Below are 56,141 nucleotides of genomic sequence, written 5' to 3' on the forward strand. Positions count from 1 at the left end.
TTCTTGCCCATGTCCGCGCCTCGACCGGGACGGCGACGAGCCGCAACAACTGCCACCCGTTCGTCGTCGGCAACTGGACCTTCATGCATAACGGCCAGATCGGCGGTTACGACGGGTTTCGCCGCGATGCCGAAATGCTTATCCCCGACCCGCTCTATCCGCACCGGAAAGGCGCCACCGACAGTGAGGCCCTGTTCCTGATCGCGCTCGGCGAGGGCCTCAGGGACGACGCGAAGGGGGCGCTGGAGCGGGCGACCGCCCGGCTCGAAAGCCTGTCACGCCTGAAGGGCGCCGCCCCCCATGTCCGGATGACGGCCGCGTTTTCGGACGGAAAGCGGCTTTTCGCTGTGCGCTATGCCACCGACGAGAACGCCCCGACGCTCTATCATCGCTGGTCGGAGATGCGGCGCGGTCGGGCCGTCGTTTCCGAACCCCTGGAGGCCGGAGAGTGCTGGGATTCTGTCCCGCCCGGCAGCTTCTGCACATTCGAGGCGGATGGCGTGACGATCGAACCCTTCGAGCCGCGCTGCCTCGCCCGGGTCGCCTGACGCCCGACGCTGTCGGGCCGAGACCGGTGCCAGACCGATGCCAATGTCGTTTTCGCCCGCGAGATGACGTAATCCGCAGCCGAGGCCGCGCGAATAGCGATAAAACGGCGCCACAACCGGCAGTGTCAGGAGCATGCGGCATGAACGAGGTGGCTGAAGGACGGCGGGCCCGTGGTGGTGGTGGCGCGGCGCGGCGGGCGGAACGGACAGCCGTTCGCATCGAATGCGCGAAGTTCATCGAGCGCAACATCCCCAATCTCGACATCCTCAACGAAGAGGCGCTCGAGATCATCGAAACGAACGCCGAGACGATCCTTGAGGAGATCGGCGTCAATTTCGTCGAGAACCCCGAGGCGCTGATCCGCTGGAAAGAGGCTGGCGCCGACGTTCAGGGCGAGCGCGTCCGCATCCCGCGCGGGCTCGCGCGCGAACTGTGCAAGACCGCGCCGTCATCCTACGTCCAGCATGCGCGGAACGCGGAGCGGAACGTGACGGTGGGCGGGAAGGGGCTGGTCCTCGCGCCGGTCTACGGACCTCCCTTCGTGCGCGACGCCGATGGCGGCCGCCGGTATGCGACGCTCGACGATTTCCAGAAATTCGTGAAACTCGGCTACATGTCGAAATGGCTGCACCATTCCGGCGGGACGGTCTGCGAACCGACCGACGTGCCGGTCAACAAGCGTCATCTCGACATGCTCTTCGCGCATATGACGCTTTCGGACAAACCCTACATGGGGTCGGTGACCGAACCGAGCCGCGCCGAAGACTCGGTCGAGATGTCGAAGATCCTCTTCGGCGACGACTTCGTCGAACAGAACACGGTGATGACCTCGCTCATCAACATCAACTCGCCGATGACTTTCGACGGGATCATGATGGGCGCGCTCGAGGTCTACGCGCGCCATAATCAGGCCGCGATCATCTCGCCCTTCATCGTGGGCGGCGCGATGGCGCCGGTCACGGTCGCGGGCACGCTGACACAGGTTCTGGCCGAGGTGCTGGCCGGCGTCGCTTACAGCCAGCTCGTCCGCAAGGGTGCGCCGGTGATCTTCGGCGCCTTCGTGACCTCGATCGACATGAACTCCGGCGCGCCGACCTTTGGCACCCCCGAAGCCGCCCACATCACCTATGGCGCGGGCCAGCTTGCCCGGCGTCTGGGGCTTCCCTACCGCTCGGCCGGCTCGTTCTGCGGATCGAAGCTGCCTGATGCGCAGGCCGCCTACGAGACGTCGAACAGCCTCAACATGGGGCTTCTCTCCGGCGTCAACTTCATGCTCCATGCCTGCGGCTGGCTGGAAGGGGGCTTGGTGTCGTCCTTCGAGAAGTTCGTGATGGATGCCGACCAGCTCGGCACGCTCCATCACCTCGCCAAGGGCATCGACATGTCGGAAACCGGCCAGGCGATGGACGCGATCCGCGAAGTCGGTCCGGGCGGGCACTATCTCGGCTGCGCCCACACCCAGGCGAACTTCAAGCAGGCGTTCTGGCGGACCGAGCTTCTCGACTACAAGCCTTATGAGACTTGGGAGGAAGAGGGCGCCCGCGACACCGTGCAGCTTGCCCGCGCGCGGGTCACGAAGCTTCTGAACGACTACCAGAAGCCGGCGATCGACCCTGCGGTCGAGGAAGCACTTGCCGACTATGTCGCGCGCAAGAAGGCCGCGGTTCCCGACGCCTTCATGTGATCCTCGCGATCAACGCGGATCAGGCCGCTCCCGCACCGGGGGCGGCCTTTTCGTATCCCCTCAAGCGCGGTTCGGGCGCGGGAGAAGCCGGGCCTCGGCCATCATCGCGATGAGAAGGTCGATATGGCGCAGGAAACTGTAGGACGCGTCGCCGGAACGCCGCGTCGCCTCGATCCGCTCCTCCTCGGCCAGGAGCGCGCTCAGCGCGTGGTCCGGTGCCGGCGCCTCGGCGCTCCGGATCAATCGCTTGAGGTCGCGATTGCGGTTGTATTCCGCCAGCCCCGCCCGCGCAGCCCGGATCAAGAGCCGGGGGCGGCGGAGTTCGGATACAACAGAGAGCAGATCGGACATCTTCATTCTCCTTGAGATACACAACCGGAAGATGAAACAAGACTCCGACATGTTGCGAATTGTGTCCGAAATGCGTCCGCCCGTTTTAGCAAAATTTATATTTTATCAAGAAATATCGGGATCGTGCTCGATTTTAACGATCAGGTAACGAATACAACGTCAGGTTGTTTTCGTTGTAGTTAAGGCGACGTAAAGACGCCGCAGACTTTCGGGGGAAATGATGACAGTTCCATTCCAGACGCCGGCGGCGTTGCCCGCCTGGTTGCCGGAAAATGCACGGCTTTACCTTCGCCACATCGAAGAGGGCCTCTCCATCCGCGCGCTGGCGAGAAATGAAGGATGTCATGCCTCGACGATCCTGCGCAAGGTCCGTGCCTTCGAGAACCGCCGCGACGACCCCCTGATCGACGAAGCGCTGAACCGGCTCGGCCGCCTGCACCTGCGGCTGGCCGGAGCGGCACGGGCACAAGACACCACACCAAAGCCAGTGATACAGGAAGGAACCTGCCCGATGACCGCACCGATCCGTTCGCCCCACATGCAGATCGTCGACGAAGCGACCGTTCTTCGCGAGGCGCGCCGCATTCTGCGCCGCCTTTGTGAAATCGGCGCGATGCTCGCCGTCTCTGCGGAGATGGAGAAGGCGGTCGTGCTGAAGGGCACGGTTCGCACCGCCGTCGTCGACCGGACTGTGGCGCAGGCCTTCGCGCTCAAGGACTGGATCGCGGTGCAGAAGCCGGGGCGGGTAACGACCTACGAGATCACCGGGGCAGGGCGGTCGGCCCTGAAACGGCTTCTCGCCGAGGATCAGGACGCCCGCGCGGCCGGTTTTGCCGAGGCGCAGACGCCCTTCGCGGACCAGCACCGCGTCTGGGACGAACGCGCCGTGATGGAACCGGGATCACGAACGCCCCGGAAAATGCGCTACAACCTCGCCGAAAGCCCGCTTGCCGTTCTGGCGCGCCGGAAGGACAAGGACGGCAGCCCGTTTCTCGACCCCGAACTGGTTGCGGCCGGCGAGCGGCTGCGCGAGGATTTCGAACTGGCGCAGATGGGGCCGAGGGTGGCCCAGAACTGGGACCGGTTCCTGACCGCCGGGGATCGCGGCAATTTCGCCGGCGACGGCGGGGCGGGCGGCGGGTCGGGCCGAGCGCGCGACCGGGTGGCCGCCGCGCTTCGCGATCTCGGGCCGGGGCTCGGCGACATGGTCCTGCGCTGTTGCTGCTTTCTCGAAGGTCTGGAAGTTGCCGAGAAGCGGATGGGATGGTCGGCGCGGTCGGGCAAGATCGTCCTCCGAATCGCGCTGCAACGGCTCAAGCGCCATTACGACGAAACCTATGGCGGCAAGGCGCCGCTCATCGGGTAGGGACGACGGCGCCGGGCTAGCCCGGCGCCAAATCTCGCGTGGCGGGGGCGGGATCGTTCCGCCATGAAGCGCCACGGCGTTCCGCGTTGTCTTCCCCGACGAAAAGGCCTATCTCGACGTTAGCCCAGCGTTAGGGGGAACTATCCGTGCGCGACCTCAAGATTCCTGGCGAACGTCATCCCGAAAAGGCGCATCGCGCCGACCAGGCCCAGCCGAAGAAACCCGCCTGGATCCGCGTGAAGGCGCCGACCTCGGCCGGTTACAAGGAAACCCGCGACATCCTGCGGACCAACAAGCTGGTGACGGTCTGCGAAGAGGCAGGCTGCCCGAATGTCGGCGAGTGCTGGAGCCAGGGCCACGCCACGATGATGATCATGGGCGAGATCTGCACACGTGGATGTTCGTTCTGCAATATCGCCACCGGGCGCCCCGACGCGCTCGACGTGTTCGAGCCGGGCCGCGTGGCCCATGCGGTCGAAACGCTGGGGCTGAAGCATGTCGTCATCACCTCGGTCGATCGCGACGATCTCGACGACGGCGGAGCCGAGCATTTCGCTCAGACGATCCGCGCGGTCCGGCACCGTTCCCCCAACACTACGATCGAGATCCTGACCCCCGACTTCCTCAAATGCGCCCCGGAAGCGCTTGAAAAGGTTGTCGAAGCGCGTCCCGACGTCTTCAACCACAATCTTGAGACCGTGCCCGGCCTCTATCCCTCCGTCCGCCCCGGCGCGCGGTATTTCCATTCGCTCCGGCTGCTCCAGCGGGTGAAGGAACTGGACCCGGCGATGTTCACCAAGTCCGGCATCATGGTCGGGCTCGGCGAGGACAAGCAGTCGGTCGGGCAGGTGATGGATGACATGCGCGCGGCGAATGTCGATTTCCTCACCATCGGCCAATACCTTCAGCCGACGCCGAAGCATCACCGGGTCGACCGCTTCGTGACGCCTGAGGAGTTCAAGGCCTATGAGAAGGCGGCCTTCGGCAAGGGCTTCCTGATGGTGTCGGCAACGCCGCTGACGCGATCATCCTATCATGCTGGCGAGGATTTCGCCCGGCTCAGGGCTGCACGGCTGGCAAAGCTCGGCCGCGCCTGAGGCCGGTCACTCGGCGGGCGGGACTTTCTTGAGGTAGGCGGCGATCGCCGCCCGATCCTCGGCCGGCAGATTCGCGGTATTTTCCACCACCAAAGCCATGTGACCGCCCGCGCTGTCGAAATCCGGTGTGAATCCCGAGGTCAGGTATTCGACGATATCCGCCTCGGACCAGGTGAGCTTGGCGGGCGTGATATTGGGGAAGTTCCCCTTGCCGCCCGGCACCGGCCCGCCGGCGAGCCAGCGGACGCGCTCCATCCCGCCAAGGGCATTGCGCGGCGTATGGCATTCGCCGCAATGACCAAGTGCCTCGGCCAGGTAGCGGCCGCGTTCCTCGGCCGGGGTCAGGTCGCCAGTCACGACCCAGTTCTCATCGAGGAAGAGATACTTCCAGCCGCCGAGGCTGCGACGGATATTGTAGGGAAAGCCCACCTCGTGCGCCGCCGACGGCGTGGGATCGGCGGGCAAGGTGGCGAGAAAGGCGCGCAAATCGACGATGTCTTGCAGCGACGCCTTCGCGTAGCTGGCATAGGGAAAGACGGGGTAGTAATGCGCGCCCTTTGGCGAGACGCCGCGGGTCATCGCATTGGCGAGGTCGAGGTCGGACCAGCCACCGATCCCGGCAACCAAGTCGTTCGAGATATTGGGCGCGACGAAGGTCCCGAAGGGCGACGGGAAGCGCTGGCCACCTGTGAGGATCAGCTTCTGGTCGCCCGTCGCCTCGGCATCGGCATGGCAAGCCGCGCATCCGCCGGCCCAGAACACCTGTTCCCCATGCGCCGGATCGGGCACTAGCCCCGCCAGCGCATCGGCGGGCAGCGGCCGGGGCCGGGTGACGACCCAGAACACGCCGAGACCAAGAACGGCAAGGACGAGCAGGGCAGTCAGCAACTTGCGCATCTGGATCACTCCGTTTCTCAAGCGTCAGGCGCGCCGTGGCGCGCCTGACGATCTTTGTCTGATCCTACTCGGACTTACGATACTGCTTGTGACACCCGCCGCAAGCTGCGCCGACACCCTTCATCGCCCCCTGAAGCGAGGCGAGATCGGTGCCCGCCGCCAAGACCATCGCGTCCGCCGCCGTCTTCAGAGCGGCGAACTTCACGTCCCGGTCGCCGGCATTGGCGTTGATCTCGGGCAGGGCGGAGCTGTCGTCCAGCACGCCGTTTTCCGTCCCCGGCACCCAGAGCATGGACGAGTCGACCGAGGCGAGGGCCGCGAGGCTGCTTGCCGCCCGGCCCGCGGTCTCGGCATCGTAGGGCACCTCGCCCTTGGCCATCCCGCCAAGCGGCGCGAGGTTCATCGCCATCATCAACATGTAACCGTGGCGCGCGGTCAGGATTTCTTCGGGATCGCTCAGATCCTCGGCAAGCACCGGCCCGCAGGTCAAGACCGCCGCCGCGATCAGAGACAGAACATTCCGCATCGTGAACTCCTAGACTTGTATGGTTTCGCGTCGTCTCAGCACCGTCGGCTCAAAGGCCGGAGGTTTTCGCTGCAACGCGGCGGGATGGAAGCCCGGGCGCAGGGAAAAAGGAAATAAACTTCCATTCGAGCGACCTGCAACTTGAGGTGGAGGCACCGCTTCCGGGCGATTTTTGGGCATGGCGCCGCTCATCGACAGCGTGGATTCCGGCGGCGGTCCACTCATCAAGACAAAGGGCGGGACCAAGCCCGCCCCCGTCGTGAGGGTTCCGGCCGGATCAGTTCGTCGAAAGGCGGAACGCCTTGTGACAGCCGCCGCAAGCCCCGCCGACCGGACCCATCGCCGACTTGAGCCCGTCGAGCCCGGTGCCGGCCGCCGCCTTCATCGCCGTCGCCGCCTCGCCCAGTGCCTTCGCTTTTTCACCAATGTCCGAGCCCTCTTCCCAGATTTTCGGGAGCGCAGCGGTCGCGGGGTTGGCGGAATTGTCCGATCCCTTCGGCCACAGCATCGAGGCATCGAGCGTGACGGTGGCCATCAGGTTGTCGGCCGCCTTCTGCGCGGCTTCGGCATTGTATTCGACCTCACCCTTGGCCATGCCGCCGAGAACGCCAAGCTGGAGCGCGCGGTATTCCATGATCCCCTGCCGCGCCTTGATCTGGCTGGCGAAAGGGGTGTCCTGCGCTGTCGCGGCCCCGGCGAGGGCAATGGTGGCAGCGGTCAATCCGGCAAGAAAAGTCTTCATCGTACAACTCCCTGTTGAGGATTGAAAAAGTGTATCTGTGAGAAATTTCATTACCAATCGAAAATTCCGCAGAGTATTAGTGAATAAACGCACAGGTGCCGCCAGGCCGCGGATTTTCGGCGGTTCAAGGGTGAATCCCCGCGAAAGACCGGCCGGAAATGACGGAATCGTGACCGCGGAGGAGCGCGCGATGACACGCGAGAACTGGGACGACCTGAGGTTCATCCTTGCCGTGGCCGAAGAAGGCTCGGTCAGCGCCGCCGCGAGACGGCTCGGCGTGAATCACGCGACCGTGCTTCGGCGTGTGGCCGCATACGAACACGCGGCAGGGTTCGAGATCTTCGACAAGACCGCGCGCGGCTATGTCGTCCCCGGCGCGCGCAAGCGCATCATCGACGCGACGCGCGAGGTCGATCGCGCCGTCCAGGCGGTGGGCCGGATGCTTCAGGGCAGCCGGGCGCCCTTGGCGGGCGAGGTGCGCGTCACCTCGACCGACTCGTTCTGCCAATACGTCCTGCCGCCGATCGTCGCGCGGTTGCGGCATGTGTCGCCCAACCTCAGGATCGAGCTTTTGTGCTCCAACAGCCATCTCGACCTAGCCCGGACCCATGCCGACATTACCGTGAGACCGGCGGTGAAACTGCCGGACGATCTCGTGGGCGAAACCTCGGCGATGCTCGGCTTCGGCCTTTTCCGGGCAAGGGGAATTCAGGGCGACGCGTGGCTCGGCATCTCCGGTCCCTTGGCGCGATCGCGCGTCGGACAGTGGATCGCGGCGGAGGTGGACGCATCGCAGATTGCCGCCGCCGCAGACAGTTTCCTGGTCCTGCGCGAACTCGCGGCGGAGGGGCAGGGGATGACGATCCTGCCGGATTTTCTCGGCACCGAGGACGCGCGGCTCGAAAGGGTCGCGGGACGGATGCCGGATATCGCGGTCGCCATCTGGGTCGCGAGCCATTCCGACCTTGCCGATGTGCCCCGTATTGCGGAAACCCGTCGCGCATTGACGCGGGCTCTCGCCACCATCGGGGCGCGGTTGCGCGGAACGGCGGGCGCCGAAGGCGCCGCCGCGCCGGCGTGATCAGGGCAGAACCTGTGCTTTGGGCGGCTTCGGACGTGGATCGAGGCCAAGCCCGTGTGGCAGAACGCCGGCCCATTCCAGGCCCGCCAGCCCCAGACAGGCCGCGACGACCGCAAGGACCAGAACGACGCGGCGGACAGGTGGTGGGTTGCGCGCCCACCGGGACATCCGCAGCAGGTGGCGCAGATTCATGCCTCGGTATCGGGGAACCTGACCTTGCCGATATAGGGCAGGTTGCGGTTGCGCTGCGCGAAGTCGATACCGTAACCGACGACGAACTCGTCCGGAATCTCGAACCCGGTCCAGGTCGCCTTGATCGGCACCTCCCGCCGCGACGGCTTGTCGAGAAGCGCGCAGACTTCCAGCCGCTTCGGATCGCGTGACCGAAGAAGATTGACGACATGGTGGAGCGTGAAACCGGTATCGACGATGTCCTCGACAACCAGTACGTCGCGGCCCGCGATCTCGCCCCGAAGGTCCTTCAGGATCCGCACCTCGCGGCTCGATTCCATCGCGTTGCCGTAGGACGACGCTTCGAGGAAATCGACCTCCACCGGCAGGTCGATCTCGCGCACGAGGTCGGCGATGAAGACGAAGGAGCCGCGCAGAAGGCCGACGACGACGAGCTTGTCGGTGCCCTTGAAGGCCCTGGTGATGTCCTTTGCCAACGCCTCGACCCGGGCCGCGATTGCCTTGGCGGAGATCATCTCGTCGATAACATAGGGTCGGTGCGGCATGGCGGCCCCTTGATTTTGCGCCTCCATTTAGCGACATGGGGCGCCAGTGTCACCAACGGACGAGCGGATGCCGACACATTCCGAGACGCGCACGATGCCCTACACTGCCCGCCAGATGTACGATCTGGTCGCCGATGTCGCGCGCTACCCCGATTTCCTGCCCTGGACCGCCGCCGCCCGCATCCGCTCGCGTACGCCCCGCGCCGACGGGGCGGTGGTGATGGAGGCGGACCTGGTGATCTCGTTCAAGGTCTTCCGCGAACGCTTCGGCAGCCGGGTGACGCTCTGGCCCGAGGCGATGAAGATCGACACCGAATATCTTGACGGACCGTTCAGGTTCATGCGCTCCAACTGGGCGTTCGAGGACCGGGCAGGGGGTGGCTGCGATGTCGCCTTCTTCGTCGATTTCGAGTTCAAGAGCGCGATCCTGCAAAAGCTGATCGGCGTGGTCTTCGACGAGGCGATGCGCCGGGTGGTGCGCGCGTTCGAGGGCCGGGCGGCGGAACTTTACGGACAGGTGTGACCGACCGGATAAAGGGGTCGGAAGTCCCGTTTCCGATGATCCCGGATCCGCGCGCCGGGGAAAGCCCCGAGCGGTTTCGCGTCGCCGGATTTTCAGGCGTTTTCGAAACGGGGTGCAACCTGATCGGTCCGACCGTCGAGACGACCATTTTCAGGGCGCGTCATGAATCAGCCGTCGAGCGCTTGCAGAAGAAGGTCCAGGGCGTGAAGGACCGTCGCTTCCCGCACGCCGGCCCGCCCGCGCGGGCCGAACTCCACCGTCTCCACCCATGTCGGGTGGCCCCTCCGGGCAAGGCCGAAGCAGACGCGGCCTTCAGGCTTGTGCTCCGACCGGCCGGGTCCGGCGATACCGGTGACAGCGACGGCGAGCGTCGCGCCCGACCGCTCAAGCGCGCCCTCGGCCATCTCGCGCGCGACCTCCTCGCTCACCGCGCCGTGGGCGGAAAGCGTTGACGCGCGGACGCCGAGCATCGCCGTCTTGGCCGCGTTGGAATAGGTGATGAAGCCGCGGTCGAAGATATCCGACGATCCCGCGACATCGGTGATCGCGGCGCCGATCATCCCGCCCGTGCAGCTTTCGGCAGTGGCAATCATCGCGCCCTTGGCGCGCGCCGCAGCCAGAAGCGCCTCGGCGCGGGTCATGTCGCCATGATCCCGTGCGCGATCCCGGCCGCGATCAGCGTGGCCACGCCGGCGAAAAGCCCGGCCCAGAGATCGTCTTCCATCGTGCCCGACGCATCGCCCCGCCGGTCGGCGCGGCCGACCGGTCCGGGCTTCCAGATGTCGAAGAGCCGGAAGAAGAGGAAGGCCGCCACCCAGCCGGGATAGGCAGCAAGCCACCATTGCTCCATCCCGCGCATCCAGAAGGCGGCGGCGGGGAAAAGAAGGGCGATCCACTGGCCCGCCACCTCGTCGATGACGATTTCAGAGGGATCCTTGTCGGGGCTGTCCGCCACCATCCGCGCCGTCGCCCAATAGCCGAGCGGTATGACGGCGAGGGTTGCCACCAAGAGCGCCGGAAAGCCCAGAACGTGGTCGATGGCCACCCCCGCCACGATGGCGACCGCCGATCCCCAGGTTCCGGGTGCGGGCCTGAGGTAGCCGGTGCCGAACACCGTGGCGATGAGGCGGGGGAGGGTCATGATTTCACCAATGTCACCGTGGCAAGCGCCGCAATCCCCTCCTCGCGCCCCGTGAATCCGAGCCGTTCGGAGGTGGTGGCCTTGACGCTGATCCGGTCCGCGGCGATGCTTGCAATCCGCGCGAGTTCTGCCGCCATGTCAACGGCATGCGGCCCGATCTTCGGGTGTTCGCAGATCAGGGTCACGTCGGCGTTCGAGATCGCGTAACCCTTTTCCCGCGCAAGTTCGGCGGCATGGGACAGGAAGATATGGCTCGCCGCCCCCTTCCATTGCGGATCGGAGGGCGGGAAGTGCCGGCCGATATCGCCCTCGGCCAGCGCACCGTAGATCGCGTCGGTCAGGGCATGCATGCCGACATCGGCATCGGAATGGCCGAGAAGCCCACGCCCATGCGGCACCTTCACGCCGCAGAGCGTCACATGGTCGCCCTCGGTGAAGGCGTGAACGTCGAACCCGTTTCCGGTGCGGATATCCATCCTGTCCTTCAGATGTCTTTCGGCCCGCGCGAAGTCGCCGGGCCAGGTGATCTTCATATTCTCCTCCTCGCCGTCGACGATGGCAACGTCAAGCCCGGCGGCAAGCGCCACCTCCACATCGTCGGCGGCCGCGCCGGAATGGGCGCGGTGTGCGTCGAGGATCGCGGGAAAGCGGAAGCCCTGCGGCGTCTGCGCGCGGAACAGCCTCTCGCGGGGCGCAGTGCCGGTAACTCTGCCGTCCGTGCCGGTCCAGAGCGCATCCGTCACGGCAAGGGCCGGCGCCGCAGCCGGCGCGCGGTCGAGGGCGGCAACGACCCTTCCGATGAGGGCAGGCGAGGCGAAGGGGCGCGCGCCATCATGGATGAGGACGCGGGAAATTCCCGATGAAACAAGCGATTCCAGCGCGTTCCTCACAGACTGGGCGCGGTTCGTGCCACCGGCAATCAGCGTGACCGTACCGCCGAACTCCTCCACCCCGCGCGCCATGTCATCGTGATGCAGCACGACGACGATCCGCCGGAACCCGGAAAAGGCCGCCACCGTCCGCGCCAGGACCGACCGGCCGCCGATCCGGCGCCACTGCTTCGGTTCCTCGCTGCCGGCCCGGGTTCCGCGCCCGGCCGCGACGATGATAACCGCTGTATCTACGGGTTCTGCCACGATATCCTCCGCTTCCCGCACCGGTCTAGTCCGGCGATGCCGCGCGGGCAATGCCGTCCGTCACGGCGCCGCGCTGCGAGGTTTGCGCAAATTTTGTGCAAACCATGTCTGCCCCACGAAAGAGCGGGCGAATTCATTGCGGTTTTCCCAAGGCGAGTCTATCTGGATGGCAGTTGCACAAGGATTAGGCACTTGCCCCTCCACCTCGGTGACATAGAAATCGCCCCCCCGGTCTTCCTCGCGCCGCTCGCGGGGATCACCGATCTGCCGTTCCGCCGCCTCGTCGCGCGGTTCGGGGCCGGGCTTGTCGTGTCCGAGATGGTGGCGTCGGGGGAACTTCTGACGGAAAAGCCCTCGGTCCGGGCGAAGGCGCGCACCGATCTCGGCCTTGCGGACGGGGCCAGGACGTCGGTCCAGCTTGCCGGGCGCGAGGCCGGCGCGATGGCCGAGGCGGCGCGCGTCGTCGCCGGCATGGGGGCCTCGATCATCGACATCAACATGGGCTGCCCGGCCAAGAAGGTCACCGGCGGCGCGTCCGGCTCGGCGCTGATGCGCGATCTCGACCACGCGCTGTCACTGATCGACGCGGTCGTTGGCGCGGTGGACCTGCCCGTGACGCTGAAATGCAGGCTGGGTTGGGACAGCGACTGCCTCAACGCAGCTGAACTCGCCCTGCGGGCGGAAGCGGCGGGCATCCGGATGATCACGGTGCACGGCCGCACCCGGCAGCAGTTCTACAAGGGCTGCGCCGACTGGGCCGCGATCCGCGCGGTGACGGACGCGGTCACGATCCCGGTGATCGCCAACGGTGACATTGTCGACGCGAAAAGCGCCGCCGCCGCGCGAGAGCTATCCGGGGCAACAGGCGTGATGGTCGGACGCGGCGCGCAGGGCGCACCCTGGCGTCTGGCGGAAATCGCCGCCGCGCTCTTCGGCACACCGGCGCCTAAGGTTCCAACAGGTTCTGAACTTTCTGACATGATTGCAGAGCATTACGAGGCGATGTTGAACTTTTACGGGACAGAGGTCGGCGTTCGGATCGCTCGCAAGCACCTTGGCTGGTACGCGGATGAGGCCGGCGCCGATCCGGCCTTGCGCCCCGCCATGATGACGAAGACCGATCCCGGGGACGTGCTGGCGCTGATCGGCCAAGCCTTTTCCGACACCACGATGAGGCGCGCCGCATGACGCTACCTTCCGCGCCGACGCTCTGGGCCTCGCTGCCGGTTCCCGCGATCCTGATCGACGGCGCCGACCACGCGGTCGAACTCAACCCGGCGGCCGAGCAGTTCCTCAACGTTTCCACCAAGGCGTTGAAGGGTCAGCCGCTTTTCGACCGGCTCGCCATCGACGCACCGCTCGAAGAGGTGTTCGCGCGGGTCCGTACCAACCAGTCGTCGCTGTTCATCAACGATGTCGACGTCGGCACCGGCGAACGCGCGCCGGTCATCTGCAACCTTCAGGCCGCGCCGGTGGCGGATACGGACGACAATGTCCTTCTCCTCATCTCGCCGCGCGAATTCGCCGAGCGGATGGGGCGCGGCCAGGGGATGAAGCACGCCGCCCGTTCGGCGATCGGCATGGCCGAGATGCTGGCGCACGAGATCAAGAACCCGCTGGCCGGGATCACCGGGGCGGCGCAGCTTCTGTCGATGAATCTTGGCGCCGAGGATCTGGAACTGGCCGACCTCATCGTCGCCGAGACGCGGCGGATCGTGAAGCTTCTCGAACAGGTCGAGCAGTTCGGCAATCTCCGGCCGCCAGAGGCGCGCGCCGTCAACATCCACGATGTGCTCGACCGCGCCCGGCGCTCGGCGCTATTGGGATTCGCCTCGCACATGACCATCCTTGAGGATTACGACCCCTCGCTGCCGGCGACGCTCGGCGATCCCGACCAGCTTTTGCAGGTCATCCTGAACCTTCTGAAGAACGCGGCCGAGGCGTCCGGGGGCACGGCCGGTACGATTCGGCTCCACACGTTCTACGATCATTCCCTGCGGCTCCGCCGGGTCGATGGCAGCGGTTCGTCGCTGCCGCTCCAGATCGAGATCATCGACGACGGTCCCGGCATTCCGGCCGAGTTGGCCGACTCGATCTTCGATCCCTTCGTCTCGGGACGCGAGAACGGCACCGGGCTCGGCCTCGCGCTTGTATCGAAGATCATCGCCGACCACGGCGGCTGGATCAGCGCCGATTCCGTTCCCGGCCGCACCGTGTTCCGCCTTTCGCTTCCCGTCGCCCCGAAGGAAGGGGCCCCGAAATCCGAGGAGACAGTCTGATGGACGGCACCGTTCTCGTCGCCGACGACGACCGCACCATTCGCACGGTCCTGACCCAGGCCCTGACCCGCGCCGGCTGCAAGGTCCACGCGACCTCGTCGCTGGTCACACTGATGCGCTGGGTCGAAGAGGGGAAGGGCGATCTCGTCATCTCGGACGTGGTCATGCCCGACGGTAACGGGATCGAGGCGCTGCCGAAGATCGCCGCGGAACGCCCCGGCCTGCCGGTCATCGTGATCTCGGCGCAGAACACGATCATGACGGCGATCCAGGCGGCCGAGGCCGACGCCTACGACTACCTGCCGAAGCCCTTCGACCTGCCCGACCTGATGAAACGGGCCTCGCGCGCGCTCAGTCAGAAGCGCCATGCGACGCCTGCCGTGGAACCGGCACCGAGAGGGGGCGGGGACGACCTGCCGCTCGTCGGCCGGACCCCGGCGATGCAGGCGCTTTACCGGCTTGTCGCGCGCGTGATGAATGCGGACCTGCCAGTGCTGATCACCGGCGAATCGGGGACCGGCAAGTCACTCGTCGCCCGCGCGATCCACGACTTTTCGGACCGCCGGACCATGCCCTTCGTCACCGCGCTCGCGGCCGATCTTCAAGGGATCGACGGCCCTTCGGCGCTTCTGGCGCGGGCGCGCGGCGGCACCATCGTCTTTGACGAGATCGGCGACTTCGACCTCGAGGCGCAGGGCCGGATCGTTCGTATGCTCGACGCGCTGCCGGGCAACGCGCCCCGGATCATCGCGACCAGCCAGCAGGACTTGTCGGCCCGGCTCGAGTCCGGCGCCTTCCGCAACGACCTCTTCTACCGGCTCGGCGGGGTCACGCTGAACGTGCCCGCCTTGCGCGAACGGGTGGAGGATATTCCGCTTCTGGCCGAGCATTTCCTCGCCCGCGCCGAACGCGACGGCGCCCCGGCGCGGCGGCTGTCGGCCGAGGCGACGAAACTGATCCGCGCCTATCGCTGGCCGGGGAACGTGCGGCAGCTTGAGAACACGCTCCGTCGCCTGATCGTGACCGCGCTCGAACCCGAGATCTCCAAGACCGAGGTCGAGGCAGCACTTGGCGCGGCGCCCGCCGAAAGCCTCAGCGTCGGCACCGCCGAAGAGGGCGAGCGGCTTTCCGCCTCCATCGAGCGCCATCTCCGCCGTTACTTCGATCTGCACAACGACAGCCTGCCGCCGCCGGGGCTTTACGGGCGAATCCTGCGGGAAATGGAGGCGCCGCTGATCGAGATCGCGCTGGAGGCAACGGCCGGAAACCAGGCGAAATGCGCCGATCTTCTCGGCATCAACCGCAATACTTTGCGCAAGAAGATCACCGATCTGGATATCCGCGTGACACGGCGGCGCAAGTTGATGTAAAACCGCAACACAAACGTGGCCCATCGGCGTCAGCCGGTGAAAGGATCACGAGATATCGGCGGTCGCCGCGTCAGCGGCGCAATATTCAGGGGCGAGCTCTTGCAGGGCCTGGCGCGCAGCGCATCATGGGACCGGTTGACCCGGCTCCGGCGACAACGCCGGTTCCAGAATGCCGTGACGCTCGGCCTCGTCGTCCTCGGCCCGATCCTGGCGCTTGCCACCTTCGTGGCGCTTGGGCCGTTCGGGCAGGGGGCGAACTCGACCTCCCTCCGGCTCGTCCTTCTGGCCGACCTCGTCTATTTTCTGATGCTGGGCGGCATGGTTCTGTCGCGACTGGCGCGGATGATCGCGGCCCGGCGGGCGAAATCGGCAGGATCGCGGTTACACCTGCGGCTGACGGGTGTCTTCGCCGGCATCGCGCTGGTGCCGACGGTTCTGGTCGCGATCTTTGCCGGGCTTACCGTGAATATCGGCCTTGAGGGCTGGTTCTCGGACCGGGTGCGGGGGGTCGTCGGCACCTCCCTTGCCGCGGCCGAAGCCTATCAGGATGAGCATCGCCGCGATCTGGTCGCGGATGCTGAGGCGCTGGCGATCTTCATCAACAGCACCCGCCAGAATACGTTCCTCGTGTCGGATGGCGACCTTCGGCAGACCCTGACGCAGGGCCAGAGCCAGATCCAGCGCGGCCTGCGCGAAGCCTATGTGATCGACGGCGGCGGCGAGATTCGGGCGCGCGGCGAACGCAGCTACCTTTTCGACTACGAACGGCCCGCGGATGCGGAAATCGCGCGCGCCAAGGCCGGCGAGACGGTGCTGATCGAGGATTGGGCCAACAACGAGTTCCGCGCGCTCGTGCCGCTTCCCGCCTTCGCAGACCGTCTGCTTTATGTGAGCCGCAATGTCGACGGCCACATCCTCAGCCTTCTCGACGAGACGCGCGCCACGGTGGGCCTCTACCAGCAACTCGAAGCGTCGCGCGGCAAGGTCCTGTTCGAATTCGGGCTGGTCTATATAGGCTTCGCGCTCATCCTCGTTCTCGCGGCGATCTGGATGGGACTGTGGTTCGCCGAACGGCTGTCGCGGCCCGTCGGCCGGCTCGCCGGGGCGGCGCAGCGCGTCGGCGCGGGCGATCTGGAAGTGCAGGTGATCGAGGAAGAGGGCGACGACGAGATCGCTATGCTCGGCCGCGTCTTCAACCAGATGACCCGGCAACTCAACAGCCAGCGCCAGGCGCTGATCGAGACGAACCGCACCACCGAACGGCGCCGCAGGCTGTTCGATTCGGTACTCTCCTCGGTCACGGCGGGGGTGATCGGGCTCGATGCCGAGGGGCGCATCGATTTCGTCAACCGCGCCGCCACGCGGCTTCTGCAACTCGAGGAGGCCACCGACCACAGCCGCCCGCTGGCCGAGGCGGTGCCGGAATTCGCCGGGCTGTTCGACCGGCTCCGCGAGGGGATCGGCGAGGCGGCGCAGGAGGAGATCAAGCTGAGCCGGGCTGGGCGGCTCGAAAACCTCCTCGTCCGGATGGCAATCCGCCGCAATGCTGACGGGCGGCTCGAAGGCTACGTGGTCGCGTTCGACGACGTGACCGACCTCGTCTCCGCCCAGAGGATGGCGGCCTGGGGCGACGTTGCGCGCCGGATTGCGCACGAGATCAAGAACCCGCTGACGCCGATCCAGCTTTCGGCCGAGCGGATCAAGCGCAAGTTCGTCCGGCTGGTCGGCGACGAGTCGGAATCGCTCGAACAGATGACCGACGTGATCGTCCGCCAGACCGGCGATCTGAGGCGCATCGTCGATGAGTTCTCCAAGTTCGCCCGGATGCCGGAGCCGGACCGCCGCGACCACGATCTGACGAAGCTCATGCGCGACGCGGTGACGTTGCAAGAGGGATCGTTGCAGGGCGCGCGCCTGGTCGCGGACCTTCCCGAGGGGCCGGTGATCGCGGAATTCGACGCGACGATGATTTCCCAGGCCATCACGAACCTGATCAAGAACGCCGGGGAAGCCACTGAAACGCTTTCGGAAAAAGGCGCGCCAAACGGCTATGCGCCCGAGGTCCGGGTGTCGATGACGGCCGACGACGACCTCATCACGATCCGCATCGCCGATAACGGGATCGGCCTGCCGGAAGACCGGGCGCGGCTCTTCGAACCTTACGTGACCACGCGCGAAAAGGGGACCGGACTCGGCCTCTCCATCGTCAAGAAGATCATCGAGGAACACGGGGGCACGCTGACGCTCAGCGATGCCGAGATTTTTGAAGGATGCGCCCATCGCGGCGCGATGGCCGAGATTCGCCTACCCCGGGCGCGGACCGGTCGTGGACAGAAGGAAAGGGCCGCCGAGCCGGCCGGAGGTGGGACATGAGCGATATTCTGATTGTCGATGACGAACGCGATATCCGGGAACTGATTTCGGACATCCTGAAGGATGAGGGCTTCACGACCCGGCTCGCGGCCAATTCCGACGAATGCATGGCCGAGATCAACGCCGAAGCGCCGGCGCTGATGATCCTCGACATCTGGCTGAAGGACAGCCGGATGGACGGGATCGACATCCTGAAGACTGTGAAGCGCGACAACCCGGACGTTCCGATCATCATCATCTCGGGCCACGGCAATATCGAGATCGCGGTCGCGGCGATCAAGCAGGGCGCCTACGACTTCATCGAGAAGCCCTTCAACATCGACCAGCTCACCGTCGTGATCTCCCGCGCGATGGAGACCTCGCGGCTCCGGCGCGAGAATGCCTCGCTCCGCCGCCGCGACGTGTCCTCGTCGGAGATGATCGGCGCCTCGCCGGCCTTCCGCACGCTGAAAGGCCAGCTCGACAAGGTCACGAAGTCGAACGGGCGGGTGATGCTGACCGGTCAGCCGGGCTCCGGCAAGGAAGTCGCCGCGCGCTACATCCACATCAATTCGAACCGGGCGAGCGGCCCCTTCGTCACCGTCTCCTCGGCCTCGATCGAGCCGGAGCGGATGGAGGAGGTTCTTTTCGGCCGCGAAACCACCGAACGTGGGGTCGAGAAGGGGCTCCTGGAACAGGCGCATGGCGGGGTCGTCTATTTCGACGAGGTCGCCGACATGCCGCTCGGCACCCAATCGAAGATCCTCCGGGTGCTGACCGAACAGCAGTTCAACCGCGTCGGCGGATCCGACAAGGTGCGGGTGGATCTCCGCGTCGTCTCCTCGACCACCCGCGACCTGCCGGCCGAAATCGCCGCGGGCCGCTTCCGGCAGGAACTCTATGATCGGTTGAACGTGGTCCCGGTCGCGGTGCCCTCGCTCGAAGAGCGGCGAGAGGACATTCCCGAACTCTCGCGCCATTTCATCGAAGGGTTCAACAAGAGCCAGGGCTTGCCGCTCCGGCCGATCAGCGAGGAGGCCGAGGCACTGATGCAGACGATGGCCTGGCCCGGCAATATCCGTCAGCTCAGGAACGTCATCGAACGCGTGCTCATCCTCGGTGATCACGGCGGCCCGATCGAGGCCCGCGAACTGCCGGGGCAGAGCGAGGGGCCGGCCGAGGAGGGCCGGATCGTGCTTTCCGGCGGGCTTGCCACCCTGCCGCTCCGCGAGGCGCGCGAGCTTTTCGAGCGCGAATACCTGCTGACCCAGATCAACCGCTTCGGCGGCAATATCAGCCGCACCGCGACCTTCGTCGGCATGGAGCGCTCGGCGCTCCACCGCAAGCTGAAATCGCTCGGCGTCGTGACGACGTCAAAATCCGGCGCCCGCGTCGCCCATCTGGAAGACGAGGACGAACAGGAAGAGGTCTGAGGCGCGGCGTTTTCGTCGCCGCCCGGGCCGGCCCCTGCGGCGTTGACCCCGCCGGGGCCTCCGCCTATCAAGAGCGGCAGCCTCAGGCGGGAGAGCGGACATGAAGGTCATCATCTGTGGCGCGGGCCAGGTCGGCTGGCAGATCGCGCGCCATCTCTCGGGCGAGAAGAACGATGTGACCATCGTCGACAACAACGCGGATCTGGTGCGCCGTGCGACCGAGACGCTCGACGTGCAGGGGGTGGCGGGTTTCGCATCCTACCCCGATGTCCTTGAACGCGCCGGCGCCCGCGATGCCGACATGATCATCGCCGCGACCTATTCGGACGAGGTCAACATGGTGACCTGCCAGGTCGCACATTCGGTCTTCGGCATCACCCGCAAGATCGCGCGCCTCCGTGCGCAGTCCTACATGGACGCGATCTATTCCGACCTCTACCGGCGCGACCATCTTCCGATTGACGTGGTGATCAGCCCCGAACGAGAGGTGGCCGAGGCCGCGCTCCAGCGCCTTGCCGCGCCCTCGACCTTCGACACGGAAAGCTTCATGGGCGGACGGACGCAGCTTCTGGGCGTCGCCCTCGACGAGGACTGCCCGGTCCTCAACACGCCGCTGCGCCAGTTGACCGACCTCTTTTCGACGCTGCGCGCCATCGTCGTCGGGGTCCGGCGCGAGGGGCGCCTGTTTGCGCCCGAGCCGGGCGACCAGCTTTTCGCGGGCGACCAGATCTACGTCTTTTCCCATGTCGAGGACGTGAACCGCACACTCGACATCTTCGGCAAGGCGACGAAGAAGCAGGAGCGGATCGTCATCATCGGCGGCGGCAATGTCGGCCTTGCCGTGGCGCGGGCGCTCGAAAAGCGCACCGACCGCATCCGCGCCAAGATGATCGAGAAGAACCGGGCGCAGGCCGAACGCGCGGCGGATGCGCTGGAACGGACCATCGTTCTGAACGGCGACGGGATGAGCATGGAGCTTCTGGCCGAAGCCAATATCGACCGGGCCGACGCCGTCCTTGCCGTGACCGACGACGACAAGACCAACATCCTCGCCGCCGTCCGCGCCAAGCAGGCCGGCTGCCCGATGGCCATCGCGCTGATCAACGATCCGACTCTGGTGCCCTTGATGGGCGCGCTCGACATCGACGCCTATATCAATCCGCGCGCCACGACGGTCTCGTCGATCCTGCGCCATATCCGCCACGGACGGGTGCGCGCGATCTACTCCATCGGCGATGCCGAGGCCGAGGTGATCGAGGCGCAGGTGCTCTCAACCTCGCCCATTGCAGGCCGCCCGATCCGTGACATCGAGTTCCCCGAGGGCGTGCTGATGGGTGCGCTGATGAAAGGCGAAAAGGTGGTGAAACCGACCGGCGACACGCGGGTGGACGAGGGCGACGTGATCGCGCTCTTCTGCATGTCGGGCGACGTGCCGGAGGTCGAGCGGCTTCTCCAGGTCTCGATCGACTTCTTCTGAGCCATGCGCCGCCTTCTCGATCTTCCGTTCATGGTGATCCTCATGGGGATCGGGGCGCTGGCGATGCTGCTTCCGGCGGTCCACGCGCTGACGGTCAGCGATCATGCAGTGGCCCGTGCGTTCTTCTATTCCGGGATGCTCTTTCTCATGCTGTCCGCCCTTCTCGGGATCGCGACGGCGGCGAACCGGTCGGGAAATCCCTCGCGCAGTCATCTCCTGACGCTTCTCGGGACCTTCACGGTCCTGCCCCTCATGCTCGCCGTGCCCTTTGCCGAGGCGGTCCCCGACACCACGCTTTACAATGCGTGGTGGGAGATGGTGTCGTCCCTGACCACGACCGGCGCCAGCCTTTTCGAACCGGGCCGCCTGCCGCCTTCGGTCCATCTCTGGCGCGCGCTTACCGGCTGGATGGGCGGGTTCTTCGTCCTTGTGACCGCCGTTGCCATCCTCGCGCCGATGAATCTCGGCGGGTTCGAGGTTCTGAGCGGCGCTCCCGCCGGGCAGGGGGTGATCGCGGCGGGGCAGGCGGCGCGGGGCGTGGCCCCGTCGGAACGGCTCTGGCGTCACACCAAGACCCTGTTTCCGGCCTATGCCGGCCTCACGCTGGCGCTCTGGATCGGTCTCATTCTTGCCGGCGACACGGCCCTTGTCGCTGCATGCCACGCGATGTCGACGCTGTCGACCTCCGGCATTTCGCCCGTGGGTGGGCTCTCCGGCAGCCGATCGGGCGCCTGGGGTGAGTTGGTGATCCTCGTCTTCCTCGTCTTCGCCCTCTCGCGGCGGCTCTATCCGTCCGGGCGCACGCTTCGCAACACGAGCGGCCTCTTTCTCGACCCCGAGCTGCGCATGTCCCTCCTGATCGTAACGCTGGTGCCGGCGCTCCTGTTCCTGCGCCACTGGGTCGGCGCGCTCGAGGTCGATGAGGTCAAGGACACGGCGGCGGCGATACGCGCGCTCTGGGGGACGATTTTCACGGTGCTTTCGTTCCTGACCACGACCGGGTTCGAATCCATCGACTGGACCGAGGCGCGCGACTGGTCGGGACTCGCGACGCCGGGCCTGATCCTTGCGGGTCTCGCGGTGATCGGCGGTGGCGTGGCGACGACGGCGGGGGGCGTGAAGCTTCTGCGGGTCTACGCGCTCTACCGCCACGGGGAACGGGAGATCGAGCGGCTGGTGCATCCGAGTTCCGTCGGCGGCGCTGGCGCCCAGGCCCGACGCCTGAGACGGCAGGGCGCGCAGATGGCGTGGATCTTCTTCATGCTCTTCGCGCTCTCGATCGCGGTGACGATGCTGGCGCTGGCGCTGACCGGGCTCGATTTCGTCGCCTCGACCACCTTCGCCGTCTCGGCGCTCTCGACGACCGGCCCCCTTGCCGCCGTCGCGGCCGAGGCCCCCTTGCCCTGGTCCGAACTGAACGGCGCGGCGCGGGCTGTCACGGCGGCCGCGATGGTGCTCGGGCGGCTGGAAACGCTGGCTATCATCGCGCTTCTCAACCCCGACTTCTGGCGCGGCTGACGTTAGGTCCGGTCCGGCCGCAAATAGGGGGTGGAAAGTCCCGAAATCTTAAGCATACTTCCCCCAAGTCCCCGGTGCAGCGCCGAGGGGCGGAATTCCGCTCGTAGAAAAGACCTCAAAGAAAAGTACAAGGCGACGATAATCATGGCTGCCGACAAGCAAAATTTGCAAGATGCCTTTCTCAACCATGTCCGCAAGGCCAAGGTTCCGGTGACGATCTTCCTGATCAACGGCGTGAAACTTCAGGGCGTGATCACCTGGTTTGACAACTTCTGTGTGCTCCTGCGCCGCGACGGCCAGTCGCAGCTTGTTTACAAGCACGCGATCTCGACGATCATGCCGGGGCAGCCGATCTCTCTTTATGAGGGCGAAGACTGACCGACGCGCATACCGTCAAGGACCGCCCGACCCGGGCGTTCGTCCTTCATCCCGACCTGAAAACCGGCCGAACCCGGCGGCTGCCCGAAGACGCCCTGGCCGAGGCCGTGGCGCTCGCCTCCGCACTTCCCGACCTCGACGTCGTCGGCGGAGAGATCGTGCGCCTTCCCAAGGTGCAGGCCGGCATGCTCTTCGGCTCCGGCAAGATCGAGGAGATGAAACACCGGTTCGCGGAGGACGGGGTGGACCTCGTCTTGGTCGACGGTCCGGTCAGCCCGGTGCAGCAGCGCAACCTTGAAAAGGAATGGGGCGTCAAGCTCCTCGACCGGACCGGGCTGATCCTTGAGATCTTTGCCGACCGCGCTCGGACGCGGGAAGGGGTGCTTCAGGTCGAGCTTGCGGCGCTTTCCTACCAGCGCACCCGCCTCGTCCGCGCCTGGACCCACCTTGAGCGCCAGCGTGGCGGCCTCGGCTTTGTCGGCGGTCCCGGCGAGACCCAGATCGAGGCCGACCGCCGCGCCATCGACGACGAGGTGGTGAAGATCCGACGCCAGCTTTCGAAAGTCGTGAAGACGCGCGAGCTTCACCGCGCCGCCCGCCGCAAGGTGCCGTTCCCGATCGTGGCGCTCGTCGGCTACACGAACGCCGGCAAATCGACGCTCTTCAACCGGATGACCGGGGCGGAGGTGCTGGCCAAGGACATGCTTTTCGCCACGCTCGACCCGACGATGCGCGGCGTGACGCTGCCGTCCGGCAAGAAGGTGATCCTGTCCGACACGGTGGGCTTCATCTCCGACCTTCCCACGCAGCTTGTCGCCGCCTTTCGCGCGACGCTGGAAGAGGTGCTGGAGGCCGACCTCATCCTGCATGTCCGCGACATCTCCCATGCCGAAACCGAGGCGCAGGCGGCCGACGTCGCCGAGATCCTCGAAAGCCTCGGCGTGAAAGAGGACGTTCCGCTCTTCGAGGTCTGGAACAAGATCGACCTTCTGCCGGAGACCCGGCGCGAGGCGCTGAAGGTGCAGGACGCCCGCAGCCCCGGTACGCACGCGGTATCGGCCCTTACCGGCGAGGGGTTGCCGGCGCTTTTCGACGCGATCTCCGCCGCGCTGGACGAGGACCGGCACGAGGACACCCTCGTCCTGCCCTTCGCGGCCGGGCGCAAGCGCGCGTGGCTCCACGATGCGGGCGTCATACAGGCCGAGCGCGAGGGCGAGGAGGGCCACCACCTGACCGTCCGCTGGACTGCCCGCCAGAAGGCGGTCTTCGAAGCGCTCTAGTTCGCCGCTGCCGGTTCGAGCCGGGTGATCCCGGTCGCCGCTGCCCGCGCAAGCTCCGGGTCGAGCGACATCGGCACATATTCGCCCCGCCGCCACAGCGCGCTCAGGTCATCATAGTGCCGGCTCAGCGGGTGGCCGGACTGGCCTGTCGAGATGATGAAGACCGAACTGTCGGGATCGGCGAAATCGTAAACGCCGCGATAGCCGGCGCCGTTGACGTTGAGATAGGGTTCCGGCCCGCTGCCGGCCGTCCGCCCCCGGTCGAGCGTGTGGTCGCCGCCGCTCGTCGACTGGCGGATGTTCACCAGCCATTTCACGACCGGCATCCGGCCGAGGACCGGGTGGTCCTGCGTCGCCTGATGCGCGTCGCCCCAGCGCCAGCTCTCGACATTGGACCCGTAGCGTTCGGAGAGCTCGACCAGCGCATCGTCCAGCGCCATCCGCGCGATCTCGGTGCAGGTCTCTTCCGGCGCCGACTGCATGATGTCACACCAGCGGCCGGCCCCGTCGATATTGCGGTAGACCCGTTCGATGAAAAGCGGCTCGACATGGGTGAAAGCATCGGCGAGCGGGCCGATCTCGTCGCGAATGAGCCGGTTCTGAAGCGCCCGGACCCAGGCCGCATAGATCAGCGGTTCGGGCAGATGCTCGTTCATGTCGCCGTCCCATTCGGCCAGCACTTCGAGCGCGCGTTGCCTGAGCCGTTCCGGGGTCCCGTTCGGCGCCGCCTCGCCGGTGAACCACAGATCGGCGGCGATCAACGGCAGGATCGTCCGTGCCGCAGGCGATACGGTATCAAGCTGGGCGGCGATGAAGCTCTCGCGGCTGTGGACCTCGCGCTCCTGCATGAGGCGCGTCCAGCGCTGCACCCGCTGGGTGTCGCCCCAGGTGAAGCTCACATGGCGCGGGAACGGGCGGTCCACGGTCTTGTTGTTGGTGTTGCCGACGATGCCGCCCTCTGGGTTCACGAAGCGCGGGTTGGCGGAATAGGGCAGGCGGCCCTTCCAGCGGTTCTCCGGCATCCAACCGAGGGCGGGCATCCGGCCCTCGCCCCGCGTCGCGGGGTCGCGGCCGGGCATCGCCCCGAACATCACCATGGCGATACCGCTTTGATCGGCCATCGTGACATTCTGCGCCGGCGCAACGAAATCCTTGCCGGCCGCGATGCCGTCGTCGATGCTTTTCGCCTGCATGAGCCGGATCGCGGCGGTCATCGAGGCGTCCGCCGGGTCGAGCGCGGTCCAGCTCAGGGCCGCGACATGGCCCTGCGGCGTGATCGAGTCGAGGTTGTAATGCGTGCCCGGCAGGACCGGGCCATTGTCGCTCCACCTCAGGGTGAAGGTGATCGGGGGCGCGTCCTTCACCTCGATGATCGAACGGCGACTGACGAAGGGCTTCCAGCCGTCCGGCGTCCGGTAGCGCTCGGGATCGGCGGGGTTCAGTTCCTCCAGCCGGATGTCCTGATCGTCGAGCCAGGCGGCGGTGATGCCCCAGCCGAAATTCGCGTTGCGCCCCGACAGTACGGCGGGAATCCCGGGGATCGTCGCGCCGATCACCCCGCCGGATCGCAGTTCCAGACGCGCAAGATACCAGAGCGACGGCGCCGAAAAGTCGAGATGGGGATCGTTGGCCAGAAGCGAGCCGCCGGCGGCCGAGCGCGACGGGGCCGCCGCCCAGGCGTTCGAGGCACCCGCGAAGGGCAGGCGGGCGACCGGCGACAGGGGATCGTCCGGGCCGGCATCGAGCGCCGCATAGGACCGCTTCACCCCCGGCACGAGGCTCGCATAAGGCGGCAGGGAGGCGACGCCCGCGCCGGTCACGTCCGGCATCAGGTCGCGCGCCCAGTCCTCGGACAGAAGCGACAGCCGCGCGCGCAGCACCTCCGCGTCGATCTGCGCGGTCGACCGCATCGCCATCAGCTTCAGGATCGCGATGGAATCCGCCGGCTGCCAATAGGATATCTCGTTGGAGAAAAAGAAGAACTCCGGCGCGCCGCGGCCCTTGGCTTCGGCATTGACGATACCGATCCAGGCATTCACCCCGCGCGAATAGGCCTCCAGCGCGGCTTTCGTCTCGGCGTCCTGCGCGGCGACCGAGCGCACCGCGAGGCCGTGCAGATCGAGCCGCCGCATCAGTTCGTCGGTCTTGACGCTGCTCTCGCCGAACACTTCCGACAGCCGCCCCTGCACGGTCCGCCGCAGGATCGTCATCTGCCAGAGCCGGTCCTGGGCATGGGCGAAGCCGAGGGCGAAGAAGACATCCGCGTCGCTCGTACCGAAGAGATGCGGGACATCGGCGGTATCGCGCACGATCTCGACCGGCGCGCCGATCCCTTCGGTGCGGAAATCCTCGCCGTAATCGGGAAGCGACCGGGCGGCGAAATAATATCCGAGCGCCAGCGTTCCCCCGGCCAGAAGCACGAGCGCCGAGAAGATGCGCAAAAGCCAGCGAAACGCAGTCAGCATGGGATCCGACGAAGCTCGAGCCAGGTGCGCCCGCTGCCGGCACCGGACCACGGAACCGGTTGACGGCACGGGCAGGGCGGTTAACTAGGGCAGAACGGCTCCGGCTGCAATGATCTTGGGAGGAACGGATGGCAAGGGTGGCATTTCTCGGCCTCGGCGTGATGGGCTTTCCGATGGCCGGGCACCTCGCGGCAAAGGGACACGAGGTCACGGTCTACAACCGGAGCGCCGCGAAGGCCGCGTCCTGGGTCGAAACGCATGGCCACCGCTCGGCCCCGACCCCGCGCGAGGCGGCGGCGGGGGCGGCGTTCGTGATGGCCTGCGTCGGCAATGACGACGACCTCCGCGCCGTCTGCACCGGCCCCGACGGTGCCTTCGCGGGCATGGCCGAGGGCGCGCTCTTCATCGACCACACCACGGTTTCGGCCGCCGTCACCCGCGAATTGTCGGGCCTTGCCGCGCAATCCGGCATCGGCTTCGTCGATGCCCCGGTCTCGGGCGGACAGGCGGGGGCCGAGAACGGTGTCTTGTCGGTCATGTGCGGCGGCGACGCGGCGGCCTATGCCAGGGCCGAGCCGGTGATCGCCGCCTATGCGAGGGTCTGCCGCCTTCTCGGTCCTTCGGGCGCGGGACAGCTGACCAAGATGGTCAACCAGATCTGCATCGCCGGACTTGTCCAGGGCCTCTCCGAAGGGCTCCACTTCGCCGAGACGGCCGGGCTAGACATCGAGGCGGTGGTCGAGGTGATCAGCCAGGGCGCCGCCGGATCCTGGCAGATGGCCAACCGCCACAAGACGATGAAGGACGGCAAGTTCGATTACGGGTTCGCCGTCGACTGGATGCGCAAGGATCTCGGGATCTGCCTCGCGACCGCGAACGAGACCGGCGCGAGCCTTCCCGTCACCGCGCTCGTCGACCAGTTCTACAAGGACGTGCAGCGGATGGGCGGCGGTCGCTGGGACACGTCGAGCCTCATCGCGCGGCTCCGCGCCGCCGGCTAGGATCGGTAAAGCCCGCCCCTTCTTCTTGGCGCAAATACTCCGGGTGGGTCCGGGAGGGCAGCGCCCTCCCGGCGGATCGGCCGCGTCAGCGGCCGACTTCCGGTCAGGGAATGATGCGGGTGTATTTCGTGCCTTCGAGCGTCGCCCCGGCAATGAAACCCGACTGACCGAAGACGAGGGCGATCACCGGCGCGAGCGTCGTCGTCGTATCCGCCGCAAGCGAGCCACCCTGATCCGGCAGCGCGTATTTCGCGTCCGCGCCCACTGCCCAGCCGTCGGCCGCGCGGAAATCGGCCAGGGCCGGCTGGGTCATGAAGAAGAGCGCATGGGCATATTGCTGCGCCCCGATCTGCAAGCCCCAGCTTGCCTGCGCAGCGGAATAGTAATCCACCGTCACGTCGTTGATCCGAAGCGCCCCGCGCCCGTAGGCGCCGCCGAAGACGAAGCCCGCCTCGGTCATCAGGGGCATGTAGAGAACACCCGCCGCCTTGTTCATCAGATCCTGCGTGCCGGGATAGCGCGAGGTCAGGAAGTCCCGCGTCGCATCCACCCGCGCATCGAGCCGCGCCGCCCCGTTGTTGCCGACCCCGTTGCCGCAGGCAGACAGGCCCAGCAGGGCGCCCCCGGAAATAACCATATTACGACGGGAAAGTCCGTTCATCTCACTGCTCCGCTCTCAAATACCCATGCCGGCCTTATCCGGCCGGTCCCCTACCATCTATAGGGCAGAACGCCCGGCCTGTCATTAAGTGTTGTGGAGGCTCACGCGATGTTGCGCGGTCCGCCGCCTCACTGGCCGAGGATCCGCGCCACGTCCGGCGCGAAATAGGTGAGAACCCCGTCGCAGCCCGCCCGCCGGAACGACATCAGGCTTTCGAGGATGACCTCCTCATTCACCCAGCCGTTCAGGACCGCGCCCTTCAGCATCGCGTATTCGCCCGAGACCTGGTAGGCGAAGGTCGGGACGCCGAAGGCGTCCTTCACCGCGCGGCAGATGTCGAGATAGGGCATGCCCGGCTTGACCATCACCATGTCGGCGCCTTCGGCCAGATCCCGCGCCACCAGCCGCAGCGCCTCGTCGGCATTGCCGGGGTTCATCTGGTAGGTCTTCTTGTCGCCCTTCAACGCCCCCGACGCCCCCACCGCGTCGCGGAAAGGCCCGTAGAAGCTCGACGCATATTTCGCGGCATAGGAGAGGATCGTCACATCCTTGTGGCCCGCCGCCTCGAGCGCCGCGCGCATCGCGCCGACCCGCCCGTCCATCATGTCGGACGGTCCGAGAATGTCGGCCCCCGCCTCGGCCTGCGCCAGCGCCATCTTCGCCAAGGCCTCGACCGTCTCGTCGTTCAGGATCACGCCGTCGCGCACCAGCCCGTCATGGCCGTTGGAATTGTAGGGATCGAGTGCCACGTCGGTCATCACCGCGATCTCCGGCACCGCCGCCTTGATCGCGCGCACCGCGCGGTTCGACAGGTTCTCGGGGTTCCAGGCCTCCTCGCAGGCCTCGGTCTTCAGCGCCGGGTCGGTATAGGGAAAGAGGCAGATCGCCGGAATGCCGAGTGCTGCCGCCTCTTCCGCGGCACGTGCCGCTCCTTCCACCGTCCGCCGCACCACGCCGGGCATTGACGGCACCTCAGCATCCGCGCCCGGCACGTCGGTCACGAAGACCGGCCAGATCAGGTCCTTCACCGACAGCCGGTGTTCCTGCACGAGGTCGCGCAGGGCGGCGGACCGGCGGAGGCGGCGCAGCCGCGTGGCGGGGAAGGGGGCCTGGATCGGGGTCATGTCGCGCCTCTGGTCTTGGTCGGATCAACGGGTTACATGGATCGGGGCGCATCTCAAGGGTGGAAACCGTCGCAGGGCGGCACTAGCATCGCTTGCAACGTCGGGCCGGGGGCAGGATTTGGACTGGACGAAACTGATTTTCGACCTGATCGACCTCAGGTCCTTTTCCAACCTTTGGTACTGGATCGCGCTGGCCGTCACCTGGTCGTCCGCCTCGCACTGGGTGTTGGGCATTCCCTACGACATGGTGCTGCGCGCGCGCCGGCGCGGCGGCCAGGCGGAGGCGGACCTGGAGGACATGGTCCGAATCAATATCAGCCGCCTCCTATATATCGAGCGCGAGGCCGGGGTGATCCTGCTTGCCATGCTCGCCTTCGCGCTGACCTCGCTGGCGCTTCTGGGCTTTCTCTACAAGGTCGAATTCTGCCAGGCGGTGTTCCTGATCGCGCTGCCCCTGTCGTTCGTCGGGATGATGAGCATCGCGACCGCTCGGAAGATCGAGGCGACCGGGGACCGGGGCGAAGCCCTCCACCGCCGGCTGGCCCTGCACCGGGTCACTGTGCAGGTGATCGGCATGATCTCCATCTTCGTCACCGCCTTCTGGGGCATGCTCCAGAATTACAACGTGTCGATCCTGCCGGGCTGACGACTGGACCTCAAGTCGTTCCGCCCCCAGACGGGAGAATTCGACCGCCACGACGGCGATTTCCGATTCAACATGACTGAAAAACCCTCTAGGGGAAGGCGATGACCTCGCCCGCCCATATCACCCTCTCCGGCGCGCCCGAAGGCTTCGACGCGCGCCTTCTCGCCCGCGAACTCGCGCGTGGGGCGCCCGTCCTGCATGTCGCGCGGGACGACAAGCGGATGGAGGCGATGCGCGCGGCCCTGGCCTTCTTCGCCCCGGATGCGCTGGTCCTAACCTTCCCGGCCTGGGATTGCCTGCCCTATGACCGGGTCTCGCCCAATGCCGATGTCTCGGCCGCGCGGATGGCGACGCTCGCCGCGCTGGCCCACGGGATGCCAGCGCCCTTCATCCTTCTGACCACACTCAGCGCCGCGACCCAGAAGCTGCCGGCGCGCGAGGTCCTGAAAGCCGCCGCCTTCACGGCCCGCGTCGGCCAGCGCGTGAATGAGGCTGCCTTGCGCGACTTCCTCGTCCGCATGGGCTTTTCGCAAAGCCCCACGGTGACGGAACCGGGCGACTACGCGATCCGGGGCGGTATCATCGACATCTACCCGCCGGGCGAGGGCGGGCCGGTGCGGCTGGATCTTTTTGGTGACGTGCTGGATGGGGCCCGGCGTTTCGACCCCGCCACCCAGCGCACGACCGAAAAGCTGGCGGTGGTGGAGCTTGCGCCCGTCTCCGAGGTCATCCTTGACGAGGCGGCGATCACCCGGTTCCGGCAGAATTACCGCATCGAGTTCGGCGCCGCCGGCACCGACGACCCGCTTTACGAAGCCGTCAGCGCCGGCCGCAAGCATGCCGGGATGGAGCACTGGCTGCCCTTCTTCCACGAGCGACTGGAGACGCTGTTCGACTACCTCCCTTGCGCCAGCGTGATGCTCGACGACCAGATCACCCCGGCGCGCCTCTCGCGCTGGGAAGGGATCGCGGACCAGTACGACACCCGCGTGGAGGCGATGAAGCGCAAGGACCGGCTCGACACGGTCTACAAGCCTGCGGCGCCCGACCTTCTCTACCTCGACGATGCCGCTTGGGGGGCGGCGCTTGGCGGTCACCGGGTGGTTCAGCTCGTGGAGCTTCCGCAAGCGACCGGGCCTGGTGTCCTTGATGCGGGCGGGCGCATCGGGCGCAATTTCTCGGCCGAACGGCAGCTTGAGAATGTCAATCTTTTCAGTGCGCTCGCCGACCATCTGAATGCGCGCCGCGCCGAGGGGCAGGTGATCGTCGCCTCCTATTCCGAGGGCGCCCGCGAACGCCTGAAAGGGCTTCTCGAAGACGAGGACATGGTCGGCGCCATGCCGATCCGCGACATCCGCGATGTGCCGGAGGGAAAGGGCGGGCTATACCTCGTGGTCTGGGCGCTGGAACACGGGTTCGTCGGCGACGGGTTGACTATCGTCTCGGAGCAGGACGTGCTCGGCGACCGGCTGATCCGGGGCGCCAAGAAACGCCGGAAGGCCGAGAACTTCCTGACCGAAGCCCAGTCGCTTTCGCCCGGCGATCTCGTCGTCCACGTCGATCATGGCGTCGGTCGTTACACGGGGCTCGAGACGATCACCGCGCTCGGCGCGCCGCACGATTGCGTCGCGCTGGAATACGCGGGCGGCGACCGGCTTTTCCTGCCCGTCGAGAATATCGAGCTTCTGAGCCGCTACGGGCATGAAGAGGGGCTTCTCGACAAACTCGGTGGCGGGGCCTGGCAGGCGAAGAAAGCGCGGCTGAAGGAGCGGATCCGCCAGATCGCCGAGCGGCTGATGCGAGTCGCGGCGGAACGGCTTCTGCGTAAAGCGCCGATCCTTGAGGCACCGCACCACGAATGGGACGCCTTCTCGGCCCGCTTCCCGTATCAGGAGACCGACGACCAGCTTTCGGCGATTTCCGACGTGGTCGAGGATCTCGAAGCTGGCCGGCCGATGGACCGGCTCATCGTCGGCGACGTCGGCTTCGGCAAGACCGAGGTGGCAATGCGCGCGGCCTTCATCGCCGCGCAGTCGGGCGTTCAGGTCGCGGTGATCGCCCCGACCACCTTGCTCGCCCGCCAGCACTTCAAGACCTTCGCAGAGCGATTCCGGGGCACCGCGATCACCGTGCGGCCACTCTCGCGCTTCGTCTCGGCCCGCGATGCGCAGGCGACAAGGGACGGGTTGGCGGAGGGCACCGTCGATATCGTCATCGGCACCCATGCGGTCCTGGCCAAGGGCGTGAAGTTCCGCAACCTTGGCCTGTTAATCATTGACGAGGAACAGCATTTCGGCGTTCAGCACAAGGAACGTCTGAAGGAAATGCGGTCGGAGATCCACGTCCTGACCCTGACCGCGACGCCGATCCCGCGTACCCTGCAACTGTCGCTGACCGGGGTGCGGGACCTTTCGATTATCGGCACGCCGCCGGTCGACCGCCTCGCCATCCGCACCTACGTATCCGAGTTCGACAGCGTCACCATCCGCGAGGCGCTTCTGCGCGAACGCTACCGGGGCGGGCAGAGCTTCTACGTCGTCCCGCGTATCGCCGACCTGCCGGAAGTCGAGGACTTCCTGAAGACCCATGTGCCGGAAATCTCTTACGTCGTGGCGCATGGCCAGATGGCCGCCGGCGACCTCGACGAACGGATGAACGCGTTCTACGACGGCAAATACGATGTGCTCGTGGCGACGTCGATTGTTGAAAGCGGATTGGATATTCCCACCGCGAACACCATGATTGTTCACCGTGCGGACATGTTCGGCCTGGCCCAGCTCTATCAGATCCGGGGTCGGGTCGGCCGTTCCAAGCTCCGCGCCTATTGCTTCCTCACGACGAAACCCCGCGCACCGCTGACGCCGAACGCGCAGAAACGCCTCCGACTTCTGGGCAGCCTCGACAGCCTTGGTGCGGGATTTTCGCTGGCCAGCCAGGACCTCGACCTTCGCGGCGCCGGCAACATCCTCGGAGAGGAACAGTCCGGACACATCACCGAAGTCGGCTACGAACTTTACCAGGCGATGCTGGAAGAGACGATTGCCCGGATCAAGTCGGGCGATCTCGACACGCCGACGGCCGAGGACGGACAGTGGTCGCCGCAGATCAACCTTGGCGTGCCGGTGATGATCCCGGAAGACTACGTGCCCGACCTCGACGTGCGGCTCGGCCTTTACCGGCGCCTGTCGTCCTTGACGACGAAGGTGGAGCTTGAAGGCTTCGCAGCCGAGCTGATCGACCGCTTTGGTCCGGTCCCGAAAGAAGTGAACACGCTTCTGTTGGTGATGCGGATCAAGGCGATGTGCCGGCGCGCCCATATCGGCCGGCTCGATGCCGGGCCGAAAGGGGCCACGATCCAGTTTCACATGGATAAATTCCCCAATCCCAAGGGCTTGGTCGACTTTCTTCAGGCGCAGAACGGCCTTGCGAAGATCAAGGACAACAAGATCATCATCCGTCGCGACTGGACCAGGGACAGCGACAAGATCCGTGGCGCCTTCGCGATCGCCAAAGACCTTGCCGAGAAGGCGAAATAATCAGTCCGTCAGCCGCGGCAGGCGCAGCATGATCGGCAGCGCCACGGCGACGCAGACGAAGACCCCGCCCATGAGCGGCACCGGCGTTCCGTCGAAGGCGAGCCCGATGGGGGCGGCCACGATCACCGAAAGCACGGTCGCCACCGCCGTCACGACCGACGCCGCGGTTCCCGCGATGTGGCCCATCGGCTCCAGCGCCAGCGCGTTCAGGTTGCCGATGGTCAGGCCCGCCATGAAGAAGACGGTGATCGTCCAGTAAAGATAGACCCAGAAGGCGAGGCTCTCGGGCACGATCCCAATTCCGAAAAGCAGCACCATCGCCCCCGAATTGACCACCTGATAACTGAAGGTGGCCGTGACCATCCAGCGCATCCCGAGCCTGACCACGAGCCGCGCGTTGATCACGCTCGCCAGCCCGGAGACGAGCGCGATGACCGCGAACCAGTGCGGGAAGGTCACCGCGAGGCCAAAGCGTTGATCGAAGACCTGCTGGGTCGAGGACAGGACGCTGAAAAGGCATGCGAAGGCCAGCGACATCACAGCGATGATCATCAGGACGAGCTTGTGGGTCAGGATTTCCTTCACCGCGGCGCGCAGCGTGTCGAAGCGGAGCGGCCGGCGCGCGCGCACCGGCAGCGTCTCAGCCTGCCGCGCCCAGAACCAGGTCGTGGCCACGGTCGCAAAGACAATGAAGGCCGGGAAGATGCCGCGCCATCCGAAACCCGCAATGATGAAGGAGCCGAGCAGTGGCGCGACAGCCGGCACGAGAGTGAAAATCATCATCGTGAAAGAGACGATCCGCGCCATCTGCCGGCCCGAATAGAGGTCGCGAACCAGCGCCATCGCGGCGACCCGCGGGCCGGCGACACCAAGTCCCTGAAGAACGCGCGCCGCGAGGACCAGTTCGAGGGTCGGCGCTGCCCAGGCAAGCGTCGCCCCGACGCAATAGAGGACGACACCACCAATGATGACCCGCCGCCGTCCAAACGCATCCGAGAGCGGCCCGGTCAGGAACGTGCCCAACCCCATTCCCAGGACAAAGCTGGTGATGATCAATTGCGCCCGGTTCGGCGCCTCCGGGCTGAGTTCGGCCGAAATCTCCGGCATCGCCGGCAACATCGCGTCGATGGAGAAGGCCGTCAACGCGAACATCATCGCCAGAAGCGCGATGAACTCGCCCTGCGGCAGGCGGGCCGGCGCCGCGTCGGAACCCGAGGCGACCGTCATCGTTCGTCGCCTTTCGCGGCCTCTGAGAGTTGCCGGTTGATGTCGTCGATGATCCGGCCCCAGGTCTCGCTCGGCTGGGCGCCTTGTACGACGTGGCGGTTGGCGATGACGAAGCAGGGAACGCCATTGACCCCGCGCGTCCGCGCATGGGTGTCGCGGGCGCGGATCTCTTCCAGGTCGCCGTCGCCGTCGAGGAGCCGGCGCATCATCGCCCGATCGAGCCCGACCTCGCCCGCGAGATCGGCGAGCACCTCCGGGTCACCCAGATCGCGCCCGTCGCGCCAGAGCGCGCGGAAGAGGGCGGAGACCATCGGCGTCTGCCGCCCTTCGAGCCCCGCCCAGTGGATCAGCCGATGTGCGTCGAGCGTGTTGGGCTGCCGGGCAATCCGGTCGAAGTTCAATTCGACCCCGGCCGCCTCGGCATGTTCGACCAGCGGCGCATAGGCCCGCACCGCCCCGTCGCGGCCGCCGAACTTCGCTTCCATATAGGCCCGGCGGTCCATGCCCACTTCCGGCATGTCCGGATTGAGCTGGAACGGATGCCATTCGATCGAGAAGGGATGGTCCGGATGGGCCTCCAGCGCCCGGTCCAGATAGGCCTTGCCGACATAGCACCAGGGGCAGGCGACATCCGAAATGATATCGAGGCGGATCATTGGCTTGCCTTCCATTCCTCACGCAAAGCGCGGCGATTGATCTTGCCGTTCGCGGTCACCGGGATCGCCTCGCGCCGAAGGTAGAGGCGCGGTTGCTTGTAGCGTGCGAGGCAGGTTTCGGCATGGGCGGCGAGCGCCGCGTCCTCTGCCGTTCCGACGTAGAAGAGCGCGATGACACTGGCATCGGCCTTGACCAGCAGTTCCACGGCGGCGCTCGCGGTGACGCCCGGGCAGGTGCCCATCGCCATCTCTATCTCCACCGGCGAGACGCGGAAGCCGCCGGCGTTGATCATGTCGTCGGCGCGGCCGAGACTGGTGATCGCACCATCGTCGGCCATCACCACCATGTCGCCGGTCTGGAACCAGTCGGCTTCCGGCGCGTGGATTGTTTCGCCTTCGACCGTCCCGAGAAAGAGGCCCGGATCGCTCCGGTGCACCGCGAGAATGCCGGGCTCGCCCCGCGCGACTGGCGCCCCGTCGGGGCTGAGCACCGCGACCCGGCGGCCCGGCTGGGCATACCCCGTAGCCCCGTCCGGCGCGGGCCGCGCGGGCGAGGAGGAGAGAAAGGTCGAGCATTCCGACATGCCCATTGCCTCGTGCAGATCGGTGCCGGTGGCGGCGCGCCAATGCTCGCGGATCGAAAAAGGTAATTTTTCCCCCGCTGACAGCCCGTGCCGCAAGCGCGGCAGAGACAGAGTCTCATTCCGCGCGAGAATCCGGCGGTAAACTCCGGGAACGGCGGCAAAAATCGTCGCATCGAAGCGCTTGGCCAGCAGCGGCAACTGATCCGGCGCGACGCCCTCGGCCGCGACCATCGCCGTCGCGCCAGCGGCCCAGGGATCGAAAAGCCCGGCGCCGAGCGTATACGTCCAGTTGAGCGCGCCCGCATGAAGCAGGCGGTCGTCCGGGCGGATGCCGATCCAGCCGTCCGCCATCATCCGCCGTGCCCAGACCGCGCGGTGGGCGTGGGCCACCGCGCGGGGGGTGCCGGAGGTGCCCGAGGTGAAGACGATATAGCCGAGCCGCTCGGGGTCGCCCATGACCCAGTCGGCGGGTGGCAGGGTCTCGAACGTCCGCATCTCCGCATCCGGCAGGACCGGGCAGGGCGGGAGGTCGGGCAGGGCGACCCCGTCGGCCGCGACGATGAGCTTCGGACGGATCGCCGCGCAAAGCTTCGCGACCTCGCTCGGCGTCAGCCCGGCAGCGGTCGGCACCGGAACGAGACCGGCAGTGACCGCGCCGAGAAAGGCGAGCGGAAAGCTCACGCCGTTGCCAAGCCGCAGGAGGATCCGGTCGCCGGGCACGAGGCCGAGGGAGAGGAACCCGCTCGCCACGCCGCGCACGGTCGCTTCAAGCCGTCCGTAACTCCAGCGTTCGGCACCCTGCGGCCGCAGGATCTGGAGCGCGAGGTGATCCGGCCGCGTCTCCGCCGCGCCGAGGACATAGCGGGCAAGGTTGAACGGCGCGGGGCAGGGTTCGACGGTTATGGGATCGGTGAGCGAAAGCATGTGTCCTCGCTACGCCTCCCGCCCGGGCGTTGCAAGCGGGGGGGGAATGGCGCTATTGCACAGGCAGGCCGCATGGGATGAACAGATGAGCGATCTCGACCCGACCGGAATCATCCGAATAGCCCGCGCCGGCGCCAGCGGCGACGAGCCGGCCGAGCCGCTGAATCTGGGCCATCGTGTCCGCGAGCTGCGCAAGGAGCGCGGCTGGACGCTGGAACAGGCGGCGGGGCAGGCGGGGCTCGCGCGCTCGACCCTCTCGAAGATCGAAAACGGCCAGATGTCGCCGACTTACGAGGCGTTGAAGAAGCTGGCCGAAGGCTTGGCGATCTCTGTGCCCCAGCTCTTCACGCCGCCGTCGCGACCGCAGGTGTCGGGCCGGATGGCGGTGACGAAAGCCGGCGAAGGGCTGGCCCACGCCACGGCGACTTACGAACACCGGCTTCTGGCCGCGGCGCTCCGCGTCAAGCAGATGCTGCCCTATACCGCGCGGATCCGCGCCCGCAGCGTCGATGAATTCGACGGTTGGGTGCGCCACGATGGCGAGGAATTCCTTTTCGTCCTGACCGGCGTGGTCCGGCTTTACAGCGAATTCTACGAACCTGTTGACCTGCGCCGGGGCGACAGCGCCTACTACGACGCGTCGATGGGTCACAACGTGATCTCGCTCAGCCCGGAGGATGCGACGATTCTCTGGGTGACGAGCCTCACGTAAGACCCGGGGGCAGGCGGCAAAGGAGATTTCGATGCGTGTGGCGACCCGGCCGATTGACGGCCAGAAACCCGGAACCTCGGGGCTTCGGAAGAAGACGAAGGTCTTCATGGCAAAGGGTTACCTCGAAAACTTCATCCAGTCTGTCTTCGATGCGACCGGCGGCGCGACGGGACGGACCTATGTGGTCGGCGGGGATGGCCGCTATTTCAATGACCGCGCGACGCAGACGATCCTGAAGATGGCGGCGGCCAATGGTGCGAAACGCGTCATGGTCGGCCGGAACGCGCTTTTGTCGACGCCCGCCGCCTCGCACCTGATCCGGCTGAACCGGACCGATGGCGGCATCATCCTCTCGGCCTCGCACAATCCCGGCGGGCTGGACGAAGATTTCGGCGTGAAGTTCAACACCCCCAATGGCGGCCCGGCACCGGAGGCGGTGACGGAGGCCATCTTCGCCCGGACGAAGGAGATCCGGGACTACTACATCGCCGACGACACCGATCTCGACCTGTCGAGGATCGGCACGCAACAGATTGGCGGGATGGAGGTTTCCGTCATCGACCCGGTCGCGGACTATGCCGCGTTGATGGAGACCCTGTTCGACTTCGAGGCGATCCGCGCGATGTTCGCGGGCGGCTTCCGGATGCGCTTCGACGCGATGTGCGCCATCACCGGCCCCTACGCGCGCGAGATCATCGAGACCCGCCTTGGCGCCGCACCGGGGACGGTGGTGAACGGCACACCTTTGCCCGACTTCGGCGGCATGCATCCCGACCCGAACCCGACCTGGGCCCATGCCCTGATGGACGAGATGTTCGGCCCCGACGCGCCGGATTTCGGCGCGGCCTCGGACGGTGACGGCGACCGCAACATGGTCGTCGGGCGGGGCATCTATGTCTCGCCCTCCGACAGCCTCGCCGTGCTTGCCGCTAACGCCCATCTGGCGCCGGGCTATCGGGATGGGCTGAAGGGGGTAGCGCGGTCGATGCCGACCTCGACCGCCGCCGACCGGGTGGCCGAGGCGCTGGGGATCGGATCCTACGAGACGCCGACCGGATGGAAGTTCTTCGGCAACCTCCTCGACGCCGGCAGGGCGACGCTCTGCGGGGAGGAAAGCTTTGGCGCGGGGTCGGATCACGTGCGCGAGAAGGACGGCCTCTGGGCCGTGCTCCTGTGGTTGAATATCCTCGCCGAACGCAAGGAAAGCGTTGCGGAAATCATGGGCGGGCATTGGCAGCGCTTCGGGCGGAACTACTATTCCCGGCACGACTACGAGGCGTTGCCTGTCGCGGTCGCGAACGCGGTGATGGACGGGCTGCGGGCGAAACTCGGCGCCTTGTCCGGGCAGGTCGTGGAGGGCATGACCGTCGGGTCGGCCGACGACTTCGCTTATGAGGACCCGGTCGATGGTTCGGTCTCGCGCGGGCAGGGGCTCCGCGTCGTCTTCACGGACGGGTCGCGGCTGGTCCTGCGCCTGTCGGGAACCGGGACCGAGGGCGCGACGATCCGGCTTTATCTCGAGCGCTACGTGCCGGGGCCGGACGGTCTGGACGCGGAGGTGCAGGAAGCGCTCGCGCCGGTCATCCGCGCGGCGGAGACGCTTGCCGGGATACGAGCGGCGACCGGCCGCGAGGGGCCCGACGTGATCACCTGAGGGCGGGGCATGGACGGGCGTTCGGGGGCGGAGATCACCCGGCGCGTGATCGTGCCTTTCCTTTGTCTAAAGATATCGCAAAGGTATCAAGATGATTGGCGACGCGCCTTTTCTGATCGGATTTGACGGCGGCGGCACGTCCTGCCGCGCGGCGCTTGTCGCGGAGGGCAGGCGGTACGACGTGACCCTCGGCCCGGCCAATGTCTCGACGGATTTTGACGCGGCGCTCGCGACGATCCGCGATGCGCTTTCGGCTCTCGCGGAGAAGGCGGGTGTCGCGCCCTCGGCACTGGCCGACGCACCGGCCCATCTCGGCCTCGCGGGCGTCATCAGCCCGACCATTGCCGCACGAGTCACGGCGGCGCTGCCGCTAGGGCGGGCTGTCGTCACCGACGACCGGCCGACCACGATCGCCGGGGCGCTCGGAGACGACGACGGGGCGGTGGCGGCCATCGGCACCGGGTCGTTCATCGGTCGCCAGACCGGGGGCAGGGTGACCGGCATCGGCGGCTGGGGGTTCCGTCTCGGCGATCAGGCGTCGGGGGCCTGGCTTGCGCGGCGCTGCCTCGAAGAGGTGATGCTGGCGGTCGACGGGATCGGGCCGGAAACCGATCTTACCCGGCGCATCCTGACCGAACACGGAGACGATCCCGGGCGGATCGTGCACTTTTCGCTCTCGGCACGCCCGGAAGACTACGCGCGCATGGCGCGCGAGATCGTGGCCGCGGCGGAGGCCGGCGACGCGCTCGGGGTGCGGCTGATGACCGAGGGGGCCGACTATATCCTCGCCGGCCTTGCCGCGCTCGGCTGGCGGCCGGGCGAGGCGCTTTGCCTGGCCGGCGGGCACGGCCCCGCCTATGCACACTGGCTCGGGGAGCCGGTCACGGCCGCGAAGGGCAGCGCGCTTGACGGGGCCCTTCTGCTCGCGGCGCGGGCTGCGGAGGCGGGCCGGTGACCGTCGCCGATTTCCTCGATCCCACTCACTGGGTGGCTCCGGCCGGTGGTCCACCTTACATCCAATTCAGAAAGCGGATAGAAGCAACGACAGCGCCTATACATATGATTTCATTCAATACCTTCACATTCCGTACGGTTGAGGAAATGGCAGGGGACCAAAGCATGATGCGCGACGTGGTGCGGGAGATCGCCAACAGGCCCCTCCATCTCGGCAAGGTCACGGGAATGGAGCGATGACCGCGACGCTCTATCACGGCGCCGATATCTTCGACGGAGAACGGCTTGGCCCCGGCGCGCTTCTGGTAGAGGACGGGCGTATAGCTGCGGTCCTGCCACCGAACGCGGCGCCGACGGGCGTGACGAACGTGGACCTCGACGGCGGCCTTCTGATGCCGGGCTTCGTCGACCTGCAACTGAACGGCGGTGGCGGCGTGATGTTCAACGACGCGCCTTGCGTCGAGACCCTGGCGACGATGGCGGAGGCACATGCCGGGCTTGGCGCGCTCACGATGCTGCCGACGCTCATCACCGACACGCCGGAGATCTCCGAAGCGGCGGTTGCGGCGGTCGAAGCCGCCGTCGCCTCGGGCATGCCGGGCATTGCCGGGCTTCATCTCGAAGGCCCGCATCTCAGCCTCGCGCGGAAAGGGGCCCATGATCCGGCGCTGATCCGGCCGATGGGCGAGGGTGATCTGGCCTTTCTGATGGATGCCGCGAAAAGGCTGCCGCGCCTTCTGGTGACGCTCGCGCCCGAAAGCGTGACGAATGCCCAGATCGCGGCGCTGGCAAAGGCGGGCGTGATCGTCTCGCTCGGCCATACCGATGCCGGGTTCGAAACCTGCCGGGCCGCCGTTTCGTCCGGCGCCACGATGGCCACGCATCTCTTCAACGCGATGAGCCAGTTCGGCAGCCGCGAACCGGGCCTCGTCGGCGCGGTTTTGACCGGCGGCGCGTTTGATGCCGGTCTCATCGCCGACGGCATCCATGTCCATCCGGCCGCGATACGCGCCGCGCAGGCCGACAAGGAAGGGCCGGGCGAGTTGTTCCTCGTCACCGACGCGATGGCGCCGGCCGGCACGTCGGTCACATCCTTCACGCTCAACGGCCGCGAGATCCGGCGCGCGGACGGACGGCTGACGCTTGCGGACGGAACGCTCGCCGGCGCCGATCTCGACATGGCGCGCGCGCTTCGGGTTCTGCGCGACGATGTCGGCATCGCGCTCGACCGCGCGCTCGGCATGGCCACCCGCATTCCCGCGCGTGCCGCGCGGCTGTCCGACCGATGTGGGGCGCTTTTGCCGGGGCGGAGTGCCGATTTCCTTCATCTCTCGCAAGAGTTTCACCTGGTGCGGATCTGGCGGCGGGGGCGTGATGTGCCCCTGTCTCCGGCATGACCCAATTATCTGATAAGCATAATTATGTAATATAAAGAGGGGCGTATCCCCTTGACATACGGTAGTCGAATTCCCATCTGATAGGTATCAGAGGGACATGCCACCATGAAACAGACCACCGTTCGCCAGTTCTTCGCTCAATTTCCGAACGATGACGCCTGCTTGGAGCATCTGTTTAACGTTCGCTTCGGCCAAGGCCACGTCTGCCCGAAGTGTGAGCGAGAGGCGAAATGGTATCGCCTGACCAATGAACAAGCCTATTCCTGCCAGTGGTGCGGCCATCACATTCACCCGATGGTCGGTTCCATCTTCGAAAAGAGCCGCACCCCGCTGCAACTCTGGTTCTACGCGATCTTCCTGTTCACCACGTCCAGGCATGGCGTCAGCGGCAAGGAATTGCAGCGTCAGCTTGGCGTCACCTACAAGACCGCATGGCGCATGGCCGCGCTCATTCGTGAGCATATGGCCGCTATCGACGGCGACGCGCCCATAGGTGGCCATGGCGAGGTTGTCGAGATTGACGAGACGTTCATGGGCGGCAAGACGGAAGGCCATGACTGGCGCGAGCGCAAGACGGTCGTGATGGGCATGATCGAACGCGACGGCGATGCGATCCTGACCGTTGTTCCCGACCAGACGCGCGGATCGCTAATCCCGCAAATCCACAAGAATGTTTTGCCCGGCTCAGAAATCCACACGGATGAGCTTCGCGCCTATGACCGTTTCCACGGTTCGCGCACCGAATACACCCACAAGACCGTGAACCATCGGAACGGTGAGTACGCCCTGCCGGACGGCACCAGCACCAACCAGATCGAAAGCTTCTTCAATCACCTGAAAAAGTCGATTGCTGGTACCCATACCAGTGTGTCGCGCAAGCACCTTCTGCGCTACGTCAAGGAATTCGAGTACCGCTTCAATCGTCGGATGCGTCCCGAGACGATGCTTTCGGAGTTGCTTTCGCGGTTCCCTGAGTTGGGCGCTTGATCAAGGCGTCCAACTTATCAAGGTCGCCATCAGGATCGGTCTCGTGTGCCTTGATAAACATGTCAATTTTACCCGTCTTGCGGGCTGATTTTAGGTCACCCATATCAACCTATCGCACTTCCCCTGCCGCCACCTTGGCGTCCATTCATAAACTGGAAAACGATGTGAAGTGCGCTCCTAGCAGAGCGGCCAAGCGGTGCCCAAAACAGCATGAGCATTATGACTTCGATTACAAAAAGCAGGAAGCAAATTGGACTCGTTGCCATCATGCAAATGATTCCATGAACGAACGTTTGAGCGATCTCCCTGTGCTTAGGGTGCGACATCAGCTTGGGGTGAACTCTTGAACCTTGCCGCAGAACATTGAATACGCCCAGGGGGTATGTGATCACCATCAACCACGCGGCCTTCGTGCTGAACATCATTCTTCCAAGACGATCAAGATCGTCCCTAAAGGAGCGCGGAATAGATTGATCTGCCAACAAATCTTCTATGTTGTTTGCAACTTGCAGCCGCAGCGGCTGGAATGTACGCGACAAGCGCGCAGCAAGGTAAGCGTACGCGAGCATGACAAGAAGCGCAGCACCAAGAATCATTTGATCTGATGTCATTTCCGACTCCGCTTGTCTTTCTTAGCAGATGACGCGCCCAAACGCGAGCGCGCAGCTTTCCGCTCCCTTTCAACCTCTTCCCGCAACTTTTCCGCATGTGGGTAAATGACAACCCAACGTAGAATTGCGGCGATGATAAGGCAGATCACGATAAGTGCCGGATCATCATGTAATACGCGTAAAACCCAAGTTAATGCTGTTGAAAAAAACGTGATCGTCTCATCGCCGATGACAGTGTCCTTTGCGCCCGGCACGTCAGCGAGGACTCCTGCAATCACACCTCCAGCCATGAGTAGGGCAAAGAGGCGACTTAACACCCACCAGACGGACAATAGAATGTACTTCATCAAATACTGGACCCACAGCAGGTTGTGAGACCGATAGATTCAAATCGCCATCAAGTCAATTAACGTATGCTGAGGGGATACACCCCTATAAAGACGCGGTGCGATCGGCGCTGCAAGGGCAAATCCGCGCAGATCGCCGGTCTTCGCTGGACGCCCCACGCCCTTTGCCGGTAGAGCAATGACACCACCAGTCCGGAGCGCGCGCATGACCTTCAACCGATCCATCAAGATCGCCCCGTCGATCCTCTCCGCCGATTTCGCAGATTTCGGCCGCGAGATCGCGGCAATCGAAGCCGAAGGCGCCGACTGGGTCCATGTCGACGTCATGGACGGCCATTTCGTTCCGAACCTCACCTTTGGCCCGCCGCTCTGCAAGGCGATCCGCAAACACATCAAGACGGTCATGGACGTTCACCTGATGATCGCGCCGGTCGATCCCTATATCGAAGCCTTCGCTGACGCCGGCGCCGACATCATCACCGCGCATCACGAAGCCGGACCGCACATTCACCGCACACTGCAAGCCATTCGTGCAACTGGGAAAAAAGCTGGTCTCGCGCTCAATCCCGGCACTCCGGTCGAAGCGGCCGCGCCACTTCTCGACCTCTGCGACCTCATTTGCGTGATGACCGTGAATCCCGGCTTTGGCGGGCAGAAATTCATTCATTCCCAAGTGGATAAGATACGGTCTTTGCGCAAGATGATCGGCGACCGCCCGATCCATATCGAGATCGACGGCGGCATCACGCCCGAGACGGCACCGCTCGTGACCGCCGCCGGCGCCGATGTGCTCGTCGCCGGATCGGCGGTCTTTGCGGGCGGCTCGGTCGCGAAACCGGAGGTCTACGGCAAGAACATCCGCGCCATCCGAACCGCCACGGCCAGCGCCCAAACCTGATTTCCACCAGGAGGAGAACATGCCCGTTTCCCCGCCCGTCTGCGATTTCGGCTGGAAAGCCCCGGATTTCACCCTGCCCGGCACCGATGGCCGCGACTGGTCGCTGGCCGACATCCGGGGGCCAAACGGCACGCTGCTCATGTTCATCTGCAACCACTGCCCCTACGTGCAGGCGGTCATCGACCGGATCATCCGCGATGCCAGGGCGTTGCAGGCGCTCGGGATCGGGGTCGCCGCGATCTCGTCCAACGACGCGGCGGAATATCCCCAGGACGGGTTCGGGAACATGCAGGCCGAAGCCAAGAAACACGGCTTCCCGTTCCCGTACCTTTACGATGAAAGCCAAGCGGTGGCAAAGGCTTACGGCGCGACCTGCACACCGGATTTCTTCGGATTCGACGCCGGGCTTGGCCTGCAGTATCGCGGCCGCCTCGACGCGTCGGGCCGTCAGGCCGCCGCGCCCGACGTGAAGCGCGAGCTTTACGAGGCGATGAAGCAGGTGGCCGAGACGGGTCACGGCCCGCGCGACCAGACCCCCTCGATGGGCTGCTCGATCAAGTGGAAGGCCGCATGAGCGCGCCGGTCGTCATCTTCGACCTCGACGGGACGCTGATCGATTCCGCGCCGGCGATTCATGCCGTGTCGAATGCGGTTCTGGCCGATCTCGGGTTCGAGGCGCTCACCCTGCCGCAGGTGCGCAGCTTCGTCGGAAAGGGCGTGCCGAACCTCGTGCGGCAGCTTCTGATCGCCTCGGACGCAGACGCGGACGGCCCACTCTTTCGCCAGGTCGAGACGGCGCTTGTCGCGCGCTACGAGACGGACGTGGAGGGCAATGTCCCCTACCCCGGCGTCCCCGAGGCACTGGAGGCGCTTGCCGGTCTCGGTTGCCGCCTTGCCGTTTGCACCAACAAGCCCTACCGCCCCGCCGAGGCCGCGCTTCGCCATGTCGGCCTTTGGGAGCGGTTCGAACTGGTCATCGGCGGCGACAGCCTGCCGACGCGCAAGCCCGACCCGGCAATGTTGCATCGCACCCACGAAAAGCTCGGCGGCGGTCGGATGATCTATGTCGGGGACAGCGAAGTCGATTCCGAGACGGCGGCAAACGCCCAAGCCCCCTTCGCGCTTTACACCGAAGGCTACCGCAAGACCCCGGTCGCGGACCTGCCGCACAACATCGCCTTTTCGGATTTCGCGATGTTGCCCGGCATCGTCCGGCATTTCGAGTGGTGAACGCCCACAACCGCGCGCGCCGACCCGCGTAGCTCCAATTCATATTCATAACTTGCTATGTGTGCCCGCGTGCCTATATCATGGCGGTAATTCCAACGGGAGACGGTCATGACGACGCGCGTGAAACCTGATGTGACGGCGTTCTTCGACGAGGCCACCAATACGGTGACATTCGTGGTGAAGGATCCTGGCAGCACCGCCTGCGCCATTGTCGATTCGGTTCTCGATTTCGACTACGCCTCGGGTCGGACCGATACCGAGAGCGCCGACAAGGTCATCGAATATGTCCGCAAGGAAGGGCTGAGCGTCGAATGGGTGCTTGAAACCCATGTCCATGCCGACCACCTTTCGGCTGCGCCCTATATCCAGGAGCGCGTCGGCGGCAAGATCGGCATCGGCGCCAACATCACCGTGGTGCAGGACACGTTCGGCAAGGTCTTCAACGAAGGCACTGAGTTCCAGCGCGATGGCAGCCAGTTCGACCGGCTTTTCCGCGACGGCGACACGTTCACGATCGGCGCGCTCGAAGGCCGGGTCATGCATACGCCGGGCCATACGCCCGCCTGCCTCACCTATGTCATCGGCGACGCGGCCTTTGTCGGCGACACGCTCTTCATGCCGGATTTCGGCACCGCGCGCTGCGACTTCCCCGGCGGATCGGCCGAGATGCTCTTCAACTCGATCCAGAAGATCCTGTGCCTGCCGGACGAGACGCGGATCTTCGTCGGCCACGACTACAAGGCGCCCGGCCGCGACGAATACGCCTGGGAAACCACGGTGGCCGAGGAAAAGACGCGGAACGTCCATGTCGGCGGCGGCAAGTCGGCGGCGGAGTTCGTCGAGATGCGGCAGGCCCGCGACAAGACGCTCGCCATGCCGCGGCTGATCATTCCCTCGCTCCAGGTCAACATGCGGGCCGGGCAGATGCCGCCGGCAGAGGACGACGGCAAGATCTATCTCAAGGTTCCCGTGAACAAGCTCTGACGCCCACCCCATTCCCGGCGGACCCCTCCCGATGCTGAAACGCTTCCTTCCGATCCTCGACTGGGGTCCGTCCTACTCGCGCGACACGTTCGCGGCCGACATCATCGCCGCCGTGATCGTGACGATCATGCTGATCCCGCAGTCGCTGGCCTATGCGCTTCTGGCCGGGCTGCCGGCAGAGGTCGGACTGTACGCCTCGATCGCGCCCTTGCTGGTCTACGCGATCTTCGGCACGTCGCGCGCACTCGCCGTGGGCCCGGTCGCGGTGGCCTCGCTGATGACGGCAGCGGCGGTCGGCGAGATCGCGGCGCAAGGCACGCCCGAATATCTCGGCGCGGCCATCGCGCTCGCCTTCCTGTCCGGGTTGATGCTTCTGGCGATGGGCGTGGCGCGGCTCGGCTTTCTCGCGGCGTTCCTAAGCCATCCGGTGATCTCTGGCTTCATCACCGCCTCGGGGCTGATCATCGCGGCCAGCCAGATCCGCCACATCCTCGGGATCAAGGCCGACGGGCACAACCTCCTCGACCTCACCCTGTCGATCTTCGCCCATCTGGACGAGATCCATCTGCCGACCCTGCTCATCGGTGTGGGGGCGACCGCTTTTCTCTTCTGGGCCCGAAAGAGCCTGCGCCCGTTCCTGATCGGAAAGGGCGTGGACCCCAAGCTCGCGACGATCCTTGCCCGGACCGGCCCCGTCGTTGCGGTCGCGCTGACGACGATCATCTCGGCCTCCCTTGCCGGCCTCGCGCATCTCTTCGGATCTGATGGCAGCGGCATCAGGATCGTGGGCGAGGTTCCTTCGGGCCTGCCGCTCCCTGCCCTGCCGCCCTTCGATGTAGAGCTCTGGACCAGGCTTGCCGTGCCGGCACTTCTGATTTCCGTCGTGGGGTACGTCGAGACAATTTCTGTCGCCCAGACGCTGGCCGCGAAGAAGCGTCAGCGCATCGACCCGGATCAGGAGCTGATCGCGCTTGGCGGCGCCAATCTCGGTGCGGCGCTGTCGGGCGGGTTTCCGGTGACGGGCGGCTTTGCCCGCTCGGTCGTCAACTTCGATGCCGGAGCCGAGACCCCGGCCGCTGGCGCCTATACGGCCGTCCTCATGGCGCTCGCGACGCTGACGCTCACGCCCCTCCTTTACTTCCTGCCGCAGGCGACGCTCGCCGCGACGATCATCGTCGCGGTTCTCTCCCTCGTCGATCTGAAGGCCCTGCCCCGCATCTTCGCCTATTCCAAGCCCGATGCGGCGGCGATGGCGGCGACGATCCTCGTGACCTTGGGTTTCGGCGTCGAAAAGGGCATCCTTGCCGGTGTCTCGCTCTCGCTGATGCTGCATCTCTACCGGTCGTCGCGCCCGCATGTCGCGATCGTCGGGCAAGTGCCGGGGACCGAGCATTTCCGCAACGTGCAGCGCCATACCGTCGTGACCGCCCCCGACGTGGTGACGATCCGCGTGGACGAAAGCCTCTACTTCGCCAATGCGCGCTTTCTCGAAGACGTCGTGCAGGCGGAGATCGCCGCGAACCCGCGGCTGGCCCATGTCGTCCTCATGTGCCCGGCGGTGAACGAGATCGACGCCTCGGCGCTCGAGAGCCTTGAGGCGATCAATCACCGGCTGAAGGATGGCGGCGTGACGCTGCACCTGTCCGAGGTCAAGGGCCCGGTCATGGATCGCCTTGCCAGGAGCGTGTTCCTGGGCGAGCTGACGGGCAAGGTCTTCCTCACCCAGTGCGACGCGATGCGCTCCCTCGCCCCTGACCTGACGGCCCGGACCTTGGGCGAGACCCGGCGCGACACGAGCCGCAAGGCGAACGCCTTACGAATGACAGCGCCGGCCCAGCTTCCCTGACAGCGCCTACACGATCGCCTCTTCGAGAAACGGCCGGTCCTCCAGCACCCGCTCGGGCCCGAGCGGCGAAAGGTCGAGCGTCCGGTAGCCACCGGTCAGGATCACCTCGGCCAGCCCCCGCCCGACCGCCGGGGCCTGTTGCAGCCCGTGGCCCGAGAAGCCGGCGGCGATGTGGAAATTCGCATATCCCGGCCAACGGCCGAGAACCGCGTTCTGGTCAAGCGTGTTGTAGTCGTAGTGCCCGACCCAGAACCGCGTCACCTTCACCGCGTCGAAGCCTTCCGACCGCGCATAGAGCTTCGGCCAGATCAGGTCCTCGAACTGGGCGTGATCGGGTTCCCAGTCATCCTCGGCGCAGGGGCCGTCCTCGTCGGGCACGGTCGCGGTGATCCACTGACCATGCTCCGGGCGCAGGTAGATGCCTGAGTGGTCGATAATCAGCGGCGCCTCGGGATGGCGGGCGTTCGGGGCGTCGATGACGAAGACCGTGCGCTTGCGGGGTTCCACCGGCAGATCGATTCCCGCCATCCGGCAGATCTCCGTCGATCCGGTGCCGGCGGCGCAGAGGAACGCGCCGCCTTCCAGCCGTGCGCCCTTCTCGGTCATTGCCGCCACGATCCGGTCGCCCGACCGTTCCAGCCCCGTCACCCGATCCTGCAGGAAGACCGCCCCGCGCGCCCGCGCCGCGTTCCGGAACCCGTTCAGAAGCCCCATATTGTCGAACCAGCCTTCATCCCGCGCTCCGATGCTGCCGGCGCTGACGTCGTCGAACTGCATCCACGGGAATCGCTGCGCCAGCGCATCCGGCCCGAGAACCTCGGTCGCGGCCCCGAGCCCCCGCTGCATCGCAGCCAGATCGTGCAGCAAGGCCGCGCCTTCGGCGGTGCCGGAAAGAAAGAGGTACCCGTTTTCCTTCAGCCCCAGCGACGGCACTCCGCCCTCTTCCCCGACCCGCGCGCCGAAATCGCGGATGAAGCCCACGCCGAAGCGCGAGATCTCCACATTGACGGGGTTGGAGAACTGCTGGCGGACGGAGGCGACCGAGAGGGCGGTGGCGGCACGGGCATAGCTCGGGTCTTTCTCGACCACCGCAACCTTCAGCGAAGGATCGGCCTGCAAGAGCCACCATGCCGTCGCCGCCCCCGTCACCGCCCCGCCGATGATCACGACATCCCAGTTTCCGTCCGACATGGTCCGCCTCTCGTTTCTCTGTCGCCGCCATAGGTAGCAAGTTCCGCGGAAAGGGAAAGGGCGGCCACTCGACAGAATCTTTCTGGCATGGCAAGAAAGGGGCGGGGATGTTGCTATGATATTGTTTTCGCTGCCGCTGGACGGCGTCGACGCAAGTGAGAGTGTGTGCCCACCCCGGCGCGTGCCCGGCGGTGATCGGGTTTGGCTTCGGTATTCGCCCAGCCAGGAAAGGGGAACGCCTTGGCAGCCGTGTCGCCGCTCATAGTGCATCTCGAACGCGTCATGGAAGCGACGTCGATCGAGGACATCTGGTCGTTGCACCTCGAGAAGATGGCGGGTTACGGGTTCACCCGGATGCTCTACGGCTTCACCCGGTTCCGGACGTCGAATTCCTTCGGCAATGCCGACGACGTGCTGGTCCTGTCCAACCACCCGGAGAGCTACCTCACGGAATTCGTGCAAAGCGGTCTTTACAACAACGCGCCGATGGTGAAATGGGCCGCCGCGAATGAAGGCGCGTGCTCATGGCGGCTCATCGGCGAGATGGCGGCTTCGAACACGATGACGCCGACCGAGAAGCGGGTCCTCGAACTCAACCACAAATACGATATCAAGGCCGGCTACTCGATCAGTTTCCGCGACGTATCGGTGCGTGCCAAGGGTGCGATCGGGCTTTGCGCCCGGCCCGGCATGCGCCAGCACGAGGTCGACGCGGTCTGGGACGATTTCGGCCGCGAGATCACGGTGATCAACAACGTGACGCATCTGCGGATCACCGCGATGCCCTTCGCGTCGTCCCGCCGCGCCCTCACCCCGCGTCAGCGCGAGGCGCTGGAATGGGTTGGCGACGGCAAGACCATGCAGGATATTGCGACGATCATGGGCCTCACGCCCGCGACGGTGGAAAAGCACCTGCGGCTGGCGCGCGAAGCGCTCGATGTCGAAACAACGGCGCAGGCCGTTCTCAAGGCCTCGTTCCAGAATCAGATCTTCATCTTCCCGGCCGAATGAATATTTTCGGGTATCGTTTCCGTATTGGAAACAGGTGCAGATCCATGAGAGCGAGTCGCACCTGTCCAAAAGGGCAGTTTAATATTTGTTTCAATTCAGACGGGTATGGATTCCCTTACTTTCGTTCCCCAACGTAAACCGGCAATATTTCGCTTGTTCCGTGAGTGGTGGCATTAGCCAGGAACAGCGACCCCGACCAGCCCGCATTTTACGGGGGAAAGGGTAGCCCGGGAAACCGGACGCTGGGTCTGTCGGGTGCTTTCTCCATCCGACAGGCTCGGCACCAAACGCGCCCTGTCCTCATCCCCAACAGGTGCTGGCGCGATTTTGGGCGGTGTGTGTCATGTCGATACATGCCGCCCTTTTCCTTTTCGCTTTCCGGCGGAGCCGCTGTTTCCCAAGTTGAGCGGGGCGGGATGGGGCTGGCCTTTCGCGGCAACGCCAACCGCCTTTTTCCGTCCGCCATGCGGCGCAATCAGCAGCCCGGCACAGTCCCGTGCAAACGAAAAGGGCCGGGAAAACCCGGCCCTTGTCAGTTCCTTCGGAACAAGGCGTCAGGCGCCGCGGGTCTTGGCGACCTCGGCGGCGAAATCCTCTTCCTTCTTCTCGATCCCTTCGCCGACCGCGACGCGGGCATAGCCGGTGATCTCGACGCCGGCATCCTTCGCCGCCTGCTCGACGGTCACGTCCGGGTTGATCACGAACTGCTGACCGAGCAGCGTGTTCTCGGCGATGAACTTCTTCATCCGGCCCGGAATGATGTTGTTGTGGATCACCTGGTCCGGCTTCGGCTTGGCGGCGGCGGCGTTCTCTTCCAGCGCCTTCTGGGTCTGGATCGTCCGCTCCTTCTCGACGAGCGCGGGATCGAGATCGCCCTCACCCAGCGCCAGCGGCGAGGTCGCGGCGATGTGCATCGCGAACTGCTTGCCGATCGTCTCGGCCTTGTCCTTCGGACCGTTCACCGCGACGAGAACGCCGATCTTGCCCATGCCCTCGGCCGCGGCCGAGTGAACATAGGACACGACGGTGTCGCCTTCCAGAACGTGCATCCGGCGGAGCGTCATGTTCTCGCCGATGCGCGCGATGGCGTCGGTCAGAACGTCGTCCACCGGCTTGCCGTTCAGATGCGTGGCCTTCAGCACTTCGAGCGTCTCGCCGGTTTGAAGCGCGACGTTGGTGATCTCGCGGACCATCTCCTGGAAATCGGCGTTCTTGGCGACGAAGTCGGTTTCGGAGTTGATCTCGATCGCGACGCCACGGCCATCTTTCACGGCCACGCCGATCAGGCCCTCGGCAGCGACGCGGTCGGCCTTCTTCGCGGCCTTGGCAAGACCCTTGGTGCGCAGCCAGTCGACGGCGGCTTCCATGTCGCCGTTCACCTCGGTCAGCGCCTTCTTGGCGTCCATCATGCCCGCGCCGGTCGATTCGCGCAGTTCCTTCACCATTTGTGCGGTGATCGCCATGTCTGGCTCTCCTTCCATTTCGAATGGGTCAGGCGGGGAATACCCCCGCCCGATGAATGTCCGATGACAGGGGCCTGGGCCCCCTGCCCGCTCAGGCTTCGGCCGCGGCGTCCGCGTCGACGGTCTCTTCGGCCGGCGCTTCCTCGAGCGCGCCGAGGTCGATACCGGCGGCGCCCATCTGGGCCGACATGCCGTCGAGGGCGGCGCGGCTGACGAGGTCGCAGTAAAGCGCGATGGCGCGGGCCGCGTCGTCATTGCCGGGGATCACGTAGTCGACGCCGACGGGCGAGCAGTTGGTGTCGACGACCGCGACGACCGGGATGCCAAGCTTTTTCGCTTCGAGGATGGCGAGGTCTTCCTTGTTCACGTCGATGACGAAGAGAAGATCCGGCACGCCGCCCATCTCGCGGATCCCGCCGAGCGAGGCCTGGAGTTTCGCCTGCTCGCGCTCCATGCCGAGCCGCTCCTTCTTGGTCAGGCCCTCGGCGCCCGCGCCCAGAACCTCGTCGATCTGCTTCAGGCGCTGGATCGACTGCGACACGGTCTTCCAGTTGGTGAGCGTCCCGCCGAGCCAGCGGTGGTTCATGTAGTACTGCGCGCATTTCTCGGCGGCGTCTGCGATCGGCTTCGCAGCCTGGCGCTTGGTGCCGACGAAGAGGATGCGGCCGTTCTTGGCGACCGTCTCGCGAATGACGTTCAGCGCCGCGTCCAGCATCGGGACGGTCTGCGTGAGGTCGATGATGTGAATGCCGTTGCGGTCGCCGTAGATGTATTCGGCCATCCGCGGGTTCCAGCGCTGGGTCTGGTGACCGTAGTGAACGCCCGCTTCGAGAAGCTGACGCATGGAGAATTCAGGCAGTGCCATGTCCGTTTTCCTTTCCGGTTTGGACCTCGGCGAAGCCATGAGGGATCTCTCCCAACCGGCGGACCTTTCGGGGATGTCTCCCCCGAGGGCCCAAGCCTCGCCTGTGAAGTGCGCGCGATCTAGTCGATTTGCGCCCGATGCGCAAGCCCAAAGGCTGCGCGGTTGCATATGCTTTCGAAAATTCAACTTCTGTGGTAGTATGGATGATTATTTGACGTTTTTCATTGTGGTGAGGGTTCGATGCAAGTGCTTGCTGCCGTGTATCTGTTGCTGCTCAACACGTCGCCCACCGATGCGCAGATCTGCGTACCGGAAAAGGTTGGTAGCGCAACGACGCTTCAATGCTGCACCCTGAGTTCAGGCCAGCAATGCTGTGCCCAGAGCCTTGCCGGCGACGGCACGATCGCCGGTTGCGGGTGCACACCATGAGATCGCCGATCATCCTTGCCGCCTGGATCGGCCTCACGGGAGCGGCCCTCGCGCAGGGCTACAACGTCCGGGGCGAGGTGCGCGATGCCGACTTTCCGAATGCGCCCCGGTTCGCCGAACCGCTGGTGACGGTGAGCGTGACGAATTCGTTGCAGACGCAGTTCTTCAGCAGCTGGAACATGGATCTGGAGACCGAGGATGGCGGCTACCAGTTCCACCAGTTCCTCGGCGGTCTCGGGCTCAGCAACAACTGGGCGATCATCGACGTACAGGCCGGCGAAGGCGACTTCATTCTGCCCGACCCGAATGCCGCGCGTGCGGAACTGAAGGAAAGCGCGGCCGGGCGCGACATCACCTTCGCCATCAACTTGCGCCACCGCTCCGCGATTGCCGAAGGCTATCGCCGCAGCGCGCTCGATGCGCTGAAATCGCCGCGGCTGGGCACCCAGGATCTGGAGGCCGCCAACATCGCCTCGATCACCGCGGTGGAGATCAACCCCGAACTCGACAACTACCTTCTGACACTGCGGGTCACGGCGGCCGCCGTGCGCCGGGGATTGCAGGATTTCGACGGCGCCGTCCTGACGAACGAGGATCTCAGCACGCTGAAGGGATATGACGACCTCACGATCGACGAGCGCTGGCGCGTTCAGTCGGCCCTCCTCGACACGCTCGCCGCCAGCGAGGAGACGCGGCCGCTCGCCCTTCAGGTCGGGACCGACATGCTCGACGAAATCCCCGTCGACGATCCGGCCGCGCTTGAGCGCCTGAAGATCGTTCGCGTCTTCATGACCGTGTCTGACCTTTACGCCCGCGACGGCGATTGCGTGTCCCTGGCCGACAACTCCGCCCGGGCCGTATCGCTCGCTCCGGCGATCCACATGGACTGGACCAGCCAACGCGGGGTGATGCTCGAATGGGGTGACTGCCTCGAGCGGCTGAGCGGCATCGGCAACGGCCGGACATCCGAAGAGTATATCGCCGATGCGGCGGCCACCGCCTCGCTGAAGGCGATGTGGACATCCTTCGCGGAGGCGGGCGCCGGCGTCGTCGACCGGATCGCCCTTTCGACCGTCGACCGCGATGCGCGCCTGCGCGGCCTCATTGAAATGGCGCAAGCCATCAGGGACAGGAGTTAACCCCATGACCGACGATCCGGACCCCGAGAACGGCAAAGGCAAACCGAACGGCGGGCGGCGGCGGCGGTCGCCCCATGTCGGGCTGGACCAATCGACAAAACGCTTCGTCGTCTACGTCACGGTCCTTGTCAGTTCGATCATCGCGCTCGTCATCATCCTGACCGTCACCTTCATGCCGGTCTGGCGGCAGGGATATGAGATCCCCGAAACGCTTCAGAACTGGGGCGGCCTGATCATCGGCTTCTACTTCGGCTCGTTCCTGTCGCTTCTCAAGGACTGGTCCCGCGAAAGCGTGGACGTCGACCGGAACGACGAATGATCAAGACCATCGCTGCCCTGTTCTGCCTCACGCTCTGTCCGGCATTCGCGGACCCGATCGTGGTGCCGTTCGAGGATGCCTACCTTCCCTTCTCGGCGATGGGCAATGACGGCAAGCCTGCGGGCTTCAACGTGGCGGTGGCCGAAGAGATCGCGGAGCGGCTGGATGCCGAGATCGAGTTCACGTCCGTCGATTTCGACACGATCCAGTTCGGCAGTTGGCCTTCGGACTGGGTCTTTTCCGTCGCCTCGATGTCGCGCAGCACCGAGCGGGAGGAGAATTTCGCCTTCGTCGGGCCCTATTACTTCGATCAGGTGGTCATCGTCGCCGGCGCCCATTCAGGGCTCGGCTTCGACCGTTCGACCCTCCAAGGTCATGACTTCGGCGTCTGCCGGGGATGCATCTACGCGCTCTATCTCGAAGGCACCGATACGCTCTACATCGACGGCCAGCGCGCCGACGCGCCATTCGGAACCGTCACGGTCAAGACCTACCTCACGGATTTCGATGTCCTCCGCGCGCTCGGCGAAGCCGACCCGCCAGAGATCGACTACGGCGTGACCAGCGTTTTCCATGCGCTTTACTACGAGGATCAGGGCTTTCCTGTCCGCCACGACCCCGAGCCACTTTTCGTAGAACCGCTCTGGATCGTCGTCCCGCTGTCGCGACCGGACGACATCGCAGCCGTGACGGCGGCGTTTGACGATCTGAAGAACAGCGGCAGGTTGGCGGAACTGTCTGTCGCTTATCTCGGCGCGGATTTCACCGCCCTGCCCGGCACCAACTGACGCCGCGTCCTAAATCGCATGCAGCCAGCCGATCAGCGGCATCAGCCGCTTCACGCGCCCCATGACCTCGTCCACAGCCTCCGGCGTGCCGATCCAGTCCGGCAAGAGCGCCCCCTCCATCGTACGCGCCACGATGCCCTTGTAGCGCAGAAGGTGCGACCATTCGGGATCGACACCGAAGCCGCGCGGCACCCGGGCAAGGTGCGGCTCGTCCATGTGGCAGCCGACGGCGGCCGCCTCCGCCAGCGCCGCCATCAGTCCGGCACGGTCGGCGGGGTCGCAGACCCGTTCGCGGTACCGCGTCAGCACCGGCCCCTCGAAAGCCCAGCGTCCGGCCCCGTAGCCGACGCCGTCGGGATGCAGGACAAGATGGACGCCCGCGCCACGGTTGGGGTGATCGCCCGGCCAGAAGATCATGTGCAGATGCGGCTCGTAAGGCGCCTTGTCGGCGCGGAAGCGGACATCGCGGTTGATCCGCCGCAGCGAGCCATTGAGCTTCGGTTCGGCCTTCATCGGCGGATCGAGGCGCGCCATTTCCGGCGCGATCGCCTCGATGAAATCCAGTGCCGGAGCCT

Annotated in this window: 55 protein-coding genes (2 of these 55 running past the window's edge); 34 read left to right on the forward strand and 21 right to left on the reverse strand. The window is 65.7% G+C overall.

The features are described 5' to 3' along the window. Together V5734_RS11200 and V5734_RS11205 are read left to right on the forward strand one after the other, a co-directional pair. Nucleotides 1-548, forward strand: partial view of a class II glutamine amidotransferase gene (locus tag V5734_RS11200; RefSeq protein WP_347309749.1) — the 3' portion only. Its footprint begins 244 nt before the window's first position; the window shows 548 of its 792 coding nt (coding positions 245-792); its start codon lies off the left edge, out of view; the stop codon is at nt 546-548. Between the two features lie 140 nt (nt 549-688). Next, nucleotides 689-2,233, forward strand: coding sequence for a trimethylamine methyltransferase family protein (locus tag V5734_RS11205; RefSeq protein WP_347309750.1), 1,545 nt, complete (start codon nt 689-691; stop codon nt 2,231-2,233). 60 nt (nt 2,234-2,293) lie between these two features. Here the strand turns inward: V5734_RS11205 and V5734_RS11210 are convergent, their stop codons facing one another. Then, on the reverse strand, nt 2,294-2,584 hold the full coding sequence (locus tag V5734_RS11210) for a DUF6477 family protein (RefSeq protein WP_347309751.1): 291 nt from the start codon (nt 2,582-2,584) through the stop codon (nt 2,294-2,296). 217 nt (nt 2,585-2,801) lie between these two features. On the opposite strand from V5734_RS11210, the gene V5734_RS11215 reads away from it, so the two are divergent. Continuing rightward, complete coding sequence (locus V5734_RS11215) at nt 2,802-3,950, forward strand: DUF6456 domain-containing protein (RefSeq protein WP_432759619.1); 1,149 nt, start codon at nt 2,802-2,804, stop codon at nt 3,948-3,950. Between the two features lie 146 nt (nt 3,951-4,096). Continuing rightward, the gene (gene lipA, locus V5734_RS11220) at nt 4,097-5,047 is read left to right on the forward strand and encodes a lipoyl synthase (protein WP_347309753.1); all 951 of its coding nucleotides are present in this window, start codon (nt 4,097-4,099) and stop codon (nt 5,045-5,047) included. A 6-nt stretch (nt 5,048-5,053) separates the two neighbouring features. Here lipA and V5734_RS11225 read toward each other — a convergent pair whose 3' ends face one another. From V5734_RS11225 to V5734_RS11235, 3 genes are all read right to left on the reverse strand, one after another. Beyond that, nucleotides 5,054-5,944: a c-type cytochrome gene (locus tag V5734_RS11225; RefSeq protein WP_347309754.1), complete on the reverse strand. Its 891-nt coding sequence runs from the start codon at nt 5,942-5,944 to the stop codon at nt 5,054-5,056. Between the two features lie 64 nt (nt 5,945-6,008). Beyond that, nucleotides 6,009-6,470 (reverse strand): c-type cytochrome, encoded by a 462-nt coding sequence (locus V5734_RS11230; RefSeq protein WP_347309755.1) that lies wholly within the window; start codon nt 6,468-6,470, stop codon nt 6,009-6,011. A gap of 277 nt (nt 6,471-6,747) precedes the next feature. Then, nucleotides 6,748-7,212: a c-type cytochrome gene (locus V5734_RS11235; RefSeq protein WP_347309756.1), complete on the reverse strand. Its 465-nt coding sequence runs from the start codon at nt 7,210-7,212 to the stop codon at nt 6,748-6,750. A 190-nt stretch (nt 7,213-7,402) separates the two neighbouring features. On the opposite strand from V5734_RS11235, the gene V5734_RS11240 reads away from it, so the two are divergent. After that, nucleotides 7,403-8,293 (forward strand): LysR family transcriptional regulator, encoded by an 891-nt coding sequence (locus tag V5734_RS11240; protein WP_347309757.1) that lies wholly within the window; start codon nt 7,403-7,405, stop codon nt 8,291-8,293. Here the strand turns inward: V5734_RS11240 and V5734_RS11245 are convergent, their stop codons facing one another. Both V5734_RS11245 and hpt read right to left on the reverse strand, forming a co-directional pair. After that, nucleotides 8,294-8,485 (reverse strand): hypothetical protein, encoded by a 192-nt coding sequence (locus V5734_RS11245; protein ID WP_347309758.1) that lies wholly within the window; start codon nt 8,483-8,485, stop codon nt 8,294-8,296. Then, nucleotides 8,482-9,030 (reverse strand): hypoxanthine phosphoribosyltransferase, encoded by a 549-nt coding sequence (gene hpt, locus V5734_RS11250; protein WP_347309759.1) that lies wholly within the window; start codon nt 9,028-9,030, stop codon nt 8,482-8,484. Before hpt ends, V5734_RS11245 begins: the two co-directional genes overlap by 4 nt. A gap of 67 nt (nt 9,031-9,097) precedes the next feature. On the opposite strand from hpt, the gene V5734_RS11255 reads away from it, so the two are divergent. Then, nucleotides 9,098-9,553 (forward strand): type II toxin-antitoxin system RatA family toxin, encoded by a 456-nt coding sequence (locus tag V5734_RS11255; RefSeq protein WP_347309760.1) that lies wholly within the window; start codon nt 9,098-9,100, stop codon nt 9,551-9,553. A 167-nt stretch (nt 9,554-9,720) separates the two neighbouring features. On the opposite strand, the gene V5734_RS11260 is transcribed toward V5734_RS11255, so the two are convergent. Genes V5734_RS11260 through V5734_RS11270 form a run of 3 tightly spaced genes read right to left on the reverse strand, consistent with a single transcriptional unit; the run spans nt 9,721 to nt 11,830 of the window. After that, the gene (locus V5734_RS11260; RefSeq protein WP_347309761.1) at nt 9,721-10,194 is read right to left on the reverse strand and encodes a CinA family protein; all 474 of its coding nucleotides are present in this window, start codon (nt 10,192-10,194) and stop codon (nt 9,721-9,723) included. Continuing rightward, nucleotides 10,191-10,694, reverse strand: coding sequence for a phosphatidylglycerophosphatase A family protein (locus tag V5734_RS11265; protein WP_347309762.1), 504 nt, complete (start codon nt 10,692-10,694; stop codon nt 10,191-10,193). Before V5734_RS11265 ends, V5734_RS11260 begins: the two co-directional genes overlap by 4 nt. Next, complete coding sequence (locus V5734_RS11270) at nt 10,691-11,830, reverse strand: bifunctional 2-C-methyl-D-erythritol 4-phosphate cytidylyltransferase/2-C-methyl-D-erythritol 2,4-cyclodiphosphate synthase (RefSeq protein WP_347309763.1); 1,140 nt, start codon at nt 11,828-11,830, stop codon at nt 10,691-10,693. The genes V5734_RS11265 and V5734_RS11270 overlap by 4 nt, the downstream gene beginning before the upstream one ends. A gap of 192 nt (nt 11,831-12,022) precedes the next feature. Here V5734_RS11270 and dusB point away from each other — a divergent pair, with 192 nt between their 5' ends. The 9 genes from dusB to hflX all read left to right on the forward strand — a co-directional run bounded on the left by dusB (nt 12,023) and on the right by hflX (nt 23,917). Continuing rightward, entirely contained in the window at nt 12,023-13,018 is a 996-nt protein-coding gene (gene dusB, locus V5734_RS11275) for a tRNA dihydrouridine synthase DusB (RefSeq protein WP_347309764.1), read from the forward strand. Then, nucleotides 13,015-14,109 (forward strand): two-component system sensor histidine kinase NtrB, encoded by a 1,095-nt coding sequence (locus tag V5734_RS11280; RefSeq protein WP_347309765.1) that lies wholly within the window; start codon nt 13,015-13,017, stop codon nt 14,107-14,109. The genes dusB and V5734_RS11280 overlap by 4 nt, the downstream gene beginning before the upstream one ends. Then, nucleotides 14,109-15,479, forward strand: coding sequence for a response regulator (locus tag V5734_RS11285; protein ID WP_347309766.1), 1,371 nt, complete (start codon nt 14,109-14,111; stop codon nt 15,477-15,479). The genes V5734_RS11280 and V5734_RS11285 overlap by 1 nt, the downstream gene beginning before the upstream one ends. Before the next feature lie 99 nt (nt 15,480-15,578). Continuing rightward, a complete protein-coding gene (locus V5734_RS11290; RefSeq protein WP_347309767.1) occupies nt 15,579-17,852 on the forward strand; it encodes a sensor histidine kinase NtrY-like in 2,274 nt (757 codons plus the stop codon). Beyond that, entirely contained in the window at nt 17,849-19,264 is a 1,416-nt protein-coding gene (locus tag V5734_RS11295) for a sigma-54-dependent transcriptional regulator (RefSeq protein ID WP_347309768.1), read from the forward strand. Before V5734_RS11290 ends, V5734_RS11295 begins: the two co-directional genes overlap by 4 nt. A gap of 100 nt (nt 19,265-19,364) precedes the next feature. Next, the gene (gene trkA, locus V5734_RS11300) at nt 19,365-20,741 is read left to right on the forward strand and encodes a Trk system potassium transporter TrkA (RefSeq protein ID WP_347309769.1); all 1,377 of its coding nucleotides are present in this window, start codon (nt 19,365-19,367) and stop codon (nt 20,739-20,741) included. Nucleotides 20,742-20,744: 3 nt separating this feature from the next. After that, nucleotides 20,745-22,259, forward strand: a complete 1,515-nt coding sequence (locus V5734_RS11305; RefSeq protein ID WP_347309770.1) for a TrkH family potassium uptake protein — start codon at nt 20,745-20,747, stop codon at nt 22,257-22,259. Nucleotides 22,260-22,403: 144 nt separating this feature from the next. After that, nucleotides 22,404-22,637, forward strand: coding sequence for an RNA chaperone Hfq (gene hfq, locus V5734_RS11310; RefSeq protein ID WP_105512925.1), 234 nt, complete (start codon nt 22,404-22,406; stop codon nt 22,635-22,637). Next, entirely contained in the window at nt 22,634-23,917 is a 1,284-nt protein-coding gene (gene hflX / locus V5734_RS11315) for a GTPase HflX (RefSeq protein ID WP_347313618.1), read from the forward strand. Before hfq ends, hflX begins: the two co-directional genes overlap by 4 nt. Here hflX and V5734_RS11320 read toward each other — a convergent pair. Further along, complete coding sequence (locus tag V5734_RS11320; RefSeq protein WP_347309771.1) at nt 23,914-26,382, reverse strand: penicillin acylase family protein; 2,469 nt, start codon at nt 26,380-26,382, stop codon at nt 23,914-23,916. The genes hflX and V5734_RS11320 overlap by 4 nt on opposite strands. A 128-nt stretch (nt 26,383-26,510) precedes the next feature. Here V5734_RS11320 and V5734_RS11325 point away from each other — a divergent pair, with 128 nt between their 5' ends. After that, on the forward strand, nt 26,511-27,383 hold the full coding sequence (locus tag V5734_RS11325; RefSeq protein ID WP_347309772.1) for an NAD(P)-dependent oxidoreductase: 873 nt from the start codon (nt 26,511-26,513) through the stop codon (nt 27,381-27,383). A 103-nt stretch (nt 27,384-27,486) separates the two neighbouring features. Here the strand turns inward: V5734_RS11325 and V5734_RS11330 are convergent, their stop codons facing one another. Both V5734_RS11330 and hemB read right to left on the reverse strand, forming a co-directional pair. Continuing rightward, the gene (locus V5734_RS11330) at nt 27,487-28,044 is read right to left on the reverse strand and encodes a YSC84-related protein (protein WP_347309773.1); all 558 of its coding nucleotides are present in this window, start codon (nt 28,042-28,044) and stop codon (nt 27,487-27,489) included. A gap of 128 nt (nt 28,045-28,172) precedes the next feature. Continuing rightward, a complete protein-coding gene (hemB, locus tag V5734_RS11335) occupies nt 28,173-29,168 on the reverse strand; it encodes a porphobilinogen synthase (RefSeq protein ID WP_347309774.1) in 996 nt (331 codons plus the stop codon). Nucleotides 29,169-29,286: 118 nt separating this feature from the next. Between hemB and V5734_RS11340 the strand changes: the two genes are divergently transcribed. Both V5734_RS11340 and mfd read left to right on the forward strand, forming a co-directional pair. Then, the gene (locus V5734_RS11340) at nt 29,287-29,814 is read left to right on the forward strand and encodes a component of SufBCD complex (protein WP_347309775.1); all 528 of its coding nucleotides are present in this window, start codon (nt 29,287-29,289) and stop codon (nt 29,812-29,814) included. A 101-nt stretch (nt 29,815-29,915) separates the two neighbouring features. After that, on the forward strand, nt 29,916-33,350 hold the full coding sequence (gene mfd, locus V5734_RS11345) for a transcription-repair coupling factor (RefSeq protein WP_347309776.1): 3,435 nt from the start codon (nt 29,916-29,918) through the stop codon (nt 33,348-33,350). Here the strand turns inward: mfd and V5734_RS11350 are convergent, their stop codons facing one another. Genes V5734_RS11350 through V5734_RS11360 form a run of 3 tightly spaced genes read right to left on the reverse strand, consistent with a single transcriptional unit; the run spans nt 33,351 to nt 36,741 of the window. After that, nucleotides 33,351-34,577: a multidrug effflux MFS transporter gene (locus V5734_RS11350; RefSeq protein WP_347309777.1), complete on the reverse strand. Its 1,227-nt coding sequence runs from the start codon at nt 34,575-34,577 to the stop codon at nt 33,351-33,353. Then, nucleotides 34,574-35,233, reverse strand: a complete 660-nt coding sequence (locus tag V5734_RS11355) for a DsbA family oxidoreductase (RefSeq protein WP_347309778.1) — start codon at nt 35,231-35,233, stop codon at nt 34,574-34,576. The genes V5734_RS11350 and V5734_RS11355 overlap by 4 nt, the downstream gene beginning before the upstream one ends. Then, a complete protein-coding gene (locus tag V5734_RS11360) occupies nt 35,230-36,741 on the reverse strand; it encodes a class I adenylate-forming enzyme family protein (protein ID WP_347309779.1) in 1,512 nt (503 codons plus the stop codon). The genes V5734_RS11355 and V5734_RS11360 overlap by 4 nt, the downstream gene beginning before the upstream one ends. Before the next feature lie 85 nt (nt 36,742-36,826). Here V5734_RS11360 and V5734_RS11365 point away from each other — a divergent pair, with 85 nt between their 5' ends. From V5734_RS11365 to V5734_RS11390, 6 genes are all read left to right on the forward strand, one after another. Further along, a complete protein-coding gene (locus V5734_RS11365; RefSeq protein WP_347309780.1) occupies nt 36,827-37,453 on the forward strand; it encodes a helix-turn-helix domain-containing protein in 627 nt (208 codons plus the stop codon). Nucleotides 37,454-37,484: 31 nt separating this feature from the next. Further along, on the forward strand, nt 37,485-39,107 hold the full coding sequence (locus tag V5734_RS11370) for an alpha-D-glucose phosphate-specific phosphoglucomutase (protein ID WP_432759620.1): 1,623 nt from the start codon (nt 37,485-37,487) through the stop codon (nt 39,105-39,107). A 91-nt stretch (nt 39,108-39,198) separates the two neighbouring features. Then, nucleotides 39,199-40,062 (forward strand): BadF/BadG/BcrA/BcrD ATPase family protein, encoded by an 864-nt coding sequence (locus tag V5734_RS11375; RefSeq protein WP_347309781.1) that lies wholly within the window; start codon nt 39,199-39,201, stop codon nt 40,060-40,062. After that, a complete protein-coding gene (locus tag V5734_RS11380; RefSeq protein ID WP_347309782.1) occupies nt 40,059-40,301 on the forward strand; it encodes a hypothetical protein in 243 nt (80 codons plus the stop codon). The genes V5734_RS11375 and V5734_RS11380 overlap by 4 nt, the downstream gene beginning before the upstream one ends. After that, complete coding sequence (gene nagA / locus V5734_RS11385; protein WP_347309783.1) at nt 40,298-41,458, forward strand: N-acetylglucosamine-6-phosphate deacetylase; 1,161 nt, start codon at nt 40,298-40,300, stop codon at nt 41,456-41,458. Before V5734_RS11380 ends, nagA begins: the two co-directional genes overlap by 4 nt. Before the next feature lie 105 nt (nt 41,459-41,563). Beyond that, a complete protein-coding gene (locus V5734_RS11390) occupies nt 41,564-42,445 on the forward strand; it encodes an IS1595 family transposase (protein WP_347309784.1) in 882 nt (293 codons plus the stop codon). A 104-nt stretch (nt 42,446-42,549) separates the two neighbouring features. On the opposite strand, the gene V5734_RS11395 is transcribed toward V5734_RS11390, so the two are convergent. Together V5734_RS11395 and V5734_RS11400 are read right to left on the reverse strand one after the other, a co-directional pair. Then, nucleotides 42,550-43,056 (reverse strand): hypothetical protein, encoded by a 507-nt coding sequence (locus V5734_RS11395; RefSeq protein ID WP_347309785.1) that lies wholly within the window; start codon nt 43,054-43,056, stop codon nt 42,550-42,552. Beyond that, a complete protein-coding gene (locus V5734_RS11400; RefSeq protein ID WP_347309786.1) occupies nt 43,053-43,403 on the reverse strand; it encodes a hypothetical protein in 351 nt (116 codons plus the stop codon). Before V5734_RS11400 ends, V5734_RS11395 begins: the two co-directional genes overlap by 4 nt. 205 nt (nt 43,404-43,608) lie before the next feature. On the opposite strand from V5734_RS11400, the gene rpe reads away from it, so the two are divergent. The 5 genes from rpe to V5734_RS11425 all read left to right on the forward strand — a co-directional run bounded on the left by rpe (nt 43,609) and on the right by V5734_RS11425 (nt 48,361). Continuing rightward, the gene (gene rpe / locus V5734_RS11405) at nt 43,609-44,301 is read left to right on the forward strand and encodes a ribulose-phosphate 3-epimerase (protein WP_347309787.1); all 693 of its coding nucleotides are present in this window, start codon (nt 43,609-43,611) and stop codon (nt 44,299-44,301) included. Nucleotides 44,302-44,320: 19 nt separating this feature from the next. Then, nucleotides 44,321-44,875: a thioredoxin family protein gene (locus V5734_RS11410; RefSeq protein WP_347309788.1), complete on the forward strand. Its 555-nt coding sequence runs from the start codon at nt 44,321-44,323 to the stop codon at nt 44,873-44,875. Beyond that, nucleotides 44,872-45,531: a phosphoglycolate phosphatase gene (locus V5734_RS11415; protein WP_347309789.1), complete on the forward strand. Its 660-nt coding sequence runs from the start codon at nt 44,872-44,874 to the stop codon at nt 45,529-45,531. The genes V5734_RS11410 and V5734_RS11415 overlap by 4 nt, the downstream gene beginning before the upstream one ends. A gap of 120 nt (nt 45,532-45,651) precedes the next feature. Then, a complete protein-coding gene (locus tag V5734_RS11420; protein WP_347313620.1) occupies nt 45,652-46,515 on the forward strand; it encodes an MBL fold metallo-hydrolase in 864 nt (287 codons plus the stop codon). A gap of 31 nt (nt 46,516-46,546) precedes the next feature. Beyond that, a complete protein-coding gene (locus V5734_RS11425) occupies nt 46,547-48,361 on the forward strand; it encodes a SulP family inorganic anion transporter (RefSeq protein WP_347309790.1) in 1,815 nt (604 codons plus the stop codon). Nucleotides 48,362-48,367: 6 nt separating this feature from the next. Here the strand turns inward: V5734_RS11425 and V5734_RS11430 are convergent, their stop codons facing one another. After that, nucleotides 48,368-49,552: an NAD(P)/FAD-dependent oxidoreductase gene (locus V5734_RS11430; protein ID WP_347309791.1), complete on the reverse strand. Its 1,185-nt coding sequence runs from the start codon at nt 49,550-49,552 to the stop codon at nt 48,368-48,370. Between the two features lie 249 nt (nt 49,553-49,801). Between V5734_RS11430 and V5734_RS11435 the strand changes: the two genes are divergently transcribed. Beyond that, nucleotides 49,802-50,563, forward strand: coding sequence for a helix-turn-helix transcriptional regulator (locus V5734_RS11435; protein ID WP_347313621.1), 762 nt, complete (start codon nt 49,802-49,804; stop codon nt 50,561-50,563). A 554-nt stretch (nt 50,564-51,117) separates the two neighbouring features. Here V5734_RS11435 and tsf read toward each other — a convergent pair. After that, on the reverse strand, nt 51,118-52,026 hold the full coding sequence (tsf, locus tag V5734_RS11440) for a translation elongation factor Ts (RefSeq protein WP_347309792.1): 909 nt from the start codon (nt 52,024-52,026) through the stop codon (nt 51,118-51,120). Between the two features lie 91 nt (nt 52,027-52,117). Then, nucleotides 52,118-52,891 (reverse strand): 30S ribosomal protein S2, encoded by a 774-nt coding sequence (gene rpsB, locus V5734_RS11445; RefSeq protein WP_347309793.1) that lies wholly within the window; start codon nt 52,889-52,891, stop codon nt 52,118-52,120. Nucleotides 52,892-53,131: 240 nt separating this feature from the next. Here rpsB and V5734_RS11450 point away from each other — a divergent pair, with 240 nt between their 5' ends. Genes V5734_RS11450 through V5734_RS11465 form a run of 4 tightly spaced genes read left to right on the forward strand, consistent with a single transcriptional unit; the run spans nt 53,132 to nt 55,566 of the window. Beyond that, a complete protein-coding gene (locus tag V5734_RS11450; protein ID WP_347309794.1) occupies nt 53,132-53,320 on the forward strand; it encodes a hypothetical protein in 189 nt (62 codons plus the stop codon). Then, nucleotides 53,317-54,459 (forward strand): hypothetical protein, encoded by a 1,143-nt coding sequence (locus V5734_RS11455; protein WP_347309795.1) that lies wholly within the window; start codon nt 53,317-53,319, stop codon nt 54,457-54,459. Before V5734_RS11450 ends, V5734_RS11455 begins: the two co-directional genes overlap by 4 nt. A gap of 4 nt (nt 54,460-54,463) precedes the next feature. After that, nucleotides 54,464-54,778, forward strand: a complete 315-nt coding sequence (locus V5734_RS11460) for a hypothetical protein (RefSeq protein ID WP_347309796.1) — start codon at nt 54,464-54,466, stop codon at nt 54,776-54,778. After that, on the forward strand, nt 54,775-55,566 hold the full coding sequence (locus tag V5734_RS11465) for a transporter substrate-binding domain-containing protein (protein WP_347309797.1): 792 nt from the start codon (nt 54,775-54,777) through the stop codon (nt 55,564-55,566). Before V5734_RS11460 ends, V5734_RS11465 begins: the two co-directional genes overlap by 4 nt. A 9-nt stretch (nt 55,567-55,575) precedes the next feature. On the opposite strand, the gene V5734_RS11470 is transcribed toward V5734_RS11465, so the two are convergent. Then, on the reverse strand, nt 55,576-56,141 hold the 3' portion of the coding sequence (locus V5734_RS11470; RefSeq protein WP_347309798.1) for a DUF2461 domain-containing protein. 115 nt of this gene lie beyond the right edge of the window; 566 of the gene's 681 nt are visible here — the last part of the coding sequence; its start codon lies off the right edge, out of view — the gene reads right to left on this strand; its stop codon occupies nt 55,576-55,578.

Origin of the sequence: Defluviimonas sp. SAOS-178_SWC (genome assembly GCF_039830135.1) — a bacterium.
GTDB lineage: Bacteria > Pseudomonadota > Alphaproteobacteria > Rhodobacterales > Rhodobacteraceae > Albidovulum.

Excerpts from the sequence above, each read along its gene's own strand:
- V5734_RS11205 (WP_347309750.1), top strand. The coding sequence starts at position 689 with ATGAACGAGGTGGCTGAAGGACGGCGGGCCCGTGGTGGTGGTGGCGCG.
- V5734_RS11210 (WP_347309751.1), bottom strand. The coding sequence starts at position 2,584 with ATGTCCGATCTGCTCTCTGTTGTATCCGAACTCCGCCGCCCCCGGCTC.
- V5734_RS11215 (WP_432759619.1), top strand. The coding sequence starts at position 2,802 with ATGATGACAGTTCCATTCCAGACGCCGGCGGCGTTGCCCGCCTGGTTG.
- V5734_RS11225 (WP_347309754.1), bottom strand. The coding sequence starts at position 5,944 with ATGCGCAAGTTGCTGACTGCCCTGCTCGTCCTTGCCGTTCTTGGTCTC.
- V5734_RS11230 (WP_347309755.1), bottom strand. The coding sequence starts at position 6,470 with ATGCGGAATGTTCTGTCTCTGATCGCGGCGGCGGTCTTGACCTGCGGG.
- V5734_RS11235 (WP_347309756.1), bottom strand. The coding sequence starts at position 7,212 with ATGAAGACTTTTCTTGCCGGATTGACCGCTGCCACCATTGCCCTCGCC.
- V5734_RS11240 (WP_347309757.1), top strand. The coding sequence starts at position 7,403 with ATGACACGCGAGAACTGGGACGACCTGAGGTTCATCCTTGCCGTGGCC.
- V5734_RS11245 (WP_347309758.1), bottom strand. The coding sequence starts at position 8,485 with ATGAATCTGCGCCACCTGCTGCGGATGTCCCGGTGGGCGCGCAACCCA.
- hpt (WP_347309759.1), bottom strand. The coding sequence starts at position 9,030 with ATGCCGCACCGACCCTATGTTATCGACGAGATGATCTCCGCCAAGGCA.
- V5734_RS11255 (WP_347309760.1), top strand. The coding sequence starts at position 9,098 with ATGCCGACACATTCCGAGACGCGCACGATGCCCTACACTGCCCGCCAG.
- V5734_RS11260 (WP_347309761.1), bottom strand. The coding sequence starts at position 10,194 with ATGACCCGCGCCGAGGCGCTTCTGGCTGCGGCGCGCGCCAAGGGCGCG.
- V5734_RS11265 (WP_347309762.1), bottom strand. The coding sequence starts at position 10,694 with ATGACCCTCCCCCGCCTCATCGCCACGGTGTTCGGCACCGGCTACCTC.
- V5734_RS11280 (WP_347309765.1), top strand. The coding sequence starts at position 13,015 with ATGACGCTACCTTCCGCGCCGACGCTCTGGGCCTCGCTGCCGGTTCCC.
- V5734_RS11285 (WP_347309766.1), top strand. The coding sequence starts at position 14,109 with ATGGACGGCACCGTTCTCGTCGCCGACGACGACCGCACCATTCGCACG.
- V5734_RS11295 (WP_347309768.1), top strand. The coding sequence starts at position 17,849 with ATGAGCGATATTCTGATTGTCGATGACGAACGCGATATCCGGGAACTG.
- trkA (WP_347309769.1), top strand. The coding sequence starts at position 19,365 with ATGAAGGTCATCATCTGTGGCGCGGGCCAGGTCGGCTGGCAGATCGCG.
- V5734_RS11305 (WP_347309770.1), top strand. The coding sequence starts at position 20,745 with ATGCGCCGCCTTCTCGATCTTCCGTTCATGGTGATCCTCATGGGGATC.
- hfq (WP_105512925.1), top strand. The coding sequence starts at position 22,404 with ATGGCTGCCGACAAGCAAAATTTGCAAGATGCCTTTCTCAACCATGTC.
- V5734_RS11320 (WP_347309771.1), bottom strand. The coding sequence starts at position 26,382 with ATGCTGACTGCGTTTCGCTGGCTTTTGCGCATCTTCTCGGCGCTCGTG.
- V5734_RS11325 (WP_347309772.1), top strand. The coding sequence starts at position 26,511 with ATGGCAAGGGTGGCATTTCTCGGCCTCGGCGTGATGGGCTTTCCGATG.
- V5734_RS11330 (WP_347309773.1), bottom strand. The coding sequence starts at position 28,044 with ATGAACGGACTTTCCCGTCGTAATATGGTTATTTCCGGGGGCGCCCTG.
- hemB (WP_347309774.1), bottom strand. The coding sequence starts at position 29,168 with ATGACCCCGATCCAGGCCCCCTTCCCCGCCACGCGGCTGCGCCGCCTC.
- mfd (WP_347309776.1), top strand. The coding sequence starts at position 29,916 with ATGACCTCGCCCGCCCATATCACCCTCTCCGGCGCGCCCGAAGGCTTC.
- V5734_RS11350 (WP_347309777.1), bottom strand. The coding sequence starts at position 34,577 with ATGACGGTCGCCTCGGGTTCCGACGCGGCGCCGGCCCGCCTGCCGCAG.
- V5734_RS11355 (WP_347309778.1), bottom strand. The coding sequence starts at position 35,233 with ATGATCCGCCTCGATATCATTTCGGATGTCGCCTGCCCCTGGTGCTAT.
- V5734_RS11360 (WP_347309779.1), bottom strand. The coding sequence starts at position 36,741 with ATGCTTTCGCTCACCGATCCCATAACCGTCGAACCCTGCCCCGCGCCG.
- V5734_RS11365 (WP_347309780.1), top strand. The coding sequence starts at position 36,827 with ATGAGCGATCTCGACCCGACCGGAATCATCCGAATAGCCCGCGCCGGC.
- V5734_RS11370 (WP_432759620.1), top strand. The coding sequence starts at position 37,485 with ATGCGTGTGGCGACCCGGCCGATTGACGGCCAGAAACCCGGAACCTCG.
- V5734_RS11375 (WP_347309781.1), top strand. The coding sequence starts at position 39,199 with ATGATTGGCGACGCGCCTTTTCTGATCGGATTTGACGGCGGCGGCACG.
- nagA (WP_347309783.1), top strand. The coding sequence starts at position 40,298 with ATGACCGCGACGCTCTATCACGGCGCCGATATCTTCGACGGAGAACGG.
- V5734_RS11390 (WP_347309784.1), top strand. The coding sequence starts at position 41,564 with ATGAAACAGACCACCGTTCGCCAGTTCTTCGCTCAATTTCCGAACGAT.
- V5734_RS11395 (WP_347309785.1), bottom strand. The coding sequence starts at position 43,056 with ATGACATCAGATCAAATGATTCTTGGTGCTGCGCTTCTTGTCATGCTC.
- V5734_RS11400 (WP_347309786.1), bottom strand. The coding sequence starts at position 43,403 with ATGAAGTACATTCTATTGTCCGTCTGGTGGGTGTTAAGTCGCCTCTTT.
- rpe (WP_347309787.1), top strand. The coding sequence starts at position 43,609 with ATGACCTTCAACCGATCCATCAAGATCGCCCCGTCGATCCTCTCCGCC.
- V5734_RS11410 (WP_347309788.1), top strand. The coding sequence starts at position 44,321 with ATGCCCGTTTCCCCGCCCGTCTGCGATTTCGGCTGGAAAGCCCCGGAT.
- V5734_RS11415 (WP_347309789.1), top strand. The coding sequence starts at position 44,872 with ATGAGCGCGCCGGTCGTCATCTTCGACCTCGACGGGACGCTGATCGAT.
- V5734_RS11425 (WP_347309790.1), top strand. The coding sequence starts at position 46,547 with ATGCTGAAACGCTTCCTTCCGATCCTCGACTGGGGTCCGTCCTACTCG.
- V5734_RS11430 (WP_347309791.1), bottom strand. The coding sequence starts at position 49,552 with ATGTCGGACGGAAACTGGGATGTCGTGATCATCGGCGGGGCGGTGACG.
- tsf (WP_347309792.1), bottom strand. The coding sequence starts at position 52,026 with ATGGCGATCACCGCACAAATGGTGAAGGAACTGCGCGAATCGACCGGC.
- rpsB (WP_347309793.1), bottom strand. The coding sequence starts at position 52,891 with ATGGCACTGCCTGAATTCTCCATGCGTCAGCTTCTCGAAGCGGGCGTT.
- V5734_RS11450 (WP_347309794.1), top strand. The coding sequence starts at position 53,132 with ATGCAAGTGCTTGCTGCCGTGTATCTGTTGCTGCTCAACACGTCGCCC.
- V5734_RS11455 (WP_347309795.1), top strand. The coding sequence starts at position 53,317 with ATGAGATCGCCGATCATCCTTGCCGCCTGGATCGGCCTCACGGGAGCG.
- V5734_RS11460 (WP_347309796.1), top strand. The coding sequence starts at position 54,464 with ATGACCGACGATCCGGACCCCGAGAACGGCAAAGGCAAACCGAACGGC.
- V5734_RS11465 (WP_347309797.1), top strand. The coding sequence starts at position 54,775 with ATGATCAAGACCATCGCTGCCCTGTTCTGCCTCACGCTCTGTCCGGCA.